Genomic DNA, 42,373 nt, shown 5'->3' on the forward strand with positions numbered 1-42,373 from the left:
GGGTCCGGATACCCTCACCCCCACCCTCTCCCGGAGGGCGAGGGAGTGTGGCTCACAGCTCCTCGAGGAACTCGTCGTTGTACGTGTAGCGGCTGAGCCGCTTGACGAGCGCCTCCATGGCCTCCACGGGCTTCACCGCGAAGAGCATCTGGCGCATCTTCTTCACCTTCTCGTACTCCTTGTGGGTGAAGAGCTTCTCCTCCTTGCGCGTGCCGGACTGGCCGATGTTGATGGCCGGGAAGATGCGCTTCTCCGCGAGGAACCGGTCCAGCGTCACCTCGGAGTTACCGGTGCCCTTGAACTCCTCGAAGATGACCTCGTCCATGCGGCTGCCCGTGTCGATGAGCGCCGTGCCCACGATGGTCAGGCTGCCGGCCTCCTCGGTGGCTCGCGCCGCGCCGAAGATGCGCTTGGGCCGCTCCAGCGCGCGGCTGTCCACGCCGCCCGAGAGCGTCCGGCCCGAGTTGTCCACTTCCTTGTTGTAGGCGCGCGCCAGTCGCGTGATGGAGTCCAGGAGGATCATCACGTCCTTGCCGCTCTCCACCAGCCGCCGCGCCCGCTCCAGCGCCAGCTCGGCGATCTTCAGGTGGTCTCCCGTCGGCCGGTCCGAGCTCGAGGCCAGCACCTCGGCCTTGATGCTGCGGCGCATGTCCGTCACCTCTTCCGGGCGCTCGTCGATGAGCAGCACCATGAGGTGGATTTCCGGGTGGTTGGCCACCACCGCCTGGGCAATGCGCTGCAACATGATCGTCTTGCCCGTCTTCGGCGGCGCCACGATGAGGGCGCGCTGGCCCTTGCCGATGGGGGCGATCAGATCCATCACCCGCGTCACCATCTCGCGGTGGCCGTTCTCCAGCTTGATGCGCTCCACCGGATCCACGGAGGTGAGGTCCGCGAAGTGGGGCTGGCGGCCCACCTGATCCAGCGGACGGCCGTCCACCTGCTCCACGCGCTGGATGAGGCCCTTGTTGCCCTTCGTCTGCGCGAGCGCGTGGAGGTACTGGCCCGAACGCAGCCGGAGCTTCTGCACCAGGTTCTTTGGAATCTCCGCGTCGTCCGGCGAGGGCAGCAGGTTGCGCTTGAGCTGCCGCAGGTAGGCGTTGGGGCCCTTCGCCTCGGTGTCGAGCACTCCTTCCACCGGCGTCAGCGAGGGCTGGGGTGCCGGCTGATGCTGCCTCGGCTGCCCACCCTGGTGGTGCCCGTGCTGACCGTGCTGAGCCTGCTGTGGCGGCTGCTGCTGCTGCTGGGCCTGCTGCTGCGCCATCCGCTGCTGGTACTGCTGCAGCTCCTGGGGCGTGAGGAACACCTGCTGCGGCTGGCCGTCCGGACCGGCCACCATGCGGTAGGCCTGCCCTTCCGGGGTGAACTGCACCTGGGCACCCCTGCGGCGACGGCGGCGGCGGCGGCGGCGGCCTCCACCCTGGCCGGGCGGGCCACCCCCGGGCTGTCCCTGTCCAGGGGCCGAGCCCTCGCCCTCGTCGGGGCCGTCATCGCCCTCGTCATCGCCATCGTCCAAGTCCGGGGGCGCCTCGGCGCGGGCGGCCATGGGGGTCGGGAGGTCTCGGGGATCGCGGTTGTCGGTTTCGCTCATGGGTCTACGGAGTTCGGCGCGTCCCCTGGGAAGAAGTCCCCGGCCGGAGGCGCACGAGGTACGGCGGTCTGTGGGACAGAAGCCCGACGCGGGATCTTGGGGACAGCTCGCGCCTGGCACGAGCTACCCGCCGACCGAACCGCCGGCCCCTGGAGCGTCCCGGCGGACTCGAGGGCCCACCGGAAAGCGCTCCACAACATTAACAGAGGACCCGCCGGGCGCCTGGAGAATTTCGCCCTCCGTGTCCTCTTGGAGACGTCAGCGGACCCGCAGGGTGTAGGGCTGGACGGCCTTGAGGCCCGGTTCCAGCAACCAGGGCGAGTCCAGGCCCGCCTCGCGCACGAGCGCCCGCACCCCCGGCGGCAGGGCGGGTTCCAGCACGGGGCCCAGGTTCAGTTCGGGAAGGGCGGCCTCGCTCACCCCGGGCTCTCCGCCCGGGGACGAGAACAGCCCTCGCGCGTCGCCCTCCATCACCAGGTCCAGCTCCTCCCTTGCGGGCACTCCGGCCCGCTTGCGCGCCGCCTCCACCGCGTCCATCAGGCCCCCCATGCCGTCCACCAGGCCGCGCTCCTTCGCCGCGGTGCCCGCCCATACCCGTCCCCGCGCGATGGCATCCACCTTCGCCTTGTCCAGCTTCCGCTCCACGGACACCTGGGTGATGAAGTCGTCGTAGGCCGAGTCCACCCAGGCCTGCATCGCCTTCTGCTCCGCCTCCGTCCACGGCTGCCACAGGCCGAGCACGTCGGCCATGGGCGCCCGGCTGATGGTCTCCTGGTTCACCCCCAGCTTGTCGCCCAGCAGGCCGCGCAGCGCGGGCTTGTAATAGAAGACGCCGATGCTCCCCGTCAGGGTGGTGGGCGAGGCCCAGATTTCATGGGCGCCCAGGGCGGCGTAGTAGCCACCCGAGGCCGCCACGTCCCCCATGGAGGCGACGACGGGCTTGTGCTTCCTCGCCTCCAGCACGGCGCGGTACATCAGCTCCGAGGCCAGGACGTCCCCGCCGCCCGAGTCCACCCGCAGCACGATGGCGGCCACCTTCGGATCCCTCTGGGCCCGCTCCAGGGCGAGCGCCACCGTCTCCGCGCCGGCGATCGCCTCGCCCCCCAGCGGAGCCTTGCGGCTCTTCCCTCCGGCGATGGTGCCCAGCACCTGCACCACGGCGATGCGGCGGCGCCCGGTCCAGCGGCGCTCCCGCTCGTCCCTTGGCGCGTAGGTGGGGTCGTACGAGGCCCCGGGCACCAGCTTCTTCAGCTTGTCCTCCAGCTCCTCGGGCAGCAGCACTCCGTCCACCAGTCCCAGCTCCCTGGCCTGGGTGGCGGTGAGGATGCCGGCACCCCAGGCCTCCCGGAGGCGCTCGGGGGTGATGCGGCGCGCCTTCGTCACCGCCGCCACGTCATGGGCCACCTGGGTGTCCAGGTAGGCCTCGATCGTCTCGCGCTGGGCGGGACTCATGTCGCGGCGGGTGAGCTGCTCGGGGGCCGTCTTGTACTCGCCCACGCGCGCCACGTCCCAGGTGACGCCCAGCTTCTCCATCGTCCCGCCCAGGGTCGTCACGTGGGCGGACAGGCCGTTGATGAGCAGCGACGAGGAGGGCAGGGCGTACAGCTCGTCCGCCGCCGAGCCCACGAAGTACTCCAGGTCCCCCACGCTGTAGAGCACCGCCAGCACCTTCTTGCCGGCCGCGCGCATCCGCAGCACCGCCTGGTGCAGCTCCTCGGCCTTCCCCCAGTCCACGCCCGGCAGGCCCGACACCTTCAGCACCACGCCCTCGAGCCGCGGATCCTTCGTGGCCTCGTGCATCCACCGCGTCAGCCGCAGGTACGGATCCGGCTCGGAGAAGCCGAGCAGTGACAGGGCTCCGCCCCGCTCCCTCAACTCGTCATCCAGGTCCAGCATGGCCACCGAGCCCCCGCCGAGATTCAGGGGCGCGTACTTCTGGCCGGAGATGCGCACCGCCACCACATGATCCGATCCGCCGCCCTGGGCGCCGCCACCGGCGTAGGTGAGGCCGAAGTGCGAGCTGTCCAGCGTGGCGGCCAGTTGCAGCGCCACGGTGCGGTCACCCCCGAGCCCATGCGAGAGGCCCGCGCCCAGTCCGAAGCCGGGCACGATGGCGGCCTGCACCGTGTACGTGAGGCGCCCTTCGTCCCAGGCGCCCTCCGCGGCGAGGTAGTCCGCGCCCAGCGTCACGCGCTCGCCGAAGGGCCGCACGCCCACGGCCAGGCTGTAGCTGCGGGGCAGGGTGTAGGGCCCCTCCTCGGGAGCGTTCACGTCCTTCACCACCGCCGCCACGGAGAGGAAGCGCGTGGGGCGCACGGTGAGGCCCAGGTCGATGCCGTACAGCCTGTCCAGCGAGGCATCGCGCGAGGAGAGGTTGTGGTAGCCCACGCCCAGCGACAGCCGCCGGGAGCCGAGCGCCAGGCCGAAGGACGTCTTGCGATAGTCCGGCAGCCCGCGCCCGCGCATCCACTCCATGCTGAAGCCGGCGCCCAGTCCGCCCAGCGTCGTGCCCAGGTAGACGCCGTCACCCAGCTGGTCGCGCACGAGGTTGCGCTCGTGCAGGTAGAAGAGCTGCGGGGGCCCCACGAAGCGCAGGCCGGCGGGGTTGACGGAGAGCGCGGTGGCTTCGTCCACCAACGCGGCGGAGGTGGGGGGCAGCGTCACCCCGCGCGGCGGCGTGGCGGGTTGGACGATGAGCCCCGTCTGTGCGAGCGCGAGGCCGGGGAGCAGCAGCAACAGCGAGAGGGCACGCATGGCCCTCCAGACTGTAGGCGCCGCGCTCCGGCGTACAAGCGCCGCGTCTCACCAATCTTCGGTACCGTTCACTCCCTCCAGCGGATCGCCCTTCTTGGACTTCTTCTCCTGATCGCGCCGCTTGCCGCCGCGGTCCTCGCGGTTCCACTCCTCCATGCCGTGGCTGTTCTCCAGTGGATCCGAGGACTTCACCCGCTTCTCCGCGCCGCCCTCTGCATTGTTCAGCAGGTGATTGACCAGCCGGGCCATCTCCGACTTGAGCTGCCCGAACTCGTCGCCCTGCAGCACGATGCGCCGCACACCGAGCCGCTTGCCGTCCTTCATGTCGAACAGGCCCAGCACCAGCTCGGTGGTGCCGCTGTCCGGAATGTCACGCACCGTGCCCACGAAACCCCGCTCCAGCCCGAGCGCCTTGCCCAGCCCGGCCACCGCCTGGCTGGAGGTGGCGTTGGCGCGCATCACCTCGTTGGCCACCGTGTCCAGCCGGGCGTCATAGGCCTTGTAGTCGTCCGTGGGCTGCAGCGCGGCGCTCGCCTCCACGTCATCCGGGCTCACCTCGAGCAGTTGCCCGTACACGCGGAAGCCGGGGCGCTCCAGGCGCAGCAGGTGCTTGCCCACCGGCAGCGTGGACACCGTCACCGGGGTGTAGCCCTTGAACTCGTTGTCGATGTAGACGCGCGCCCCGGCCGGACGGGACTTCACCGTCGCCCCGCCGCGCAGCGCCGCGTGCACGCCCGTGGCCACCTGCACCCGGAGCGAGATGAAGTCGCGGCTGTAACGCTTGGTGTCCAGCTCGTAGGTGGGGTTGAGCGCCATCAGGTCCAACAGCGCCAGCTTCGTCTCCTCGACGTCTCCGCGCTGGTGCATCACCGCGGCGTAGAGGGCGGTGGCGTCACACAGCGGATTGCACGAGGCCGTCATCGCCGGGGCCGCCTTCTGCAGCTCCTTCAGGGTGGCGCGGATCTTCAGCTCCGCCTCCTCGTACTGCTTCTTGTCGAAGGCGGCGACGCTCTCCTCGAGCCCCTGCTTGCCCCGCTTGAGCGCGACCAGCGCCTCGTCGTCCTGTGGCAGGCCGAAGAGATCCTCGGGCTTGCGCAGGGTGTAGCCCTGGAACTCGGTCAGGGCCTCGTTCATGTAGCTCTCCATCTTGGGACCGCTCGACTCGGCCGTGGGGTCCATGGGGACGAGGAGCGAGGCGATGCGCTGGGGCTTGGGAGGCGGGGGAGCCGCCAGCGCGAGGGAGGGGAGCAGCAGAAGCACAAGGGCTTTCATGACGTGGACCTCGGGGAAGGGCCGTGAGGGGTGCTACCAACCAGCGCCGAAGTTGCCGAGCCGGATGCCCAGGGGTTTCTGGGGCTGGGACGCCAGCAGGATGCCCGCGGTGGTGGCCACCGCCACCCCGCCCACCGCCGCCCAGAACCAGGGCTTCTTCATGACAGCGGGCAGGGCCACGGGCAGCGAGGGTCCAGACACGTGCTGGCCGGTGAGGAAGGCATGCACCTGCTGCACGGCGGAATCGCGGCCGCGGGGCTCATCGGGATGGAACTTCACCCCGCGCAGGCGGTTCTTCTGCCGCACATCCCAGGCATACAGCACGGCCTCGGTGCGGCCGCGGCTGTCCTGCTCCACCCGGGCGAGCACCACGTATCGCGCGCCGAGCTTCTCGCCGAGCTCCGCCACTCCGGGCGGGAGCGTGTCGGACGTGAGCGACCGGGAGGAGGACACGTTGGCGGCCAGCTCACGTACCGCGGCGAGGCCCGGGGTGGGCTCCAGCGTGGGCCGCAGCTCGCCGCGCTGGGAGGGTGCCACCTGCTGGAAGACGCCGAAGGGGACGTAACCGGGGAGGGTGAGCACCACCGGGTGGGAGCCGGGCGCGAGCTCCACGTCCTTCAGCGGCGTGGTGCCGAGCTTCTCGCCCTTCACGGCCACCTGCGCGCCGGAGGGCACGGAGTCGATGGCGAGCGTGCCGCGCGGCTGTTGGGTCAGGGCCGCCTTCGCGGCGTTGAAGGCATCCTGTACGTCCTGCCCGAAGAGCTCGGACTCGGGCGGGCGCGAGGGGGCCATGAGGTGCGCCCGGGTGAAGGCCTCCCGCGCTCCGGCGGTGTCTCCGTTGAGCAGCCGCGAGGCGCCCAGGAACACGTAGACGCGGCCCAGCCGCTCCGGCTTCGTCTCCACCGGGTGGCGCTCGTAGAAGGCCGCCGCCTCGGAGAACTTCTTCGCCGCGGCCTCCGGGTCCAGGTTGTCGTAGAGCTCCTTGCCCTCGTTGAAAAGGGCATCGCCCTGCTCCAGGGCGGCGGGAGGCGGGGGCGGGAAGAGGGTTCCGAGGTCCACCAGCCGCACGTCCGCCTGGGCACCGAGCGCGGCTCGCAAGTCCGTCTCGACACGGATGGCGGACGGGGTGGCGTCGGGTTTGGAGGGGACGGCCAGCACCGCGACGTGGCCCGCCCAGGTAGGGGGGGCGGGCTGGGCCGCTGGCGCCGGATGGGCGGAAGCGGTTTCCCCGGGAGCGGCCGGGGCCGGCTCGAGCGTCGTCTGGGGGGCCACGGGCGCATCCGCGGCCGGCGGGGGCTCCTCGCTGTCGGGAGTCCCGGTGGACTCCGGGGCGGGAGCATTCTGCTCGGCGGCGGGCGCTTTCTTCTTCGCCTTCCGGGCCGAAGCGGACGAGTCACGGCGGGGAGCGGCCTCGGTGACTCCGGAGGCAGTTCCCAGCAGCAGCACGAGCGAAAGGGCAAGGGGGGTCTTCAATCGCACGGGGCATGATGCTAGCCGAGCCAGGGGCCCGCGCACCATGCCCCGCCTGGGGCTGCTTGGGTCCTACACGTCCAGGTCTTCGACCTCGTTGGCGCTCTCCATGATGAACTTGAAGCGCGCGCTGACATCCCGGCCCATCAGATCGTTGATGACCTGATCGGTGAGGAGCGGGTTGTCGATGGTCACCTTCAGGCTCTGGCGGAGCTTCGGATCCAACGTGGTCTCCTTCAGCTCGTCCGGCGTCATCTCCCCCAGACCCTTGAAGCGCATGACGCTGGGCTTGGCGTTGCCCCGGGTCTTCTCGCGGATGATCTGATCGCGGTGGACCTCGTCGAGCGCCCAGTACGTCTCCTTGCCGATGTCCACCCGGAAGAGGGGCGGCTGGGCGAGGTAGATGTGCCCCTGCTCGATGAGCGGGCGCAGGTGCCGGTAGAAGAAGGTGAGCAGCAGCGTGGCGATGTGGTTGCCGTCGCTGTCGGCGTCCATCATCAGGAAGATGCGGCCGTAGCGCAGCTTGGAGATGTCGAAGTCGCCGCCGATGCCGCAGCCCAGGGCGCTGACGATGTCCGTGAGCTCCTTGTTGCCCACCACCTTGTCGGTGGAGGCCTGCTCGGCGTTGAGCACCTTGCCGCGCAGCGGCAGGACGGCCTGGGTGCGCCGGTCCCGGCCCTGCTTGGCGCTGCCACCTGCGGAGTCACCTTCCACGAGGAACAGCTCGCTCTGCGCGGGGTCGGTCGAGGAGCAGTCCGCCAGCTTGCCCGGCAGGTTGAGCCGGTGGCTGACGGCCGTCTTGCGGCTGATGGCCTGGGAGGCGGCGCGGCTGGCCTCGCGGGCGCGGGCGGCCAGCGTGATGCGGGCCACCACCGACTCGGCGATGGACTTGTTGTCGTTGAGCCACTTCTCCAGCGCGGGGCGGATGACGCCGTCCACCTGGCCCGCCGTCTCCGGGTTGTTGAGGCGCCCCTTCGTCTGGCCCTGGAACTGTGGCTCCACCACGTAGGTGGAGAGGATGACCGTCATGCCCTCGCGGATGTCCTCCGCGGTGAGCGTGACGCCCTTGGGCGCGATGTCGTGCGTCTCGATGTAGTTGCGCACCGCCTTCACCACGGCGCTGCGCAGACCCGCCTCGTGCGTACCGCCCAGCGGCGTGGGGATGCCGTTGACGTACGAGCGGATGTGCTCGTCCGTGGCCTCCGTCCACACCAGCGCGGCCTCCAGGCGCACCCCGTTGTCACGCGAGTGGTAGAAGATGGTGGTGCTGCCCGACGGCACCACCGCCTTGCCCCGCTCCGCCACCACCTTGGTGAGGTACTCGGCGATGCCGCCGTCGTGCTTGAACTCCTCCTTCACCGCGGGCGTGGCCGTCTCGTCCTTCCAGACGACCACCATGCCCTTGTGCAGGTAGCTCTTCGCCTCGAGCCGCTCGCGGATGAGCTTCGCGTCGAACTTCAGCTTCTCGCCGAAGATCTCCGGATCCGGCTCGAAGGTGGTGGAGGTGCCGGTGCCCCGCGCGGGGCCCTCGGCCTTGAGCGGCGTCTGGGGCTTGCCGCGGCCGTACGTCTGGACGTGGCGCTTCCCGTCGCGCTTGATCTCCACCACCATCTTGCGCGAGAGGGCGTTCACCACCGAGCTGCCCACGCCGTGCAGACCGCCCGAGTGGATGTAGTTGCCCTGCTCGAACTTACCGCCCGCGTGAAGCGTGGTGAGGATGATCTCCACCGCCGGCTTCTTGTACTTGGGCATGATGTCGATGGGGATGCCTCGCCCATCGTCGGTGATCGTCACCGTGCGGCAGTCCTTGTGGAGGGTGACTTCCACGGTGGACGCATAGCCGTTGATGACCTCGTCCACCGAGTTGTCGAGGATCTCCCACAGCAGGTGGTGATAGCCCGTGCCGTCGGTGCCACCGATGTACATCGCCGGGCGCTTGCGGACCGGCTCCAGGCCCTCGAGGACCTGGATGTCGGCGCCCGTATAGGTCGTCTTCTTGGTCGTCGCCATGACAGTCTCCGGCTATTCCTTCTTCTGCTCCGGCAGCGGGATGTAGAGGGGCGCGCGCGCCACCTCCTTCACCGCGTCCTTGCGCGACATCTCGTGGCCCTTGCCACCGCGGCCCGTCACCTCGAACCTGCCCGTGTGCAGGACGAGCTTGCGGCCCTTCTGCGTCTCGAAGGCGACCCCCGCCTCCTTGTTGCCCGCCGGGGCCACCACGAAGTCCACCACCCGGTCTCCCTCGTCCACCTTGATGACGGTGACGCCCTTGCCCGGGCCGGCCAGCTCGTTGATCTCCGCCACCTTGCACACCAGGGCGGCGGTCCGCTCGGTGAGCACGCCCACCAGGTCCTTGTCCTCCACCGGCTGCACGCCGACGATCTCATCGCCCTCGCCCGTCTTGGCGTAGCGGCGCCCGGCGCGGGTGGAGAGCTCCAGGTGCGGGGCCAGTGGGAAGCGCATGCCCATGCCGTGCCGGGTGACACCCAGCAGCTTCTCTGGGCGCCACAGACGGGTGTCGAGCGACAGCGCGGCGACAATCCGCTCGCCGTCGTCGAACTTGAACAGCTTCTGCACCGGGTCGCCGTACCCCGTGGAGGCCGGCACGTCGTTGAAGCGCGTGACGTAGGCGGTACCGAAGTTGCTGAAGAGGACCAGGTTCGCCCTCAGGCTTCCGGCGAGCACCGTCATCACGGCATCGCCCTCGCGCAGACGGGTGGAGGAGGGATCCTTCACCTCGCGCACGCGCTTGATCCACCCGTCGCGGGTGATGACGACATGGGCGTCCTCGTCGGCGATGAGCGCCTCGGCGTCGAAGGTCATCTCCTCGGCACCGCCGCGGCTCACCTTGGTGCGGCGCTTCTGCATGCCGTAGGCGGCCTTCACCTCGGCCAGCTCGTCCTTCACCGTGGCCCACAGCCGCGGGTTGCTCTTGAGCAGCGCCTCCAGCTCCTTGATCTGCTTGCGCTTCTCCTTGAGCTCGTTCTGGACCACGAGGATTTCCAGGCGGGCCAGCTTGTAGAGCTTCATCTCCAGGATGGCGTCCACCTGGATCTCATCCAGCTTGAAGCGGGCAATCAGCTTCTTGGCGGCGTCCTGCTTGCCCTCGGAGGCGCGGATGATGCGGATCATCTCGTCCAGGGCGTCGTAGACCTTCTCGAAGCCCTCGAGGATGTGGACGCGCTTCTTCAGCTCGTCGAGCTGGTACTGGATGCGCCGTTTGATCACCTGCAGGCGGAAGTCCAGGAAGTACTGGAGGATCTCCTTGAGCCCCAGACGCTTGGGGGTGCCCACCTCGGGGTTCTCCGGGTTGGGCACGAGGCAGGTGAGGTTGACGTTGAAGTTCGTCTGGAGCGGCGTGTTCTTGTACAGGTACGCCATGGCCAGCTCGTGGCTGGCGTCCTTCTTGAGCTCCAGGACGATGCGCACGTCCTTGGTGGACTCGTCGCGCACGTCCACGATGAGCGGCAGCTTGCGCTCGCGGACGATCTCCCCGAACTTGGCCACCAGCGTGGACTTGTTGACCGTGTAGGGGATGGAGGTGATGACGATCTGCTGGCCGCCCTTCTTGAGCTCCTCCAGCTCGTACTCGCCGCGCAGACGCACGCTGCCCTGGCCCGTCTCGTAGATCTCCTGCAGCTCCTTCTGGGAGTTGAGGATCTCTCCGCCGGTGGGGAAGTCCGGACCCTTGACCCACTTGAGCAGCTGCTTGACGGTGAGGGTGCTGTCGTCCACGAGCGCGGTGAGCGCGTCGCACAGCTCGGCCAGGTGATGGGGCGGGATGTTGGTGGCCATGCCCACGGCGATGCCCGTGGTGCCGTTCATCAGCAGGTGGGGAACGCGTGAGGGCAGGACGATGGGCTCGGTGCGCGTGCCGTCGTAGTTGGGCCGGAAGTCCACCGTCTTCTGGCTCAGCTCGTTGAGGAGCTCGTCGGCGAGCTTCTCCAGACGGCACTCGGTGTAACGGTAGGCGGCGGCGGCGTCGCCATCGAGCGAGCCGAAGTTGCCGTGGCCGTCCACGAGGGGGTAGCGCAGGGAGAAGTCCTGCGCCATGCGCACGAGGGCATCGTAGATGGCGGTGTCGCCGTGCGGGTGGTAGGGGCCCATGATGGCGCCGACGACCTGGGCGCACTTCTTGTACTTGGCGTCGTGCGTGAGGTTCAGGTCGTTCCACATCCCGTAGAGGATGCGGCGCTGAACGGGCTTGAGGCCGTCACGCACGTCGGGCAGGGCGCGCGAGGTGATGACGGAGAGGGCGTAGTTGAGGTAGCGGCGGCGGGCCTCATCGGCGAGCGCGGCGGGCGTGGCACCACCGCCACCGCCTCCCGCGGCCGAGGCGGTGCCATCGCCACCGCCGCCCGAGGCCCCCTGCTTCTTCCGCGTCTTGTTATCCGCTTGTGCGAGCATGCTCATGTGTTCAGGTCAGGACCGTCCGTATCCCTCTAAAACGCGGGGCGCGGCTCGCGCACTCCGGGCCCGGGACGGAAGGTGATGAGCCGGCGGGAGTACCACGGCCCACTGTGAAAGGGAACAAATTCGAGGGTTTGCAACGCCTCGGGGGTGGGGTTTCTATACATGTGTTCAGTGGTTGGGGCCAGAAAATCGAGTGATGAAGGGCCTTCGAGGTGGGGTCGTCACGCTCGTCTGCCTGGGTTGGGACCGGGACGAGGGGTGGGCGTGGGGCCGTACCGGGGGTGGTGTCCGACGACCATGGGGGGATACTGCCTCGGGGGTCTGACACAACCTGCGTGGTTCACCTACCCGGCAGGACCCCGGGCGAGCGGAAGAGCGTGAGCCCGGGCCTTCCACTGTCCTACCGGGGAGGCATGCCATGTCCGTGCGCGCACGGGGGGCGGGCGGGCACGGACATGCTGCTCATGCACTGCTACTTGCTCTCGCCTCCGACGCGCTGGCCGCCCTGGCGTGCCGTGCCCCAGCCGCCGCGGCGGAAGATCATCACCTTGCTGTTGTTCGCACTGCCGCTGAGCATGCCGGGGATGGTGCCCTGGAGCGCCTTGCCGCCGGGCGGGTGATACACGACGCGCGCCTTGCGGCCCGAGGGCACGTTGTTGCTCGCGTCGATGAGCAGGAACACCGTGTTGTCCTCGATGTGGACGCGGTCGGAATCGCGCCGGTGATCCAACTCGGCGATCAACTCGCCCTCGTCCACGGTGCGGGCCCCATCCGCGAGTTGCCTCACCTTCACACGCAGGTAGTTGTCCGAGCTCGCGCCGGACATGTCGCGCGTCCCCTGGACGATGATGGCCAGGTCCGCGCCGTTCTCGGGAGCCTTGTCGGAGAGCTTCAGGCCCGAGCGGGGGTTCGCATCCGTGTCGATCAGCACCGTCGCGTTGGCGCAGCGCGAGCCGCACTCCTGTCCGAAGGGGGGCTTCTGGAAGCGCAGCCGCAACGCGAAGTCGCCCCCCTGGGGGCCCACGGACGCATCCACCACGACGGGGCGCTCCTCGTCCGCCGAGGGCGTATGCCGGAAGGTGGCCCGGTCCTTGGCCATGGCGCTCGTGGCGAGCAGGGTGAGGGCCAGGGGGAGCAGCGGTCTCTTCAAGGGTGTCTCCTCGACGGGGGAAGGGAGGGGGGGCCATTCAAATGCGAAGCGCTGTTCCTCCTCAAGAGAGGCCCCCAGGTTTGCTCACGACGCATACACTGGAGGGCTGGACGCCGTAATGCAGTGCGCCGCCTGGAGGATTGCCCATGGAATCTCTGTACGTGCGCCAGTTGAAGCTCGGGTCGATGGACAACTTCGTGTACCTGGTGGGCCCGAAGGACTCGGACGAGGTGCTGGTGGTGGACCCCGCCTGGGACGTGCCCGCCATCGAGAAGGCCCTCGTGGAGGACGGCAAGCGCCTGGTGGGCGCCTTCGTGTCGCACTGCCACGGAGATCACACCAACGGGATACCCGAGCTGCTCTCGAAACATGACGTCCCCGTCTACGCCCAGCGCGCCGAGGTGGACTTCTCGGTGGACCTGCGCGAGCTGGCCTCGGGGGCGCTGCGGCCAGTCGGGCCGGGGGACACCCTCACGGTGGGGGGGCGGAGCTTCCAGGCCCTGCACACCCCGGGGCACACCCCGGGCTCGCACTGCCTGCTGGCCCAGGACGCGCTGGTGTCGGGGGACACCGTCTTCATCAATGGCTGTGGCCGGTGCGACATGCGCGGGGGCGACCCGGAGGCGATGTACCGCTCGCTGTCCCAGGTGTTGCTCAAGGTGCCGGACAGCACCCGGCTCTTCCCCGGGCATGACTACGCGAGCGTACCGGTGGCGGCCATGAGCGACGTGCGCCAGCACAACCCGTACTTCGCCTTCCCGGACGTGGCCTCCTTCGTGGCCTACCGGATGCGCCCGAGGCGCTGAGCGCTCCTAGCGGCGGCTGGAGGTCAGCGAGTAGCCCAGGCCCTCGGGGCGCGCGGCGCGCAGGGACCAGCGGGCGAAGAGGCCGAGCAGCGCGAGCGAGACGAACGACCAGAGCGCGGCCCAGGCCCACGAGGGCACGGGGGTGAGGTGGGCTAGCCGCGCCGCGTCACTGACGGAGCGGGCGGCGCCGTTCCACAGGTCCGAGCGCAGATCGAACGCCACGTAGAGCGCGGAGAAGGCGGCGAGCAGGAGGTTGAGCATGTCCACGCCCCCATCCGGGAGGTACTTCGCCGCGAGCCCCAGCACGAGCGCGGTGCCCATGCAGAAGGCCAGGGTGAGGCTGTCACCCGCGTAGAGGACACCCATCACCGCGAGGCCCACGCACGCGGAGGCGAGCACGAGGCGGCGCATCCGGAAGCGGTAGGTGGCCAGCAGCAGGAAGGCTCCGGCGAGCGCGCTGCCCACGTAGCCGGCGGAGTACACGGCCACCTGCGCCATCAGGCCCTCGGGCAGATGGGACAGGCAGGCACTGGAGTCGGTCGTGGCCAGCGTGACGCGGTCCACCGCGCCCCCGGCGAGCAGGGTGGCGAGTGCGTGACCTCCCTCGTGCATCATCACCACCAGCAGCTTCAGGGGCCACACCACGGGCGAGTCCCAGAAGTACCAGCCCGCCCCCAGGAGCACGAGGAGAAGGGCCACCCGGCCAAAGTCCAACTTGGAGCCGCTCGAGGTCTGCATCGCGGGTCCCAGAACACGCCTGTTCCCGGGTTCTTCCAGGGGCCCACCGTCCCTTCCGTGGACGGCAGGAGGGAGGGCAGGCGTCACGGACGTCCAAGACGGTCGCCTGCGGGCGGAAGACGCGGTAGGGAGGGGGCACGATGAAGAAGACGCTCCTGCTCCTTTCTCTCGTGGCTGCCCCGGCCTTGGCCGGGGAAGGGAAGTGGACCCCCCAACAGGTCCTCGAACTCGACCCGGCGTGGCTCAAGGCCCAGGGGCTCCAGGTGCCGCCCAAGCGGCTGTGGGATCCCAAGCGGGGCACGGGCCTGCTGGCCGGCGCGGTGAGCGTGAGCGGCTGCTCGGGCGCTTTCATCGCCGAGACGGGCCTGATCATCACCAACCACCACTGTGTCTTCTCCATCGTCCAGGAGCACAGCACGCCGCAGCGCGATCTCCTCGCCCAGGGCTACCTCGCGAAGAGCCGCGAGGAGGAGCTGCCGGGCAAGGGCTCGCGCGTCCTGGTGCCGCGCGGCTTCACGGACGTGACGAAGGAGATGTTCGCCGCGGTGCCCGAGGGCGCGGACGATCTCGCGCGCAAGAAGGCCATGGAGCGCAAGGAGAAGGAGCTGGTCGCCGAGTGCGAGAAGCGACCGGCCACGCGCTGCCGGGTGGCCAGCTTCGATGGCGGGGTGCAGTTCGTGCTGTTCGACTCGGTGGAGCTGGCGGACGTGCGGCTGGTGTACGCGCCGCCGCGCGCCGTGGGCGAGTTCGGCGGTGATGAGGACAACTGGATGTGGCCGCGCCACACCGGTGACTTCTCCATCATCCGGGCCTACTCGGCGCCGGACGGCTCGGCGGCGAAGTATGACGTCAAGAACGTGCCCCACAAGGCGGAGTTCTTCTTCCCGCTGGCCACCCAGGGCGTGAAGCCGGACGACTTCGTGATGGTGCTCGGCTACCCCGGCACCACCTTCCGCGCGCTGCTGGCCGAGGACATGGCCGAGCGCCAGTCGCGCTTCTACCCGCGCGTCATCGACGTGTACGGCGAGCTCATCCGCATCCTCGAGGAGGAGGGCGAGAAGGATGCAGCGGGGAAGATCGCCGTGGCCTCCAACCTCAAGGGCATGCGCAACCGCTACAAGAACGCGGGCGGGCAGCTCGCGGGGCTCAAGCGCGGACGCATCGTGGAGAAGCAGCGCGAGGCCGAGGCGGCGGTGGTGGCCTGGGCGGAGAAGCGCAAGGAGCACGCGGGCGCGCTGAAGGCCCGCTCGGAGCTGCTGGCGCTGCACGCGGAGAGTGCGAAGACGTTCGAGCGCGAGTTCCTGCTCGACGCGCTGCGCATGGCGCCCAAGGGCTCGTCCCTGGCGCTGGCGCTGGCGCGGCTGTCGCAGGAGCGGGCGAAGCCGGACCTCGAGCGCCGGCCCGAGTTCATGGAGCGCGAGCTGCCCCGGCTGGCGGACCGGCTGGAGCGCGAGCAGAAGAACTACTACGCGGCGGCGGACAAGCGGATGCTCCTCGCGCTGGTGCGGCGGGCGCAGGCGCTCGGCGAGGGCGAGCGCATCGCGGCGATCGACAAGCACTTCGGCCGGACGTACGCGGAGAAGGACGTGTCCGCGAAGATCGACGCCCTGTACGCCAGCTCCAAGGTGCTGGACCTGGCCGAGCGCCAGAAGATGGCCGGCGAGACGGAGGCGCAGCTCCGGGCGCGGAAGGATCCGCTGCTGGACTTCGGCTTCGACCTGGCGGCGGAGGTGGTGGCGCTGGACGAGCTGAGGGATCGGCGCGCGGGAGCGAACGTGCGGCTGATGCCCCCGTGGCGCCGGGCGGTGATGGCGCACGCGGGCAAGCCGGTGGCGCCGGATGCCAACAGCACCCTGCGGGTGTCGTTCGCGAAGGTGAAGGGCTATGCGCCTCGGGACGGGGCCTTCTACACGCCGCAGACGACGCTGACGGGCGTGATGGAGAAGCACACGGGCCAGGCGCCCTTCATCGTGCCGGACAAGGTGGCCGCCGCGGCCGTGGCGAAGAAGTACGGACCCTGGGTGGACTCGCGGCTGAAGGACGTGCCGGTGAACTTCCTGGCGGACGCGGACACCACGGGCGGCAACTCGGGCAGCCCCACGGTGAACGGCAAGGGCCAGTTGGTGGGCCTCAACTTCGACCGCGTGTGGGAGAACGTGGCGAATGACTTCGGCTACAACCCGGACGTGGCGCGCAACGTGAACGTGGACGTGCGCTACGTGCTGTGGATGCTGGATCAGGTCGAGGACGCGGACGGGCTGCTGCGCGAGCTGGGCGTGCGCAAGGGTCCCAAGGCCCAGGAGCGGCGCTGATGTCGGACGGGGCCGGGAGCAACCCACCGCCCCTTCCGGTCTTCGGACCGGAGGAGAAGGTGTGCGGCAACTGCAAGCTGTGGGCGGCGCACTCGGTGGATCACCGGGGCTGGGTGGGCGTCTGCCGGTTGCAGGCGGAGCGGGGGCTGTTCCCGCCCTCGGCGCCTCTGTGCAACAAGTTCCTGCCCCGGGGCGTGGCCGCGAAGGCCCTCCCGGACACCTCGCGGCGCGAGCGGACGGTGCGCGGCGTGGGGCCGGTGGTCCGGAGGCGGGAGCGGGATCCGAACGAAGTGGTGGACCTGGAAGGCCTGGAGCTGAACATGACGCGCGCGGAGTTGATGGAGCTGATCCGGGAGGCGGTGGGCGAGGGCGGTGAGGCGCCACCCCTGGCCAACAAGTGGGAGGGTGGCAGCATCAAGCTGGTACCCGGCAAGGCGGACGTGCAGGGCAAGGACCTGCCCATCGACGCCTTCTTCCACAAGATCGTCATGGTGCGGGACAAGCTGCGGGTGATGGAGCAGAAGCTCAACGCGCACCCGAAGCTGACGGACGCCGAGAAGGTGGAGATGCAGAGCTACATCACCCGCATCTACGGCTCGCTGACGAGCTTCAACCTGCTGTTCCGGGACAAGGAAGACCACTTCGTGGGCTCCAAGTCGGAGGACTGAAAAAGAAGAGGTGAGGGTGCCACGTGTCCCATGTTCCAGACACGCGGCCCCTCACTTCACCCCCACGGCCTCACGGCTGCTGACCGCGCTCCTCCAGCTCGGCGAGGGCGCGCTGCCGGCCCCGGTGCAGGGCGCTTTTCACGGTGCCCTCCGGGATGCGCAGCATGGCGGCGATTTCCGGGTAGCTGTAGCCGCGCATTTCCCGCAGCCACAGCACCTGGCGCTGCTGCTCACTGACCTTGTCCAGGGCCTCCTCGAAGTGACGCTGCATCTCGATGCCCACGGCGTGGGCCTCGGGGGAGGCCGGGCTCTCGGGCTCGTGCTGCAACCGCTCGCGGCGCTTGCGGGCCCGCAACCAGTTGATGCTGCTGTTCACCATCACACGATGCAACCACGTGGAGCACGACGAGCGGCCGTCGAAGCCGCCGGGGCGTTGGGCCAGCCGGGTGAAGACATCCTGCACCACATCCTCCGCCTCGTCCGCATCACCCACGATGCGGCGTGCGATGGCCAGTGCCCGTGTGCGGTACTGGCGGTACAGCTCGGCGAAGGGAGGAAGGGCAATGACCGCGGCATCCATCATGTGTGCCTCCTGAACACCCTCATCGGGTGTCTGGAGGTTGGAACGAATGGGCCGCGAAAAGGATCTAAAGGGTGTGGAAGCCGGGAGCGGACCTACTCCGTCTCCTCTTCCTGGCGGGTGAGGCCCCACTCCTTGAGCCGTTTGAAGAGGGTGGAGCGGGCCACGCCCAGCTCACGCGCCACGCGCTCGCGGTTGTTGTTGCAGCGGCGCAGGGCGGCCTCGACGATCTGCCGCTCCAGCTTGAGGAGCATCTGCTCCAGCGTCATGCCGGGGGGCAGCTCGGGGACGGACACGCCCGTCTCGCGGTTCACCTCCTGGTCGAAGGTGATGTCCGGGGCGTCGATGGCGGCGCCCTTGCGCAGCAACAGGGCGCGGTGCACCACGTTGCGCAGCTCGCGGATGTTGCCGGGCCAGGCGTGCTGCTGGAGCCGCTCCATGGCTTCGGGCGTGAGGCGCACCGTCTGGCCCCGGGGCGAGTACATGCGCAGGAAGTGCTCGGCCAGTCCGAGGATGTCACTGCGCCGGTTGCGCAGCGGGGGCAGGTGCAGGGGCACCACGCACAGGCGGTAGTACAGGTCCTCGCGGAAGCGGCCGTCGCGGGACGCCGCCAGCAGCTCCCGGTTGGTGGCGGCCACCACGCGCACGTCCACGTTGGAGGGCTTGCTGGCACCCACGCGCTTGATCTCCCCGCTCTCCAGGGCGCGCAGCAGCTTGGCCTGGAGGTCCACGGGCAGCTCGCCGATCTCGTCGAGGAAGAGGGTGCCGCCGTCGGCCTCCTCGAAGGCGCCCTTGCGTGCGTTGGTGGCGCCGGTGAACGAGCCCTTCTCGTGGCCGAACAGCTCGCTCTCGATGAGCTCCTTGGAGATGGCGGCGCAGTTGACGGGGATGAAGGGCTTGTCGGCGCGCTGGGAGCACGTGTGGAGGGCGCGGGCCACCAGCTCCTTGCCGGTGCCGGACTCGCCGAGGATGGTCACCGCCGCGGAGGACGGGGCCACGCGCTCGATGAGGTCCACGAGCTGCTTCACGGACGGATCCGCGCCGATGATGCCGTGGAAGGACAGCTCCTTGCGGGCCGGGGTGACGGACTCGAGGACGAGCTCCGTCTGGCCCAGGCGCAGCGTGGTGGGCAGCCCCACCTGCACCTCGAAGACGCGCACCGGGCCCAGCCAGGTGCCGTTGGTGGAGTTGGTGTCCAGCACGTGGAAGTGGCCATCGCGCCGGGTCACCTTGAGGTGGCGGCTGGAGATGAACGAGTCCTGGATGACCAGGTCACAGGACGCATCCTTGCCCACGGTGAAGCTGTCGGCGTTGAGCTTCTGGACGGTCTCGTTGGAGCCCTGCCGGATGCGCACCTGGGCGGGCTGCCAGCGCGAGGTGGAGTCGCGGGGCTGGAGCTCCGTGCGGTCACCCACCTCGGTGGCGGCGTCGGACTGGCCGCCGCCGTGGAGCCGGAACACGGCGCGCCACTGGCCGAGCGTGATGTCCGCGCCATCGGCCAGCTCGCCCTTCTTCATGGAGGCGCCGGCCACCTGGGTCCCCTTACCCGACAGGTCCTCCAGCGTGCAGCGCTCACCGTCGAAGACGAGGGCCACCTGCCGGCGGCTCACCTCGGGGTCGGGGATGACGACGTCGCTCTTCTCGCCGCGGCCGAGCACCATGCGCTCGCGCCCCAGCCCCACCCTCAGCACCTCCTCGCCCCGACGAAAGAACACCAGCTCCGGCATCGAACCCTCCCTGAAAAGTCAGTTGCGGGGACACTCCTAATCCGTGGAGCGACCGGCATGCAACCACCTGGGATGATTTTTGAGGTAGTGTTTTTGAACCCAACCCGAAGCATCGTCCACCGGGGAGACCCGGACCGGGAGGGGTCCGGGTCCACCGCGACAGGGGACTAGCGCATCGGCGACTGCTGGCGCGCGGGGCCGAAGTTGGGACGGTTGAAGAAGCCGCCCAGGTGCGCCACGCGGTACTTCGGATCGGTCTTGTCCGGGGGCAGGATGGTCAGGCCCGCGCCCATGATGCCCAGCCGCTTCACGAACTCCGGCTCGGCCTTCAGCTTGAAGTCCATGTCCGGCTGGCTCACGTCCAGCCGCTGGCCGAACTTCACCGTGCCCGAGCCCAGGATCTCCAGGTCCTCGCTCCGGGCCTGCAGGGCCTCCACGGTGCCCAGGCCCTTTTCGATCTTGATGCGCGCGTCGATGTCACCCAGCGCGATCTTCGGCAGATCCATGGGGGTGGGGGTGCCGTACATGGGCACCATCACGTTGCCGCCCTGGATGAGCAGTCCCTTGGTGTCCAGCGAGAGCTGGCCGTTGGCCTGGCTCAGGTCCGGCTGGCCGCGCGTCTTGGGCAGGGTGAGGTCGAGCGAGCCGTTCAGCTTGCCCGTCAGGTCCACGCCGCTGAAGCCCTTGAGGTTGCCCCCGGAGGTGTCCAGGTCGGACAGCTTCACCGCGACCTTCACGTCGCCCAGCGCGCCCACGTTGCCGCTGAGGCTGCCGCCCAGCAGGTTGGCATGGAACGCCACACCTGGCGGCAGCAGCGCGGGCCGCACCGCCACGGAGTCCACGATGATCGGCTCGCCCAGCTCCTCGGGGCCCGGGAGCATGGAGCTGTTGCTGGCGAGCATGCCGTGCAGCTCGGGCGTCATCCCGTTGGGCACCTTGCTGATGCGCACGTTTGTGGCCGTCAGCCCGCGCAGCCCCGGCCGCAGCGAGCCGATGCGCAGCGCGTACCCCGCGTCCGCCGCCGCGTCCACGGCGCGCTTGCGCAGCGTGTCGTACGGGAACGTGAGGAACAGGCACACGAGGAAGGCCACGAGCGAGAACGCACCGTAGCCAAGGGCGAGCTTCCAGCGGGCGATCTTGGTCTCAGCAGCCATGGTCATTGCTTCATCTTGTAGGTGGCGACGGTCGTCCACGCCGTCAGGGTTTCCGAGGCATCGCGCGGCTCGAGGCGCAGGCTCTTCACCTTCACCACGCCGGGCCCGCGCTCCACCGAGGACAGGAAGTCATGCAGCTTGCGCAGGTCCACGTCGGTGAACGTCAGCTCCACCGAGCTCTCGACGATCTGCCCGTCCCCGATGCCCACGTCGTTCTTGGGCGTCATGTTGGGCACGGTGAGCCCCGCCTGGGTGGCCTTCTCCTCGATGTACGTCATCAGCCGCACGTTGCTGCCGGTGAGCTGCTGCTCCACGCTCTGACGCTCCTGGGTGGCCTCGCGGTAGCTGGCCGCCAGCGCCTGCACCTCGCGCAGCTTGGCCAGCTTCTGGTCCGTGCGCTTGCGGTAGGCGTCCGCGCTGCTGGCGAAGGAGAAGATGATGACGAACAGGACGAAGGCCAACACCGCGCCTCCAGTGCCCAGCACCATCTGGCGCTCCCGGCTGGTCAGCCGCTCGAACCAGGCCTTGGCGTCGTTGAGGAGTCCTCGAAGCTTTTCCATGTCCTAGCCCTCCCCGCCCTGGGCCTGCTCGGGGCACTCCACGTGGATGTCCAGGCGGAAGGAGACCTTGTTGCCATCCTTCGTCTTCTCCACCTTGCCCTCCTTCACTTCCTTGAAGCAGCGGTGACCCTTGAGCGCGGTGGCGATGGTGTCGATCTGCTTGGAGCCGTCCGTGAGGCCGCGCACGCTGATGCGCTCGAAGTCGATGTCGATGCGGTCGAACGTCACCGGCACGTCCGCCGGCACGCGCTGGGACATCTCCGCCAGCAGGTTGACGGCGGACATCTTCGGCAGCGCGGCGGCCGGGCTCTCCACGCCCTTGAGGCGGTTGAGCGCGATGTCGTAGTTCTTCTCGCACGAGCCGAGGATGCGCTGGGTGACGTCGCACAGCACGGCGTCCACCTGGGCCTCGCGGCGCGCGAGCACCGAGTTGCGCACCACGCCGCTGGCGATGAGCAGCAGCAGCAGGGTGGCGGCGAAGGAGGCCAGCAGCCCCAGCTTGTCCTTCACGTAGTCGTAGTCACCCTTGAAGGCGAACTCGCCGCGGCGCAGGTTGAAGCGCGGCGCCTTGGGCCCCGAGGCCTGGCCGCGCAGCGCGAGCGAGTACGCCTGCATCGCCGCCGGCTGCTCCGAGGCGGGCACCACGGCCGACGCCTCCGAGGGCAGCGCCAGCATGCGCACGGGCACGCCCAGATCCTTGCTCAGCTGCTCGGCGAGGCCCGGCATGCGCGAGGTGCCGCCGCACAGCAGCACGGCGCCCACCTGTCGGCGGGTGCGCGCGGTGAAGGCCTTGAAGGACGGGCGCAGCTCGCGCAGCACCGGCTGCAGGCCGCGCACGAAGGCCGACGCCGCCCGCTCACCGTCCGGCCCCTGGGCCGTGGCCGCGCTCGCCAGCGCTCCGTGCTGCTCCTTCCAGTGGTGCGCTTCCGGCTGCGGCGTCTGGAACTCGGTGGCCAGCGCGCGGCTGAGGTTCTGCCCGCCACCGGCGAAGGTGCGCGCGAACTCCACGCCGCCGCCGGGCCGGCCAATGGCCAGCGTCGTGCGCTCGTGGCCGAGGTCCACGATGGCCACCGCCTCCGCGTCCGTGCCCGCGAACAGGGTCGGCTGCTGCAGCAGCAGGTTCTGGTAGGTGATGCCCGGGTGCGTCACCACGCGCGGGTCCACGCCCAGCTCGTTCAGCACCTGCAGCAGCGTGGACAGCTCCTCGCGGCGCACCACGCCCACCAGCAGCTCGCTGCCCTTGTCCTTCACCTGCGAGGCGACCTGGTAGTCGAAGACGGTCTCGTTCAGGTCGAAGGGAATCTGGCTCTCCACCTCGAAGGGGATGGTGGCTTCGATCCGCTTCGGGTCGGTGAAGGGCAGGGCGAGCTGGTGGGTGACCAGCGAGGGGCCGGGCAGCGCCACCACCACCTGATCCGGGTGGTGGAATTCCGGACGCGCCAGCAGCTCGCGCAGGGCGGTGCGCAGCGTCTCCTGACGCTCGCCTTCGCCACGGCGCACCTCGGCCCAGGCCCTCACGGCCGGGTTGCGAGCATTCGCCTCGAGGAGCAGCCCCTTCACCGAGTGGCTGCCCAGGTCCAGACCTAGAATCCGGGCCATCGTTATTCCTCTCTCCAATACAGGAGCTTGCCGAGCCCGTCGTCGAGCCGGACCACGGCGGTAATCGTCTTCTGGACCGACCCCGCCTCTCCCACGGACTTGATGCTGAAGGTGTTGCTCTTGTCGCCCAGCAGGCGGTTGCCGGCCACGTTGGCCTTGAGCTGGGGATTGACGGCGATTCCCGCGCCCTCGATGGCGGTCACGAAGTCCGCCACACCCATGCCGAAGAAGCTGAAGGCCCGCGCCGCGCGGATGCGGGAGATGAGCTCCTGGACGAACACCGGATCCCTCAACCGGGGGTCCGGCCGAGCGGGGTCCGCCGCCGACAGGATGGCCATGTACATCATCATGGGATCATCCGTGTTGACGTTGGGCTTGGAATTGACGTCCGGGTACACCGTGAGGCGATCCCGGAATGCGGCCATGAAGCGGTCGTTCACCCCATGCACCCGGTACAGCTCGTCCATGCTGTCGAAGCGCGCGTTCTTCGACTCGTAGCGGGGATCGAAACGGCTGTAGGGCCCGTTTTCATCCGAGAAACCGGCGGCGAAGGGGCTGACGGCGTTGTTGGGGTCGAAAGCGGACTGCGTCTTGTCCTCGTCCACCCAGTCCTTGATGGCGATGATGACGTCCTGCGGCAGCACGCGCACGCCGTTGGCGTCCTCCTTCGAGAACAGGAACTCGAAGCGCTTGTCGCTCATCAGGTCCATCAACCGCATCGCGGTGGGCAGCGCGTCACCCGTGCCCGCGTTGAGGCGGTGCAGGTTGAGCTTCTCCTCCTCGTCCTGGATGGTGGCGAGGAAGCAGCCCGAGAAGCCGCCGAAGGAGCGCCGGGAGGGACCCAGGGACAGCTCTCCCGTCCCCTTGTCGTCCTCGTCGGAGAGCGGGGGCAGGGCGGGGGCGTCGTCCTCCTCCTCGTCCAGGAGGCCACCCCCGGTGGTCAGGCCCTTGAGCATGTGGCAGTCCACACGCGCCAGCTTCCACAGCTGGATGTTGAGCGAGGAGGCCGGCTGCTGTCCGCCCGCGGCTCCGCCACCGCCGCCCGTGAGCTGGGAGAGCATCCCGCCGATGTTGGGGATGGGTGTCTGGTCCACCTGCTTCTGGAAGCGCAGCAGCAGGCGGGAGAGCGCCACGCCGGAGCGGGCCATGTACATGGCCTGCACCTCGTCGCGCTGGTTGGCCGCCAGCTGAAGGTCCACGCGGGTGTTGTAGGCGAACTCCGTGGCCACGACGGTGAGGATGGTGATGGCCACCACGGCGATGATGAGCGCCACGCCGCGCCGGCGGCGGTTTCCCCGGGCATCGCGGCGGGCGCCTGCCGGCCGGGCCTCTGTGTGGTTGGGGCTCGTCATCTCAGTACCTGGGTAGCTCCGTGTTGAGCATCACACGGGTCTGGGTGGTGTAGCGCGTCTCCTTGCCATTCTCGTCGAGCGCTACCAGGGTGATACGAACACGCGTGGGCAGCTTGGATTTCAGCTCCGTGCGGCGCGTATCCCACTCGTCCTCCCACTCCTTCCGCTCGGAGTCCCAGTAGGCGAACTCCAGCTTCTTCACTCCCTCGAAGAGCACGTCCGAGGTTCCGCCCCGTTCCATCCGGCCTTCAACATTCGGATTCACCCGGCGCATCAGATCCATGCGGCCGTTGGCCCCTCGCTCCGAGGACGTCTGGACGGAGTACTCCACGATCGCCTGGTCGGACTCCTTGGCGTCCGTGTACAGACGCTGGTGGGCGAAGGTGGTGATCGTCAGCTGATCCTCCTCGCCGATGAAGTTGCTGGGCCGGTCGTTCTGGTCGCGGTAGCGCTGCGCGTCGTAGCGGTCGCTCACGTACGCGGAGCCGATCTCCCGCGCCATGCGGTTCATGGCCGCGCGCAGCATGCGGTAGTGGTCCGCCTCGCCCTCCACCACTTCCTTGGCGTGGAAGCCCGTCTGGAAGGCCATGCCCACCATGGCGCCCATCAGGGCGGTGATGGCCACGGCGATCATGATCTCCATCAGCGTGAAGCCACGGCGCATGGAGCGCTTCATCGCACGCCTCCCCGGATTCCACCGAGCGGGTTGCCGCCATTGCGCTGCTGCAGCCAGTCCGAGCGCCGCATCAGTGGCTGCCCCGTCTGGGGGTTCACCATCCCGCTGGGGCCGGGCACGCCCTGGACGATCATGCCGCTGGCGGGGTCCACCCACTGGTTGGCGGTCTCCGCGGGCTGCTGGCCGTTCTGGGGGCTGAAGCCGCCGTTGCGGTCCGAGCCGGGCCCCAGCGACACCACGTGGGTGACGAGGTCCAGGCTCTCCACCTGGGTGCCTTCCCTCCAGTAGACGGTGAGGTGCACCTCGCGGACCGTCTGGGTGATCTGCTGCACCATCTGCGTGAACATGGGCTGGGCCATGCCCATCGCCGCGCCCGCCATGGGGTTGCTGGTGCTCTGCGAGGGGCCGCTCTGGCCGTCCTTGCCCCCGGCCGCGCCGCCGCCACCGAACATGGCGGCCAGGCCGCCCATGTCTCCGCCCTCGCCGATGGGCAGGTTGAAGATGGCGCCGATGAGCTGCTCGGGGGACACGCCGTCCGTCTGCGGGGCGATGATCTTCGCCCGCCACTTGTAGTTGTCCCAACCCTCCTGGGAGAAGTCGCCGGTCTCCTCGTCGTCGTCGTTGGAGAAGCCCTCGTCGTAGAGCTTCTGCTCCAGGTCCGTCATCTTCGAGCGGGCCAGGAGCGTGGCCACGGTGAGCTTCTTGGCGTAGGCGTGGTTGGAGACCGCGCCGGAGTTGATGTCGAAGATGGCCATCAGCGCCAGCGCCAGGATGGCGAGCGCCACCACCGTCTCCAACAGGGTGAAGCCACGGGAGCGTCTCATGACTTGGGCACCTCCAGCGCCTCGCCGGCGATCTCCACCTTACCCGTCAGCGGCGACACGACGAGCGTCCAGACATTGTCACCCTGGCGCACGTAGACCTGGGCCTTCTCGGTGAAGCCCTGGGGGAAGAAGTAGAGGTAGGCCGCGCCCTTCTCGGCGGGCTCGCGCTGGTGGCGCGTCCACACGGAGAGGGAGACACCGGCGGGCAGCTCGCGGGGCCGGACTTCCTCGGCGGTGTACTCGGAGAAGCGCGCGGCGTTCTCCACGCGGCTCTCCTCCTGGGCGAGGATCTCGTCCAGGCCGGGCAGGTCGTCGCTGCCCCGGGTGAAGTTGCGGCGCGGATCGCTCCGCGTCTGGCCGCGCTTCGCGTCCTCGCGCGCGCGGCTCTCCTCTTTCAGCATGTCGTCGCGGTCGCGCGAGGTGGTGACGTTGCCCGCGGCGCACTCGGCGCGGTAGCGGGTGATGCCTTCCTCGTCCTTGGGGTCGGCCAGATCGAAGGTGAGCCGGCACGTCTTCCCGCTGAGCGCGGCGGTGTCGTAGAGCGAGCGGATGACGCCGGCCAGCTCGGCGGCGGATGCCTTGGCCTTGGCGCCGGTGATGGAGCCGATGGAGATGGTGACGGCGGCGAACAACACCGCGGCGATACCGATCGCGATGGACACCTCGATGAGGGTCAATCCGCGCTCCCGGGCCCTGCGCCGCGCGATGCTTCCCTGTCCGTTCATTGCGCTCCCCCCTTCGCCGCCTCCTGCTGCTGAGGCGTCCCGACGATGGCGTTGTTCAGCACGCCTCCGCTGATGAGGTCCGAGGCGTCGCCGGTGCCGCCAGGCACCCCGTCCGAGCCGTAGGACACGATGTAGCCCTTGCCCTGATCCGACATCCGGTACTGATACGGGCGCCCCCAGGGATCGTTGGGGACCTCCTTGAGGAGGCCCACCTGCAGGAGCGGATAGAAGTTCTCCGCCTGCGCGGGGAAGCGCCCGGTGATGCGGTGGTAGGACTTGAAGTAGCCCTCCAGCCCGCGGATCTCCGCCCGGGCCTGGCGCTGCAGGGGGCTGAGCGTCTTGTCGAAGGTGAGGCTGGCGATGCCGAAGGCCCCCGCCGTGGCCAGGACGATGACGGCGGCGACCAGGAGCCGCCCCACGCGGGACGGACGCGCCGTCTCTTCTGCTTGCTGCTGCGTGGGGGCGTGCTCGAGGGTCATGGTGTCTTCTCGTTGCTTGGAGGGTCGGCTACTTCTTGGCCGTGTCACGCGAGGAGATGTCCGCGTCGGGACCCTCGCCGCCCTGCGTGCCGTCGGCGCCGTAGGACATGAGGACGGGCTTTCCGCCCTCGTTCATGTACACGTACTCGTTGCCCCAGGGATCCGTGGGGACCTTCTCCAGGTTCTGCGTGTCCACCAGCGCCTTCAGGCCGGTGCCCGTGTCGGGGTACTTGCCCTTCTTCGTGTAGTAGAGCTTCAGGGCGTTGTGGATGTTGGCGATGTCCAGCCGGGCCGTGTCCTGCTTGGCCTCGTCCAGCTTGGGAATCACCGCCACGCCCACGGCGGCCATGATGAGACCGAGGATGGTGATCACCACCATGATCTCGATGAGGGTCATGCCGCGGCGGCGGCGCTGCTGCTTCGTCTTCTTGTCGCTCATGGTCATTCCTCTCGTGACTTTTCGGCAAGCCACCGGGCCGTTATCGGGTCGTCTCTGTCAAAATGTCGTGCGGCTGGGAGGCGCCGCCGGCCGTACGGGCCTTGGAGTCGGAGGCGTACAGGGCCACCCCCACGGTGAGCAGCGCCGCCGTCAAGGCGAGCAGCGCCACGAGGGTGACGCGCTGGATCCACCGGTCGAGCGTGTTGTTCATCGCGATGCCTCCGTTACCGGATGGCCGAGTTCACCTGCAGAATCGGCATCAGGACCGAGAAGGCCACGAATGCAATGATTACGCCCATGAACACGGTGAGCAGCGGCTCGAGCATGGAGGTGAGGGCGCCGATGCGCACGTTCACCTGGTTCTCGTAGCTGTCCGCCACCGACAGGAGCATGTCCTCCAGCTGTCCGGAGCGCTCTCCGATGGCGATCATGTGGTACACGAGCGGGGGGAACTCGCCGGAGCGCTTGATGGGCGTGGCGATGCTCTCACCCTCGCGGATGGCGTCGCGGGCCTTCTCCACCACGTCCGCCAGGATGGAGTTGGTGATGACGGCCCGGGTGATGTCCATGGCCGTCAGCAGGGGCACGCCACTCTTGAGGAGCGTGGCCAGCGTGCGGGCGAAGCGCGAGATGGCCAGCAGGCGCAGCAGGCTGCCGAAGATGGGCGCCTTCAGGGCGAAGCGATCCCACACCGGCCTCCCCTTGGGGCTGCGGAAGTACGTGACGGACGAGAAGATGATGGCCGCGATGAGCGGGAAGATGATGAACCACCAGTCCCGCAGGAAGTTGCTGCCCCAGATGAGCATGCGGGTGGTGATGGGCAGGGTGGCCTTCATCGTGGTGAAGATCTTCGTGACCTTCGGGATGACCACCACCATCAGCATGGTGAGGATGCCGGCGCCCACCAGCATCATGATGGCGGGGTAGGTCATCGTGCCGATGATCTTCTGCTGGAGCTTGGACTGGCTCTCGGTGAAGTCGGCCAGACGCAGCAGCACGGCATCGAGCGCGCCCGAGTGCTCGCCGGCGCGAATCATGTTCACGTAGAGCGAGCCGAAGACCTTCTGGTGCACGGCGAGCGCGTCCGCCAGGGAGGCGCCCTCGTTCACGCGGCTCTTCACCTCGGAGAGGATGATCTTCAGCCGCTCCTTCTCCACCTGGTCCACCAGGGCGGAGAGGGACTCGACGAGCGTCACGCCGGCGCCCAGCAGGGTGGCCAGCTGGCGCGTGGTGATGGCGATGTCGTCGGTGGTGATACGGCCGCGGGCCATCTTGCCGAAGTTGACCTCGCGGTCCGCCGAGGCCGCGTTGGCGCCCTTGCGCACGGCGGCACGGCCGCCCTCGGCCTGGCCGAGGACTTCCGTGAGGAACTTGCCGTCCTTGCGCAGCTGCGAGCGCAAGGTCTTCGGCGAGTCCGCTTCCAGCATTCCACGGATGGGTTTTCCGGCCTGATCAAGGGCCTTGTACTCGAAGACTGGCATGGTGGGTCGCGGAGTAAAACCGCGCCCCATGCCTTTCCCTTCCGGGAGAGGTGGGGCGCGAGTCCTTTAGAGGTCTTCCTGCGTGATGCTGAGCACTTCGGCGATGGTGGTCTCGCCCAGGGCAATCTTGCGAGCGCCATCATCCAGCAGGGTGAGCATGCCGTGGCTCATGGCGGCCTTCTTGATGGTGGAGGCGTCCACGTTCTTCAGGGCCAGCTGGCGCACGGAGTCATCCACCAGCAGCAGCTCGTAGATGCCGGTCCGGCCCCGGTAGCCGTTCTGGTTGCACGAGGGGCAGCCGGCGGCCTTGTAGATCTTCTCCACCCCGTAGCGCTCCTTGAGGAGCGCCCGGTTGAGGGTGAGCTCCTTGAGCTCCTCGTCGGTGGGCGAGTACTGCACCCGGCAGTCCGGGCACACGCGGCGCACCAGACGCTGGGCGAGCACCGCCGTGAGTGAGGAGGCGACGAGGAAGGGCTCCACGCCCATGTCCACCAGACGGGTGATGGCGCTGGCCGCGTCGTTGGTGTGCACCGTGGAGAACACCAGGTGGCCCGTCAGCGACGCCTGGATGGCGATCTCCGCCGTCTCCTTGTCGCGGATTTCGCCGACCATGATGACGTCCGGATCCTGGCGGAGGAAGGAGCGCAGGCCCTGGGCGAAGGTGAGGCCGATCTTCGGGCTGATGGCCATCTGGCCAATGCCCTTGAGCTGGTACTCGACCGGATCCTCGACGGTGAGGATGTTGAGGTCCGGGGTGTTGATGCGCGAGAGCGCGCCGTAGAGCGTGGTCGTCTTGCCGCTACCCGTGGGGCCCGTCACCAGGATGATGCCGTGCGGGCGGCGGATGACGTGCTCCATCTGCTCGAGCATCTTGGACGCCATGCCCAGCTCGGTCAGATCCAGCAGCGTGGTGTTCTTGTCCAGCAAGCGCATGACGATGCGCTCGCCGTAGGTGGTGGGGATGGTGGACAGACGGATGTCGATGTCGCGTCCGGCCAGCTTGATGCGGATGCGGCCGTCCTGGGGCAGGCGCTTCTCCGCGATGTTGAGCTGGCCCATCACCTTCACGCGGCCGATGATCGCGTTCTGGTAGCGCTTGGGCGGCTTGATGATCTCCTGCAGCACGCCGTCGACGCGGAAGCGCACCAGGAGCTCGCGCTCCATGGGCTCGATGTGGATATCGCTGGCGCGCTCCTTGGCGGCGCGGAAGAGCACGGAGTTGATGAGGCGGATGATGGGCGCCTCGTCACCCTCGTCGTTGAGCAGGTCCTTGACCTCCTCGATCTCCTGGGCGAGCGAGTCCAGATCCGTCGCATGGAGCTCGTCCACGAGCTGCTCGGCCTCGTTGGTGGCGCGGTCGTAGACGCTGTTGATGGCGTCCACGATGGTGGAGGCGAGCGCGATGCGCGGTTGGATGTCCCGGCCCAGCAGCATGCGCGCATGGTCCAACACGGTGGTGTCCAGCGGATCCGCCACCGCCAGGGCCACCGCGTCCCCGTCCACGGACAGGGGGAGGATGCGCGCCTGCTTGGCGAAGTTGATGGGCATCCGCTTGATCAGCTCGGCGTCCACCTCCTCCAGGAAGATGCGCGCCAGGTAGGGCAGATCGAGCTGGAGGCCGAGCGCCTTGGCCACGTCCTCCTCGCCGAGGACCTTCATGCCCACCAGGACTTCCCCCAGCCGGCCGCCCTTCTCGGCCTGGAGCTGGAGCGCCTCCTGCAGCTTGTCCTCCGTGAGGCCACTGGTGTGGCGGAGGATCTCTCCCAGGGGCCGGCCGCACAGGAAGGCGGGGCCGTGGGAGACGACCTGGGTGGCGGCGTCGGCGGGCTTGGCGAGTGGGGCGTCAGCGAGCAGGCTCATGTTCTATCTCTCGTTCCCGGTGTCCGGCTGGATGCGCAGGCGCTCCTGATCTTCGGGCGCGGGCGGCGGCTGCACGGGAACCGGCTCCGCCGCCGGAGTCAGAGAACCCCCCTCGGACGGCGAGACTTCCCCGCCCCGGGAAGAAGGCTGCGAGGCGCCAGCCGCCGGGCCGCTCGGCCGCAGGATGCGCTCACCGGGCTGGCCGGGGCCACCGTTCTCCGCCTTCTGCTCCTCGGTGGCCAGCACCCGGCGCATGCGGCTCAGGGGCCCGCTCTTGCGGCTGAAGTCCACCGGCACGTCGTAGCCGGCCACCTGGCCGTAGAACTGCTCCACGAACTGCTGCCGCTCGGCCATCTTGCGCTCGAAGATACGCCGGAAGTCCGACTGGTCCCGGATGATGTGGGGCGTGAGGAAGAGCAGCAGGTTCGTCTTCGTCTTGCGCGTGTTCGTCTGCCGGAAGAGGTGGCCCAGCAGGGGCACGTCACCCAGGATGGGCACCTTGGCCACGGACTCGAGCGTGCGCTCCTGCATGATGCCGCCGATGACCACCGTCTCCTGATCCTTGGCCACCACCGTCGTCTTGGCGCTGCGCTTGGAGGTGGTGGGGCCGAGCACGGGATCCGTCGAGGCGATCTCCTCCGTCTGCTCGGAGATGGTCATCCGGATGAAGTCGCTCTCGTTGATCTGCGGCTTGACGGTGAGCTTGAGCTCCACGTTCTGGCGGGTGATGGGGGCGTAGAGGCTGCCCAGGCCGCCCAGGCTGCCGAGCAGCGACGGGGTGAGGCCGCCGGTGACGCCGCCCGTGGTGCCCAGGCCGGTGCCCAGCGAGGAGGGCGAGAAGCCGGACTGGAAGGGCACGTTCTGGCCCACGGTGATCTCCGCCTCCTCGTTGTCGCTGGTGAGGATGTGCGGGGTGGAGAGCACGTTGACGTCCGAGCTCTGCTGGAAGGCGTGCAGCACCACGCCGAAGGCGGGGATGTCGATGCCCAGGGCCTTCAGCTCGGGGATGACGGGGCCCTGCAGGCCGGCGAGGAAGCCGCCGAAGCTGGCCAGGTTGGCGAGCGAGAAGGAGGGGGGCAGGCCCTGCGTGGTGTACTTGGTGCCGATGATGCCCGAGCCCGTCCCCAGCGGCGTGCCCACCTGGTAGCCGCTGTGCAGGTTCAACCCGAACTCGTTGTTGCGATCCAGGTTGACCTCCATGATGACGGCCTCGACGAACACCTGCCGCCGCGCCTTGTCCAGCTCGCGGATGACGCGCACCAGGCTGCGGTAGTCGCTCTGGCTGGCGATGATGACGAGCGAGTTGGTGCCCTTGTCGGCGGAGATCTTCACCTCACCGGCGAACAGCTCGGCGGAGCCGCCGCCCGTGGTGGCACCGGGGCGGGGCACGCCCGGAGGCATGGGGGTGGGCACGCGCGGACGGCTGGTCGTGCCCTGCGCCAGCGACTGCAGCGTGCTGGCGATCTCCTCCGCGTTGGCGTTCTCCAGCGGGTAGACGTTGATACGCTCGGTGCCGGCGGTGGGGATGTCCAGCTCGCGCACCATGCCCTGGATGCGCTCGAAGGCGGCGGGGCTGGCCACGACGATGAGCTTGTTGGTGCGCTCGTCGGGGATGATCTGCGAGAAGGTCACCGGGCCGCCGGAGCCGCTGCTGCCCTCGGGCCCGGGCATGGGGACGGCGTCGGGGCCGCCCTGGGGCATGACCGCCGGCGGGCCGGCGCGGTTGGTGCCGGGACGGCCCGCGCCGCCGCCCTTCGGCTCGAAGAGCTTCTGCACCGTGGCGGCCACGTCCGCGGCGGTGGCGTACTGCACCTGGATGATGCGCACCTCGTCACTGGCCGCGCGCGTGTCCAGCTGATCGATGATGCGCTCGAGCCGGTGCACGTTGGAGCCCACGTCGTTGATGATGACGATGTCCGGCGGGTACGGGATGGTGTCGCCATCCTTGGACACCAGCTGTTGCAGCACCCCGCGCAGAGGCTCCACCTCCACGTTCTTGATGCGGAACAGCTTGGTGATCATCTGCTCGTTGGTGGTGTACGGGGCATCCGGATCCACCAGCGTCGGGATGGGGTTCTGCTTGGCGGCGCGCTTATCCACGATCTTCAGGAAGCGCCCGTGCTGGTAGACGGACAGGCCGTTGGCGTCCAACGCCGCGAGGAAGGCCGCGTAGAACTGATCCGCGTCCACCTCCACGCGCCCGTTCTCCGGGCCGATGATGGAGATCTTCCCGCGCACGTTCTCCGGGAGGATGAACGTCCGGCAGGTCGCGTCCGAGACGGTCTGCACCAGCTTCTCGATGTCCACCTTGTCGAAGTAGATGCCGTAGCGGGCGCGGCGGCGGACCTCCTCGCACGTGGGCGTCTGCCGCACGCTGGTGCCCTGGCCTTCGGGGGACGTCTGCGGAGAGATCTCCCGCTCGGCGGGAGTGCCCGTGGGAGGTGGACCGGGGCGGCGCTGCGCCAGGGCGGGCGCGGAGATCGCCAGGCACAGCAGGAGCAACCAGGACGGAAGCGTCTTCATGGAGGGGCGGGGTAATGCGGGGTTAGCGGATGGTGTAGTTCTTGCGGACGCTCGAACCGTTGCGCTCCAGCTCGATCTCGATCCGCGAGGCTTCCTTCAGCTTGGTGTAGACCTCGAGGGCCTTCTCCGGGCTGTTGAGCTCGAAGCCGTTGATGCGCTTGATGACGTCACCGTTCTGGACGCCGATCTTCGAGTAGATGGAGTCGGGACGGATGGAGAAGAGCTTGAAGCCCTGGGCCTGGCCGTCCTTGAAGGCCGGCACGATGCGCGCCTGCATGGCCACGTCGTTGAGGTTGGCCAGCGTGCGATCGATCTCCGCGCGAGGCACCTCGTAGTCGTTCTCGCTCATGGCGCGGATGCCGCTGCCATTGGGAGGCGCCTGCACGGCGGGCCCGGTGGGCACCGGCGGCGGGGTGTAGGAGGCCACGGCGGCGCCATCACCCGGCTGGTTGTCGATGTACTCCTTGCGGCCGGCGTTGATGATGATGACGCGCTCGCGCTCGATGTCGATGACCTCGGCGCCCTGGATGCGGTCCCCCACCATGTACGTGGTGGAGCGCTGGTTGTTCATGTCCTGCACCGAGGACACGGACCACATCTTGTCGCTGGCCACCAGGGTGCCCAGCAGCTTCACGCGCAGCCCGCTCTTCACGGGAGCGGCGCTGGGGTCCACGTCGGGCTGGGAGGAGGGCTCGGCCACCATGGGCTCGGGCTCGGGAATGGCGATGCCGGTCAGGTCCGACAGGCGCTTGAGATCCAGCGAGGCCAACGTCACCGTGGGCTTCGCCTTCTGCCGTGAGGACACCTCGCCCGAGGGCAGAGGCGTCATGGCGGACTCGACGAACAGGTTCACCGTGCGTGCCGCCAGGAAGGCGACGAGCAGGATGAAGACCAGGTTCACGGTCCAGAAGTACTTGCGGAAGAAGAGTTCCATCACGCGTCCAGAGAGGGCCTACTCGGGATTGAGCAAGCGGGGTGCCACCCGCGGAGGGGGGCGGGCAACCCGAGCCTTACAGCCAAGTACTTGAATTCATTCCGGAATAAGCCGGGCCGCTGGTGGCAGAAGCGGCCGTCGTGGCGGCTTGGGACAAAATGTCAGCGGCCGGGCAGAGAGCCTGACGGGCTGTCACTCGGCGGGGGGCGAGCCGGGGCCCTCTCCGGTGCCGGGAGTCTCGGAGGCCTCGCGCTCCAGCTTGCGGTAGATGGTGCGGGCGGCGATGCCCAGCAGGCGGGCGGCCAGCGTCTTGTCTCCCTTGGTGTGCCGGAGGGTCTCGTGGATCACCCGGCGCTCGATCTCCTCCATGGGGGTGCCGATGGGGATGACGAGTTGTCCGGCCGAGCCGAGGGGGCCCTTGCGCACCGTCTCGGGCAGGTCGCCCACCTCCAGGACGTCGGATCTGGCGAGCACCACGGCGCGCTCCACGGCGTGCTCCAGCTCGCGCACGTTGCCCGGCCAGGCGTAGTTCTCCAGGGTGCTGAGGGCGTCGGGGGAGAAGCCGCGCAACACCTTGCCATTCTTGGAGGCGAAGCGGCGCAGGAAGGCGTCGGCCAGCAGGGGGATGTCCTCGCGGCGCGAGGCGAGGGCGGGGATGCGCACCTCCACCACGTTGAGGCGGTAATAGAGGTCCTCGCGGAAGCGGCCCTCGGCCACCTCGCGCTGCAGATCCTTGTTGGTGGCGGCGACGATGCGGACGTCCACCTTGACCGTCTGGGTGCCACCCAGGCGCTCCAGCTCCCCCTCCTGGAGGACGCGCAGGAGCTTCACCTGGGCGGACAGGGGCATTTCACCCACCTCGTCCAGGAAGAGGGTGCCGCCGCTGGCGCGCTCGAAGCGGCCCTCGCGGCGGGCCACCGCGCCGGTGAAGGCACCGCGCTCCACGCCGAAGAGCTCCGCCTCGAGGATGCTCTCGGGGAGGGCGCCGCAGTTGATGGCGACGAAGGGGCCCCTGGCCCGGTTGGACTGCTCGTGCAGGGCGCGGGCGGCCAGCTCCTTGCCGGTGCCGGACTCTCCGAGCAGCAGTACGGTGGCGGTGGAGGGCGCGGCCTGGCGGAGGGTGTCCATCATCGCCCGGAAGGCGGGGGACTGGCCGACCATGGAGCGCCCGCCGGTGCTGCCCATCTCCGCGAGCTTCGCCTTGAGGACGCGGTTCTCCGCGGCCAGCTCGTGGCGCTCCAGGGCCTTCTGGACGGACTTCACCAGCGAGTGGCGCTTGAGGGGCTTGGTGATGAAGTCGTAGGCGCCGTCCTTCATGGCGGCCACGGCGGTCTCCACCGTGCCGTAGGCCGTCATGAGCACCACCTCCACGTCCGGGCGGATGGTGCGCGAGGCCTTGAGCAGCTCCTGGCCGTCCATGCCGGGCATCATCAGATCCGTCACCATGACGCTCACCTCGGGGCGGCGCAGCAGCTCCAAGGCCTCGGTGCCGTTGCTGGCGGCGAGGGTCTCCAGGCCCTCGCGCTGGAAGATGCGCGAGACCGAGTCGAGGTTGGCCCGGTCGTCATCGACGACCAGGACGGTGGTGGGTGGTGTCGTCATGGCGCTGGCTGCCTTGCAATCCCTATTCCGGGTCCTCGGCCAGGAGGGGTCCACTCATCCGGCCGATGTCCTCGCGGTTCACCTTGTCCAGGTTGAACTTCCGGGCGCTGGAAATCATCCGGGCCACGGTGGGGTCGAACTCGACGGGTCCCTCTTTCTTGAAGCGCAGGAAGTTGATGCGGGCCACGACGAAGTTCTTCAGGTAGGGGCTCTGCAGGCCCCGGGCCTTGAGGCCGTCCACCACGGTGGCCACGGCGTCGTCCAGCTCCAGCAGCTTGTCGGCGCGGGCCTCGCGCACCTGGAGGGCCTCGGCCAGGGGCAGGTCCAGGAAGGACTCGGCGCGCTTGATGAAGGGGTTGTAGGCGCCACCGGAGAAGCGCGGCCGCTTCTCGTAGGCGGCACCCAGGGTGAGGAAGGCGGGCTCCTCGAAGAGGTGGGCGAACTCGGACTCGCGCCCGGCCCGTGCTCCGGTGAGGCCCCGGTGCATGCGGATGACCTCGAGCGAGCGCTCCTTCAGGTTGTGGGCCTTCTCCGTGTTGAGGGCGAGGATCTGATAGGCCACGTCCTCCTCGGGCAGCACCAGCGCCATGATGGACTTGCCCCCCAGCAGCTTCGAGGCGTGGAGCCGGTGGTTGCCGTTGGGCGTCCAGTACCTGCCCTCCTTGCGGATGGCGATGACGGGGTCCAGGAAGCGATCCAACCGCTCCATGGCCGCGGCCAGCCGCTTCACGTGGGGCTCGGACAGGTCGCGCTGGTAGGGCGTGGGCTCGACCTTGTCGATGGGCAGGGCGGCGAACACCACCGTGTGCGCGCCGAGCGGGTCGCGATAGACGCTCAGCACCTGGCCGCCGTCCTCCTGGATGCCCTGCACCAGCTCGACAGGAGGCGTGGCGGCCTCGCTCGCCACCTCGGCGGCGCTGAGGCCCTTGGAGGCGGGCTCGGCCTTCTTGCGGCGGGGCCGGCGCGTCGTGGTGCGGGTGGCTGCCTTCTTGCGCGGTGACTTCGCTGCCATGGTGCTCCCCCTTGTCGCGGAAGGGGGAACCTAGGCGATCGCCACGGCGCGGGGCAGGGGAAATGACTCAGGAAGTCATGTGCGCGAGGGGTCCATGGCTCGGGACGTGTTCACCCCCAGGCACAACGGCGCCGCGCACAGCGACACCAGGGCCGCGGCCATCCACACGTGCCCGAACGCCGCCCGCGGCTCTCCTCCCACGGCGCCGCCCACCAGCGCCACCAGCAGGCTGACGCCGAGCGCCATGCCGACCTGGCGGCTCATGTTGACGATCCGCACAACAGGCCGCGCTCGCTGCCGTGAACAGCCCGAGCCCCAGCAGGAACCCGGCCTTCCTTCCGAACCGATCGGCCAGGCGCCCGAGCGGAATGAGCAGCGCCGCGTAGGCGATGGCGTACCCGTTGAGCACCCAGCTCAGGTCCGCGAGCGAGACCCCCTGGAAGCTCCGGCCCAGGTGCTCGAACGCCACGTTCACGATGAAGAGATCGAGGCTGGCCAGGAACGCTGCCGACGAGACCACCGCGAGCACGGCACCCGGTCGGACCTGGGGTGAGGCGGGGACCTCCACCGCGGACAAGGTCGCCGTCATCGACCGCGAGCCTCGTCTCCACGGAGGACCATGCACGAGCTGAACACCCTGGCCACGAGGCTGTTCTTCTCGTCCTCGACGTCACACTCGATCAGCCCGAGCGTCCGCGTCCGCTTGACCACGCGCCCGGTGGCCCGGAGGCGCGCGTTCCAGATGGGCTTGAGGAACTTGGTCGTGAGATCGAGCGAGGTGAAGCTCTCCTCGTCCTCGAGCGTCGTGGCCATGGAGGCGCCCATGGCCAGATCGGCCAGGTCGCAGATCACGCCCCCGTGGAGAGTCCCCATGGGATTGGCATGGCGCGCCGAGGCGTCGAGCTCGATGACGACACGGCCTGTCTCGGCGCTGGTGAGCATGAGCCCCAGCAGCTTCGCGATCGGAGGGGGTGGTGCCTCTCCTCGCATGATCCGCTGGAGATCCTGGAGGTGCCGCGTGGTCTTGGGCGCAGCGACTCGGCCGTTCATGACTTCTCCTCGTTCTGATGCACACCACGGGGCATGACCCAGGCCATGTTCCCGGGCCCGCCCTGATTCATACTACGAGCATAATATGAAGCGGGACGAGGTTCCAGGGAATCGACGGGGAGGGGAGGAAGGCGACCGGACGGGTGGGGAGGGCCGAGGATGGCCGTTGGCAGGGGCCCGCCCGGGCTGAGGGGCAGGCGGTGGTCAGAGGGAGCCCTGCTCGCAAGACGCGCTCAGTCGAGAAAGCGGCGCTCCCATCGACGCATGTCCTCCGGGGTGAAGCCGCTCCAAGGGTTCTGCCGCTGATGGAGCCATGGCTCCAGGATGCGCGCCAACTCGCGGTGCAGCGGCAGTTCGCGACCCTCCTCGGTATCGCCTGCCTCGGGCCAGTCTCCAAGAGTGACGACGGCTCGCTCACCTTCCAGTTCCTGCACGGAGATATCCGGAGAGGACAGGCGGGCTCGTAGACCCGAGGTTCCACCTAGCTCGCCAAGCACTGGCTGACCCAGGAAGGTCAGCCAGTATGCCCCCTGCACCCTCGTGCCGATGTCCCAGGCGGTGTCTTCCAGGGGCTGGAGGTTCATTCCAGGGTAGCGGAAGCACCACTGACTGAGTTCTGCTGCGCCGCCCGGGAGTTGCATCAAGGAATTGAATGCAAGGCTGGCCTGGCCGGAGTTGAAGGGCAGTGGCGCGGCCAGTTCTAGAGCCAGTTCACGTACGTGTGCGGGCCCATGTGTCTCCAGATATTCGGGAGGAAGGCAGAAGGAGACCGCGCACACCGCACCCGGGTTGTTCACGAACAAAGGTGCGTCGAGCGACTTGCCGTAATAATCGAAGGCATATTGGCTGATGCCACTCGGAGTGTCCCGCAGTCTGATGATGGGGCTGCTTCGCTCCAGCAACTTGAGACGGAGGTGGTCCCAACCAGCACCGTCGAGTTCTTGCCAGTCCCCCTCCGGGTCCACATACCAGCCAGGTGCTTGTTGCCCCACCGCGTGCGAATACGTTTCCAGTGAACGCATCACCGCCTGGGCAATCTCCTTGTGGGAGCGGCGCATGTAGAAACAAATGCTCACGCCCTCACGCACAACGAGCTCTCCCTGCTTCGTGTCGAGCCTTATTTCTGGGATTCGAGCCACCGGATGATTCCTCGTATCGGTGCGATCAGGTTGGGCCCTACCTTCAAGATCTCCAAGTACATCTTTCCCTGGGTGGAGCCTGCGAAGGGTCCTTTCTCGTACTCCCTCCAGGTGGGCTTGTTTGTGTCGGGACAAGGGAATTTGAAGTCGTAGACGGCCAGGGCCTCGAGCGGATTGCCCGAGTGGATGACGATGTCGGGCACGATTGTACCCTCGAGTTCGTCGCCGCACCCCTTCTGCAGGAGGGTTCGTACCTCCTCGCGGCTGACCAACTGTTTCTGCCCGGTCTGAGGGTCGTAGCGGTATCGCGGCTCCCGGCTGAAGCGCCCTGGAATCAACTCGCCCAGTTTCTCCTCCGCGCACTGGAGGGCGAGTTCATGCTTCTCCGTGCCCAATTGCATGGCCCGGGTCATTCTTCTTCCACACGGGTCCGTTCCTGATACCTCCTCTTGGCATTGCTTGCGTGAGGGACTGTTGCCGCTGAATCGGCGGCGGTTGATCTGGTCATCTGCCCAATCGACGCACTTCTCCAAGGACTTCTCGATGTCGGCCTGCATCTTGGAGTTCAGCACCCGCAGCGCGGCCCCTACAGAGGCAATCTCGGCAGCACCCTGGATGGTGGGGACCACAGCCTCCTCTCCAGCCACACGAGCACAATAGTTCGGGTTCTGCCGACAGGCGCTCGTTGCCGAATCAAAGGCAGGACCTGCCGAGCCGAGGGTTGACACGAGCAAGATGATTGTGAGTACGGCTGGCTTCACTCGCGTCACAAGTGGAAACGACATGACGTCCTCCAGGGGTTCATGCTGCGGGGCTCCAGACCTGTCCCATCAACTCTCCAGACAATTGATCTAACCTGCCCTCCAGTACCTTGTCCATTACGAGCCAACCACCGTAGTCCTGGGCATTATTGCATGTACCTGCAACATCGTGCAGGCTCGTGTAGTTCGAATGGATTGAACCCTGGGGTGAATTGGCATGAACCAATTCTGTCGAGACTTCGAGAACCTGCTGAAGAAGAGTCCACCCGAAGAGGCTCTGCATCAGTTCGTCGTCAAGCACCCTGTTCTGCTCGAAGAATTCGGTGGGCCTCTCTACATTAGCAAGCCCTCTCTTGGGCGCGATTACACAGCAGACTTCGCCGTCCGGACGGTCGGAAACGGAATCTTCTGGACCTTCATTGAGCTTGAGCGGAGCAGCCACCCACTTTTCACTCGGCAAGGGTTACCCTCAAAAGCACTCAACACCGCCATCATGCAGATCAATCAATGGTTCTCGTGGCTTCGTGACCATGCGTCGCCGGGGTATGGTGTTTTCGACGGTGAGCGTTCTGGAGTCGTGGTGATTGGCAAGCGAGATCGTCTCTCTGCGCTGGATTTGCGCCGATTGCGTTCATTCAACGAAACCCATATCTCAGTTCGAGTCGTGACCTGGGATACCTTGATCGATCCATTCAAGTCGATGTCGGACTCCCTGATGAAGGCGAAAGAGCGCGAGGCTCCGAAGGTGTTGGGCGACGCTGAATTCAGAATGCAGTCAGCGATCTGATACATAGACTTCGTCATGGTAGTACAGGATTCACTCGGAGCGTTCGCCTGCTCTAACCCGTTGGCGGCGAGGTCTTCATCGTGTCCACCATGTGGCGGATGAAGGCACGCACGCGGTGCGGGACTTGTCCGCCTCCGACGTGGATGGCGTGGATCTGCTCCAGGTCGCCCGGGTTGTACTTCTCCAGCAGGGGGACGAGGCGGCCGGCCTTGATCTCCGCGGCCACATGCCACTGCGCCAGGCGGCCGATGCCCACCCCGTTCAGGAGCAGCTGCTTCAGGGTCTCGCCGTTGTTCACCTGCACGCTTCCGGTGACGACCTGTTGAATGACGCCACCCGCCTCCCGGAAGGGCCAGCCACTGCGGGCGCGCCGGAAGTTGAAGGTCAGGCAGTCGTGGTGTCGCAGCTCGTCTGGCGTCTTCGGCGTGCCCTTGTGCTGGAGGTAGGCGGGTGAGGCGCAGATGACGCGGCGGCTCTGCCCGAGCTTGTGCGCGAGCAGCGCGCTGTCGGGCAGGTCGCCAATGCGAATGGCGACATCGGTCTTCTGGGCGAGCAGATCGACCACGTCATCGGTCAAGCTGAGATCGACGATGACGTCGGGGTAGCGCGCGAGGAAGGCGGGAAGGGCGGGGACGACGAACTGGGAGCCAAAAGGAAGCGACGCATTGACGCGCAGGCGGCCCCGTACCGCGCCCGGGGCGGTGGCCTGCTCGGCGTCGTTCAACTCCTGGAGGATGCGCTGTCCCGCCCGGTAGTAGGCCTCACCTTCCTCGGTGAGGCTCAGCGCGCGGGTCGTCCGCATGAAGAGGCGGGCTCCAAGCCGCTTCTCCAGCCGGGTGATGAGCTTGCTGACCGCCGAGGGAGTGAGGCCCACGCTCCTGGCCGCCGCGGAGAATCCGCCCTCCTGCACTACCCGCAGGAAGACCTCCAGCTCGCCGGAGCGCTCCATGAGGATGCGCGCCATTCGTGAACCCCGTTCACAAGTATTGCAACCATCCTGTGAATGTTCATCCCGGCACGCAAGGGTTATTCCAACCGCACAACGGCACGGCTTACGCCGCCCCTTTTCTCAACCCCGACTGGGAGCTCTCATGGATCTGCAATTGAACAAGAAGACCGCGCTGGTGACTGGTGCCACCGCTGGTATCGGCCTCGAGATCGCGCGGACGCTGGCGGTCGAGGGCGCCGAGGTCCTCATCACCGGCCGTTCGCGGGCCAAGCTCGAGCAGGCGGTGGAGGACATCCGCGCCTCCGGCGGCAAGCTCATCCGCGGCGTGCTGGCGGATGCGGCGACCGCCGAGGGCGCGGCCTTGATCCAGAAGGAGGCGAGCGACGTCGACATCCTCGTCAACAACCTGGGCATCTACGAGAGCAAGCCCTTCGCCGAGATCACCGATGCCGACTGGCTTTCCTACATCAACGTCAATGTGATGAGCGGCGTGCGGCTGTCGCGGGCCTACTTCCGGGGCATGCTGAAGCGCAACTGGGGACGCATCATCTTCATCTCCAGCGAGTCCGCGCTCACCATTCCTCCGGACATGATCCACTACGCGACGACCAAGACGGCGCAGCTCTCCATCTCGCGGGGTCTCGCCAACCTGACGAAGGGCACGAAGGTGACGGTCAACTCGGTGCTACCGGGGCCCACGCATTCGGAGGGCATCGTCGACTTCCTGCGCAGCGTGTCCAGTGAGCCCGAGGCCCCGGCCGACAAGATCGTGGCCGAGTTCTTCGCGAAACACCGGTCGTCCTCGCTCCTGCAGCGGATGATCGAGCCGGGGGAGATCGCCAGCCTGGTCGCCTATCTGGCCAGCCCCCTGTCCGCCGCGACGAACGGCGCGGTGCTCCGTGCCGAGGGCGGCCTCGTCACCACCCTCGACTGAGGAGGGCGAGCAGACGCCTGGCCAGGACCTCGTCACGGAGTCTTGGCGAGTT

The 42,373-nt window shown here is 68.2% G+C and carries 36 protein-coding genes and 1 pseudogene; 5 read left to right on the forward strand and 32 right to left on the reverse strand.

From position 1 onward, the window contains the following. Positions 1 to 52 precede the first annotated feature (52 nt). From rho to Q664_RS14810, 7 genes are all read right to left on the reverse strand, one after another. A complete protein-coding gene (gene rho, locus Q664_RS14780; RefSeq protein WP_075207435.1) occupies positions 53 to 1,591 on the reverse strand; it encodes a transcription termination factor Rho in 1,539 nt (512 codons plus the stop codon). 258 nt (positions 1,592 to 1,849) lie between these two features. Beyond that, a complete protein-coding gene (gene sppA, locus Q664_RS14785; protein ID WP_043394935.1) occupies positions 1,850 to 4,345 on the reverse strand; it encodes a signal peptide peptidase SppA in 2,496 nt (831 codons plus the stop codon). Positions 4,346 to 4,393: 48 nt separating this feature from the next. After that, positions 4,394 to 5,617, reverse strand: a complete 1,224-nt coding sequence (locus tag Q664_RS14790; protein WP_043394937.1) for a PEGA domain-containing protein — start codon at positions 5,615 to 5,617, stop codon at positions 4,394 to 4,396. Between the two features lie 33 nt (positions 5,618 to 5,650). Further along, entirely contained in the window at positions 5,651 to 7,090 is a 1,440-nt protein-coding gene (locus Q664_RS14795; protein ID WP_160174411.1) for a PEGA domain-containing protein, read from the reverse strand. A 69-nt stretch (positions 7,091 to 7,159) separates the two neighbouring features. Next, entirely contained in the window at positions 7,160 to 9,097 is a 1,938-nt protein-coding gene (locus tag Q664_RS14800) for a DNA gyrase/topoisomerase IV subunit B (RefSeq protein ID WP_043394939.1), read from the reverse strand. 12 nt (positions 9,098 to 9,109) lie between these two features. After that, positions 9,110 to 11,494: a DNA gyrase/topoisomerase IV subunit A gene (locus Q664_RS14805; protein WP_043394995.1), complete on the reverse strand. Its 2,385-nt coding sequence runs from the start codon at positions 11,492 to 11,494 to the stop codon at positions 9,110 to 9,112. Between the two features lie 478 nt (positions 11,495 to 11,972). Continuing rightward, positions 11,973 to 12,650 carry a hypothetical protein gene (locus tag Q664_RS14810; RefSeq protein WP_043394940.1) on the reverse strand — a complete coding sequence of 226 codons (678 nt, stop codon included), beginning with the start codon at positions 12,648 to 12,650 and terminating at the stop codon, positions 11,973 to 11,975. Positions 12,651 to 12,796: 146 nt separating this feature from the next. Between Q664_RS14810 and Q664_RS14815 the strand changes: the two genes are divergently transcribed. After that, positions 12,797 to 13,456 (forward strand): MBL fold metallo-hydrolase, encoded by a 660-nt coding sequence (locus Q664_RS14815; RefSeq protein WP_043394942.1) that lies wholly within the window; start codon positions 12,797 to 12,799, stop codon positions 13,454 to 13,456. Between the two features lie 6 nt (positions 13,457 to 13,462). Here Q664_RS14815 and Q664_RS14820 read toward each other — a convergent pair whose 3' ends face one another. After that, positions 13,463 to 14,194, reverse strand: coding sequence for a M50 family metallopeptidase (locus tag Q664_RS14820; protein ID WP_043394944.1), 732 nt, complete (start codon positions 14,192 to 14,194; stop codon positions 13,463 to 13,465). A gap of 140 nt (positions 14,195 to 14,334) precedes the next feature. Here Q664_RS14820 and Q664_RS14825 point away from each other — a divergent pair, with 140 nt between their 5' ends. Both Q664_RS14825 and Q664_RS14830 read left to right on the forward strand, forming a co-directional pair. Further along, complete coding sequence (locus Q664_RS14825) at positions 14,335 to 16,506, forward strand: S46 family peptidase (RefSeq protein ID WP_043394946.1); 2,172 nt, start codon at positions 14,335 to 14,337, stop codon at positions 16,504 to 16,506. Beyond that, a complete protein-coding gene (locus Q664_RS14830) occupies positions 16,506 to 17,174 on the forward strand; it encodes a hypothetical protein (RefSeq protein WP_043394949.1) in 669 nt (222 codons plus the stop codon). Before Q664_RS14825 ends, Q664_RS14830 begins: the two co-directional genes overlap by 1 nt. Before the next feature lie 70 nt (positions 17,175 to 17,244). On the opposite strand, the gene Q664_RS14835 is transcribed toward Q664_RS14830, so the two are convergent. The 23 genes and pseudogenes from Q664_RS14835 to Q664_RS14935 all read right to left on the reverse strand — a co-directional run bounded on the left by Q664_RS14835 (position 17,245) and on the right by Q664_RS14935 (position 39,675). Beyond that, positions 17,245 to 17,754: an RNA polymerase sigma factor gene (locus Q664_RS14835; RefSeq protein ID WP_043394998.1), complete on the reverse strand. Its 510-nt coding sequence runs from the start codon at positions 17,752 to 17,754 to the stop codon at positions 17,245 to 17,247. A gap of 95 nt (positions 17,755 to 17,849) precedes the next feature. After that, positions 17,850 to 19,481: a sigma-54-dependent Fis family transcriptional regulator gene (locus tag Q664_RS14840; protein WP_043394952.1), complete on the reverse strand. Its 1,632-nt coding sequence runs from the start codon at positions 19,479 to 19,481 to the stop codon at positions 17,850 to 17,852. 167 nt (positions 19,482 to 19,648) lie between these two features. Beyond that, a complete protein-coding gene (gspN, locus tag Q664_RS14845; RefSeq protein WP_043394954.1) occupies positions 19,649 to 20,635 on the reverse strand; it encodes a type II secretion system protein GspN in 987 nt (328 codons plus the stop codon). Positions 20,636 to 20,637: 2 nt separating this feature from the next. Continuing rightward, entirely contained in the window at positions 20,638 to 21,195 is a 558-nt protein-coding gene (gene gspM / locus Q664_RS14850; RefSeq protein WP_043394956.1) for a type II secretion system protein GspM, read from the reverse strand. Between the two features lie 3 nt (positions 21,196 to 21,198). Continuing rightward, positions 21,199 to 22,794, reverse strand: a complete 1,596-nt coding sequence (locus Q664_RS14855) for a type II secretion system protein GspL (RefSeq protein WP_043394958.1) — start codon at positions 22,792 to 22,794, stop codon at positions 21,199 to 21,201. A 2-nt stretch (positions 22,795 to 22,796) separates the two neighbouring features. Further along, on the reverse strand, positions 22,797 to 24,146 hold the full coding sequence (locus Q664_RS14860) for a type II secretion system minor pseudopilin (protein ID WP_043394960.1): 1,350 nt from the start codon (positions 24,144 to 24,146) through the stop codon (positions 22,797 to 22,799). A 1-nt stretch (position 24,147) separates the two neighbouring features. Then, the gene (locus Q664_RS14865) at positions 24,148 to 24,822 is read right to left on the reverse strand and encodes a type II secretion system protein GspJ (protein WP_043394962.1); all 675 of its coding nucleotides are present in this window, start codon (positions 24,820 to 24,822) and stop codon (positions 24,148 to 24,150) included. After that, positions 24,819 to 25,646, reverse strand: coding sequence for a prepilin-type N-terminal cleavage/methylation domain-containing protein (locus tag Q664_RS14870; protein WP_043394964.1), 828 nt, complete (start codon positions 25,644 to 25,646; stop codon positions 24,819 to 24,821). Before Q664_RS14870 ends, Q664_RS14865 begins: the two co-directional genes overlap by 4 nt. After that, positions 25,643 to 26,371, reverse strand: a complete 729-nt coding sequence (locus tag Q664_RS14875) for a pilus assembly FimT family protein (protein WP_052518115.1) — start codon at positions 26,369 to 26,371, stop codon at positions 25,643 to 25,645. The genes Q664_RS14870 and Q664_RS14875 overlap by 4 nt, the downstream gene beginning before the upstream one ends. Next, complete coding sequence (locus tag Q664_RS14880) at positions 26,368 to 26,850, reverse strand: type II secretion system protein GspG (protein WP_043394966.1); 483 nt, start codon at positions 26,848 to 26,850, stop codon at positions 26,368 to 26,370. The genes Q664_RS14875 and Q664_RS14880 overlap by 4 nt, the downstream gene beginning before the upstream one ends. Positions 26,851 to 26,878: 28 nt before the next feature. After that, entirely contained in the window at positions 26,879 to 27,295 is a 417-nt protein-coding gene (gene gspG, locus Q664_RS14885) for a type II secretion system major pseudopilin GspG (RefSeq protein ID WP_043394968.1), read from the reverse strand. A 34-nt stretch (positions 27,296 to 27,329) separates the two neighbouring features. After that, a complete protein-coding gene (locus Q664_RS60005; protein ID WP_200883704.1) occupies positions 27,330 to 27,500 on the reverse strand; it encodes a hypothetical protein in 171 nt (56 codons plus the stop codon). A 13-nt stretch (positions 27,501 to 27,513) separates the two neighbouring features. Further along, positions 27,514 to 28,770 carry a type II secretion system inner membrane protein GspF gene (gspF, locus tag Q664_RS14890; RefSeq protein ID WP_043394971.1) on the reverse strand — a complete coding sequence of 419 codons (1,257 nt, stop codon included), beginning with the start codon at positions 28,768 to 28,770 and terminating at the stop codon, positions 27,514 to 27,516. 66 nt (positions 28,771 to 28,836) lie between these two features. Next, positions 28,837 to 30,630, reverse strand: coding sequence for a type II secretion system ATPase GspE (gene gspE, locus Q664_RS14895; RefSeq protein ID WP_043394973.1), 1,794 nt, complete (start codon positions 30,628 to 30,630; stop codon positions 28,837 to 28,839). A gap of 3 nt (positions 30,631 to 30,633) precedes the next feature. After that, entirely contained in the window at positions 30,634 to 33,153 is a 2,520-nt protein-coding gene (gene gspD, locus Q664_RS14900) for a type II secretion system secretin GspD (protein WP_043394975.1), read from the reverse strand. Positions 33,154 to 33,175: 22 nt separating this feature from the next. Next, positions 33,176 to 34,087: a type II secretion system protein GspC gene (gene gspC, locus Q664_RS14905; protein WP_052518116.1), complete on the reverse strand. Its 912-nt coding sequence runs from the start codon at positions 34,085 to 34,087 to the stop codon at positions 33,176 to 33,178. 192 nt (positions 34,088 to 34,279) lie between these two features. Beyond that, a complete protein-coding gene (locus Q664_RS14910; protein WP_043394979.1) occupies positions 34,280 to 35,689 on the reverse strand; it encodes a sigma-54-dependent transcriptional regulator in 1,410 nt (469 codons plus the stop codon). Positions 35,690 to 35,711: 22 nt separating this feature from the next. After that, positions 35,712 to 36,701 (reverse strand): ParB N-terminal domain-containing protein, encoded by a 990-nt coding sequence (locus Q664_RS14915; protein WP_043394981.1) that lies wholly within the window; start codon positions 36,699 to 36,701, stop codon positions 35,712 to 35,714. A 75-nt stretch (positions 36,702 to 36,776) separates the two neighbouring features. Then, positions 36,777 to 36,965, reverse strand: a complete 189-nt coding sequence (locus Q664_RS60845; protein WP_235216705.1) for a hypothetical protein — start codon at positions 36,963 to 36,965, stop codon at positions 36,777 to 36,779. A gap of 25 nt (positions 36,966 to 36,990) precedes the next feature. Beyond that, positions 36,991 to 37,290 (reverse strand): annotated as a pseudogene (locus Q664_RS62935) (MFS transporter); the annotation flags it as partial. Further along, complete coding sequence (locus Q664_RS14925) at positions 37,287 to 37,751, reverse strand: PaaI family thioesterase (protein ID WP_043394985.1); 465 nt, start codon at positions 37,749 to 37,751, stop codon at positions 37,287 to 37,289. The pseudogene Q664_RS62935 and the gene Q664_RS14925, both read right to left, overlap by 4 nt. A gap of 233 nt (positions 37,752 to 37,984) precedes the next feature. After that, entirely contained in the window at positions 37,985 to 38,890 is a 906-nt protein-coding gene (locus Q664_RS14930; RefSeq protein WP_052518117.1) for a DUF3396 domain-containing protein, read from the reverse strand. Further along, positions 38,869 to 39,675, reverse strand: coding sequence for a hypothetical protein (locus tag Q664_RS14935; RefSeq protein ID WP_152622111.1), 807 nt, complete (start codon positions 39,673 to 39,675; stop codon positions 38,869 to 38,871). The genes Q664_RS14930 and Q664_RS14935 overlap by 22 nt, the downstream gene beginning before the upstream one ends. A 193-nt stretch (positions 39,676 to 39,868) precedes the next feature. Here Q664_RS14935 and Q664_RS54825 point away from each other — a divergent pair, with 193 nt between their 5' ends. Beyond that, positions 39,869 to 40,438 (forward strand): Shedu anti-phage system protein SduA domain-containing protein, encoded by a 570-nt coding sequence (locus Q664_RS54825; protein WP_075207436.1) that lies wholly within the window; start codon positions 39,869 to 39,871, stop codon positions 40,436 to 40,438. A gap of 52 nt (positions 40,439 to 40,490) precedes the next feature. Here the strand turns inward: Q664_RS54825 and Q664_RS14940 are convergent, their stop codons facing one another. Then, positions 40,491 to 41,402, reverse strand: a complete 912-nt coding sequence (locus Q664_RS14940) for a LysR family transcriptional regulator (protein WP_043394987.1) — start codon at positions 41,400 to 41,402, stop codon at positions 40,491 to 40,493. A 127-nt stretch (positions 41,403 to 41,529) separates the two neighbouring features. Between Q664_RS14940 and Q664_RS14945 the strand changes: the two genes are divergently transcribed. Further along, positions 41,530 to 42,321, forward strand: a complete 792-nt coding sequence (locus Q664_RS14945) for an SDR family NAD(P)-dependent oxidoreductase (RefSeq protein WP_043394989.1) — start codon at positions 41,530 to 41,532, stop codon at positions 42,319 to 42,321. The last annotated feature ends 52 nt before the right edge of the window (positions 42,322 to 42,373 follow it).

This window comes from Archangium violaceum Cb vi76 (genome assembly GCF_000733295.1).
In the GTDB taxonomy this organism is placed as follows: domain Bacteria; phylum Myxococcota; class Myxococcia; order Myxococcales; family Myxococcaceae; genus Archangium; species Archangium violaceum.

What these genes read in the sequence shown, in the direction of transcription:
- rho (WP_075207435.1), bottom strand. Translation starts at nt 1,591, where the DNA reads ATGAGCGAAACCGACAACCGCGATCCCCGAGACCTCCCGACCCCCATG.
- sppA (WP_043394935.1), bottom strand. Translation starts at nt 4,345, where the DNA reads ATGCGTGCCCTCTCGCTGTTGCTGCTGCTCCCCGGCCTCGCGCTCGCA.
- Q664_RS14790 (WP_043394937.1), bottom strand. Translation starts at nt 5,617, where the DNA reads ATGAAAGCCCTTGTGCTTCTGCTGCTCCCCTCCCTCGCGCTGGCGGCT.
- Q664_RS14800 (WP_043394939.1), bottom strand. Translation starts at nt 9,097, where the DNA reads ATGGCGACGACCAAGAAGACGACCTATACGGGCGCCGACATCCAGGTC.
- Q664_RS14805 (WP_043394995.1), bottom strand. Translation starts at nt 11,494, where the DNA reads ATGCTCGCACAAGCGGATAACAAGACGCGGAAGAAGCAGGGGGCCTCG.
- Q664_RS14815 (WP_043394942.1), top strand. Translation starts at nt 12,797, where the DNA reads ATGGAATCTCTGTACGTGCGCCAGTTGAAGCTCGGGTCGATGGACAAC.
- Q664_RS14820 (WP_043394944.1), bottom strand. Translation starts at nt 14,194, where the DNA reads ATGCAGACCTCGAGCGGCTCCAAGTTGGACTTTGGCCGGGTGGCCCTT.
- Q664_RS14825 (WP_043394946.1), top strand. Translation starts at nt 14,335, where the DNA reads ATGAAGAAGACGCTCCTGCTCCTTTCTCTCGTGGCTGCCCCGGCCTTG.
- Q664_RS14830 (WP_043394949.1), top strand. Translation starts at nt 16,506, where the DNA reads ATGTCGGACGGGGCCGGGAGCAACCCACCGCCCCTTCCGGTCTTCGGA.
- Q664_RS14835 (WP_043394998.1), bottom strand. Translation starts at nt 17,754, where the DNA reads ATGGATGCCGCGGTCATTGCCCTTCCTCCCTTCGCCGAGCTGTACCGC.
- Q664_RS14840 (WP_043394952.1), bottom strand. Translation starts at nt 19,481, where the DNA reads ATGCCGGAGCTGGTGTTCTTTCGTCGGGGCGAGGAGGTGCTGAGGGTG.
- gspN (WP_043394954.1), bottom strand. Translation starts at nt 20,635, where the DNA reads ATGGCTGCTGAGACCAAGATCGCCCGCTGGAAGCTCGCCCTTGGCTAC.
- gspM (WP_043394956.1), bottom strand. Translation starts at nt 21,195, where the DNA reads ATGGAAAAGCTTCGAGGACTCCTCAACGACGCCAAGGCCTGGTTCGAG.
- Q664_RS14855 (WP_043394958.1), bottom strand. Translation starts at nt 22,794, where the DNA reads ATGGCCCGGATTCTAGGTCTGGACCTGGGCAGCCACTCGGTGAAGGGG.
- Q664_RS14860 (WP_043394960.1), bottom strand. Translation starts at nt 24,146, where the DNA reads ATGACGAGCCCCAACCACACAGAGGCCCGGCCGGCAGGCGCCCGCCGC.
- Q664_RS14865 (WP_043394962.1), bottom strand. Translation starts at nt 24,822, where the DNA reads ATGAAGCGCTCCATGCGCCGTGGCTTCACGCTGATGGAGATCATGATC.
- Q664_RS14870 (WP_043394964.1), bottom strand. Translation starts at nt 25,646, where the DNA reads ATGAGACGCTCCCGTGGCTTCACCCTGTTGGAGACGGTGGTGGCGCTC.
- Q664_RS14875 (WP_052518115.1), bottom strand. Translation starts at nt 26,371, where the DNA reads ATGAACGGACAGGGAAGCATCGCGCGGCGCAGGGCCCGGGAGCGCGGA.
- Q664_RS14880 (WP_043394966.1), bottom strand. Translation starts at nt 26,850, where the DNA reads ATGACCCTCGAGCACGCCCCCACGCAGCAGCAAGCAGAAGAGACGGCG.
- gspG (WP_043394968.1), bottom strand. Translation starts at nt 27,295, where the DNA reads ATGACCATGAGCGACAAGAAGACGAAGCAGCAGCGCCGCCGCCGCGGC.
- Q664_RS60005 (WP_200883704.1), bottom strand. Translation starts at nt 27,500, where the DNA reads ATGAACAACACGCTCGACCGGTGGATCCAGCGCGTCACCCTCGTGGCG.
- gspF (WP_043394971.1), bottom strand. Translation starts at nt 28,770, where the DNA reads ATGCCAGTCTTCGAGTACAAGGCCCTTGATCAGGCCGGAAAACCCATC.
- gspE (WP_043394973.1), bottom strand. Translation starts at nt 30,630, where the DNA reads ATGAGCCTGCTCGCTGACGCCCCACTCGCCAAGCCCGCCGACGCCGCC.
- gspD (WP_043394975.1), bottom strand. Translation starts at nt 33,153, where the DNA reads ATGAAGACGCTTCCGTCCTGGTTGCTCCTGCTGTGCCTGGCGATCTCC.
- gspC (WP_052518116.1), bottom strand. Translation starts at nt 34,087, where the DNA reads ATGGAACTCTTCTTCCGCAAGTACTTCTGGACCGTGAACCTGGTCTTC.
- Q664_RS14910 (WP_043394979.1), bottom strand. Translation starts at nt 35,689, where the DNA reads ATGACGACACCACCCACCACCGTCCTGGTCGTCGATGACGACCGGGCC.
- Q664_RS14915 (WP_043394981.1), bottom strand. Translation starts at nt 36,701, where the DNA reads ATGGCAGCGAAGTCACCGCGCAAGAAGGCAGCCACCCGCACCACGACG.
- Q664_RS60845 (WP_235216705.1), bottom strand. Translation starts at nt 36,965, where the DNA reads ATGAGCCGCCAGGTCGGCATGGCGCTCGGCGTCAGCCTGCTGGTGGCG.
- Q664_RS14925 (WP_043394985.1), bottom strand. Translation starts at nt 37,751, where the DNA reads ATGAACGGCCGAGTCGCTGCGCCCAAGACCACGCGGCACCTCCAGGAT.
- Q664_RS14935 (WP_152622111.1), bottom strand. Translation starts at nt 39,675, where the DNA reads ATGTCGTTTCCACTTGTGACGCGAGTGAAGCCAGCCGTACTCACAATC.
- Q664_RS54825 (WP_075207436.1), top strand. Translation starts at nt 39,869, where the DNA reads ATGAACCAATTCTGTCGAGACTTCGAGAACCTGCTGAAGAAGAGTCCA.
- Q664_RS14940 (WP_043394987.1), bottom strand. Translation starts at nt 41,402, where the DNA reads ATGGCGCGCATCCTCATGGAGCGCTCCGGCGAGCTGGAGGTCTTCCTG.
- Q664_RS14945 (WP_043394989.1), top strand. Translation starts at nt 41,530, where the DNA reads ATGGATCTGCAATTGAACAAGAAGACCGCGCTGGTGACTGGTGCCACC.